The organism is Barnesiella sp. (assembly GCF_022723415.1).
GTDB lineage: Bacteria > Bacteroidota > Bacteroidia > Bacteroidales > Barnesiellaceae > Barnesiella > Barnesiella intestinihominis.
In genome coordinates this window covers 1-50346 of record NZ_JAIJHU010000017.1, presented here as the reverse complement: position 1 = coordinate 50346, position 50346 = coordinate 1, and the positions used below count along the sequence as shown (strand labels likewise).

Annotated in this window: 33 protein-coding genes and 2 tRNA genes; 14 read left to right on the top strand and 21 right to left on the bottom strand. The window is 44.3% G+C overall.

What is annotated here, in order from left to right; genetic code table 11:
• Nucleotides 1–276 precede the first annotated feature (276 nt).
• The 3 genes from metH to QVD32_RS05285 form a co-directional block, all read right to left on the bottom strand.
• Entirely contained in the window at nt 277–3960 is a 3684-nt protein-coding gene (metH, locus tag QVD32_RS05295) for a methionine synthase (protein WP_021892741.1), read from the bottom strand.
• Nucleotides 3961–4414: 454 nt separating this feature from the next.
• Entirely contained in the window at nt 4415–5002 is a 588-nt protein-coding gene (gene ruvC, locus QVD32_RS05290) for a crossover junction endodeoxyribonuclease RuvC (protein WP_021892740.1), read from the bottom strand.
• Complete coding sequence (locus QVD32_RS05285) at nt 5003–5311, bottom strand: DUF4286 family protein (protein WP_021892739.1); 309 nt, start codon at nt 5309–5311, stop codon at nt 5003–5005.
• A gap of 192 nt (nt 5312–5503) precedes the next feature.
• Here QVD32_RS05285 and QVD32_RS05280 point away from each other — a divergent pair.
• Nucleotides 5504–5577, top strand: a tRNA-Ala gene (locus QVD32_RS05280).
• Between the two features lie 567 nt (nt 5578–6144).
• Here the strand turns inward: QVD32_RS05280 and QVD32_RS05275 are convergent.
• Complete coding sequence (locus QVD32_RS05275; protein ID WP_021892738.1) at nt 6145–8838, bottom strand: GEVED domain-containing protein; 2694 nt, start codon at nt 8836–8838, stop codon at nt 6145–6147.
• A gap of 505 nt (nt 8839–9343) precedes the next feature.
• Between QVD32_RS05275 and QVD32_RS05270 the strand changes: the two genes are divergently transcribed.
• Entirely contained in the window at nt 9344–10201 is an 858-nt protein-coding gene (locus tag QVD32_RS05270) for a glycerophosphodiester phosphodiesterase family protein (protein ID WP_373134473.1), read from the top strand.
• Between the two features lie 79 nt (nt 10202–10280).
• Here QVD32_RS05270 and QVD32_RS05265 read toward each other — a convergent pair whose 3' ends face one another.
• Nucleotides 10281–12221, bottom strand: coding sequence for a hypothetical protein (locus tag QVD32_RS05265; RefSeq protein ID WP_021892736.1), 1941 nt, complete (start codon nt 12219–12221; stop codon nt 10281–10283).
• A complete protein-coding gene (locus QVD32_RS05260; RefSeq protein ID WP_021892735.1) occupies nt 12218–13549 on the bottom strand; it encodes a glycoside hydrolase family 16 protein in 1332 nt (443 codons plus the stop codon). The genes QVD32_RS05265 and QVD32_RS05260 overlap by 4 nt, the downstream gene beginning before the upstream one ends.
• A gap of 362 nt (nt 13550–13911) precedes the next feature.
• On the opposite strand from QVD32_RS05260, the gene QVD32_RS05255 reads away from it, so the two are divergent.
• On the top strand, nt 13912–14808 hold the full coding sequence (locus tag QVD32_RS05255; protein WP_021892733.1) for a diaminopimelate dehydrogenase: 897 nt from the start codon (nt 13912–13914) through the stop codon (nt 14806–14808).
• Nucleotides 14809–15186: 378 nt separating this feature from the next.
• Nucleotides 15187–16035, top strand: coding sequence for a prolipoprotein diacylglyceryl transferase (gene lgt, locus QVD32_RS05250; RefSeq protein ID WP_040296064.1), 849 nt, complete (start codon nt 15187–15189; stop codon nt 16033–16035).
• A 768-nt stretch (nt 16036–16803) separates the two neighbouring features.
• Here the strand turns inward: lgt and QVD32_RS05245 are convergent.
• Genes QVD32_RS05245 through QVD32_RS05220 form a run of 6 tightly spaced genes read right to left on the bottom strand, consistent with a single transcriptional unit; the run spans nt 16804 to nt 25962 of the window.
• The gene (locus tag QVD32_RS05245; protein ID WP_021892731.1) at nt 16804–18372 is read right to left on the bottom strand and encodes a PCMD domain-containing protein; all 1569 of its coding nucleotides are present in this window, start codon (nt 18370–18372) and stop codon (nt 16804–16806) included.
• 7 nt (nt 18373–18379) lie between these two features.
• A complete protein-coding gene (locus tag QVD32_RS05240; protein WP_021892730.1) occupies nt 18380–19234 on the bottom strand; it encodes a hypothetical protein in 855 nt (284 codons plus the stop codon).
• Nucleotides 19231–19968 (bottom strand): hypothetical protein, encoded by a 738-nt coding sequence (locus QVD32_RS05235; RefSeq protein WP_008861532.1) that lies wholly within the window; start codon nt 19966–19968, stop codon nt 19231–19233. The genes QVD32_RS05240 and QVD32_RS05235 overlap by 4 nt, the downstream gene beginning before the upstream one ends.
• On the bottom strand, nt 19961–22069 hold the full coding sequence (locus QVD32_RS05230) for a PCMD domain-containing protein (RefSeq protein WP_118687306.1): 2109 nt from the start codon (nt 22067–22069) through the stop codon (nt 19961–19963). Before QVD32_RS05230 ends, QVD32_RS05235 begins: the two co-directional genes overlap by 8 nt.
• A 1-nt stretch (nt 22070) precedes the next feature.
• Nucleotides 22071–23348: a DUF4493 domain-containing protein gene (locus tag QVD32_RS05225; RefSeq protein WP_021892728.1), complete on the bottom strand. Its 1278-nt coding sequence runs from the start codon at nt 23346–23348 to the stop codon at nt 22071–22073.
• A 13-nt stretch (nt 23349–23361) separates the two neighbouring features.
• Nucleotides 23362–25962, bottom strand: a complete 2601-nt coding sequence (locus QVD32_RS05220; RefSeq protein ID WP_021892727.1) for a DUF4493 domain-containing protein — start codon at nt 25960–25962, stop codon at nt 23362–23364.
• 776 nt (nt 25963–26738) lie between these two features.
• On the opposite strand from QVD32_RS05220, the gene QVD32_RS05215 reads away from it, so the two are divergent.
• The 3 genes from QVD32_RS05215 (at nt 26739) to QVD32_RS05205 (ending at nt 29737) form a co-directional block, all read left to right on the top strand.
• Nucleotides 26739–28061 (top strand): UDP-glucose dehydrogenase family protein, encoded by a 1323-nt coding sequence (locus QVD32_RS05215; protein WP_118687304.1) that lies wholly within the window; start codon nt 26739–26741, stop codon nt 28059–28061.
• A gap of 385 nt (nt 28062–28446) precedes the next feature.
• A complete protein-coding gene (locus tag QVD32_RS05210; RefSeq protein WP_118687303.1) occupies nt 28447–29082 on the top strand; it encodes a DUF4923 family protein in 636 nt (211 codons plus the stop codon).
• 157 nt (nt 29083–29239) lie between these two features.
• Entirely contained in the window at nt 29240–29737 is a 498-nt protein-coding gene (locus QVD32_RS05205; RefSeq protein WP_021892724.1) for an outer membrane beta-barrel protein, read from the top strand.
• Nucleotides 29738–30394: 657 nt separating this feature from the next.
• Here the strand turns inward: QVD32_RS05205 and QVD32_RS05200 are convergent.
• From QVD32_RS05200 to QVD32_RS05185, 4 genes are all read right to left on the bottom strand, one after another.
• Nucleotides 30395–33019 carry a valine--tRNA ligase gene (locus QVD32_RS05200; RefSeq protein ID WP_118687302.1) on the bottom strand — a complete coding sequence of 875 codons (2625 nt, stop codon included), beginning with the start codon at nt 33017–33019 and terminating at the stop codon, nt 30395–30397.
• 177 nt (nt 33020–33196) lie between these two features.
• On the bottom strand, nt 33197–34381 hold the full coding sequence (locus QVD32_RS05195; RefSeq protein WP_118687301.1) for a MalY/PatB family protein: 1185 nt from the start codon (nt 34379–34381) through the stop codon (nt 33197–33199).
• 41 nt (nt 34382–34422) lie between these two features.
• The gene (locus tag QVD32_RS05190) at nt 34423–35700 is read right to left on the bottom strand and encodes a porin (protein WP_118687351.1); all 1278 of its coding nucleotides are present in this window, start codon (nt 35698–35700) and stop codon (nt 34423–34425) included.
• 318 nt (nt 35701–36018) lie between these two features.
• Nucleotides 36019–36105, bottom strand: a tRNA-Ser gene (locus tag QVD32_RS05185).
• Between the two features lie 156 nt (nt 36106–36261).
• Between QVD32_RS05185 and mltG the strand changes: the two genes are divergently transcribed.
• Nucleotides 36262–37302, top strand: a complete 1041-nt coding sequence (gene mltG / locus QVD32_RS05180) for an endolytic transglycosylase MltG (RefSeq protein WP_118687300.1) — start codon at nt 36262–36264, stop codon at nt 37300–37302.
• A gap of 303 nt (nt 37303–37605) precedes the next feature.
• Here mltG and QVD32_RS05175 read toward each other — a convergent pair whose 3' ends face one another.
• The 3 genes from QVD32_RS05175 to QVD32_RS05165 all read right to left on the bottom strand — a co-directional run bounded on the left by QVD32_RS05175 (nt 37606) and on the right by QVD32_RS05165 (nt 40769).
• Nucleotides 37606–37755: a hypothetical protein gene (locus tag QVD32_RS05175; RefSeq protein ID WP_195331743.1), complete on the bottom strand. Its 150-nt coding sequence runs from the start codon at nt 37753–37755 to the stop codon at nt 37606–37608.
• Nucleotides 37756–37807: 52 nt separating this feature from the next.
• Nucleotides 37808–39364: a replicative DNA helicase gene (gene dnaB, locus QVD32_RS05170; protein WP_118687299.1), complete on the bottom strand. Its 1557-nt coding sequence runs from the start codon at nt 39362–39364 to the stop codon at nt 37808–37810.
• A 106-nt stretch (nt 39365–39470) separates the two neighbouring features.
• Complete coding sequence (locus tag QVD32_RS05165) at nt 39471–40769, bottom strand: histidine-type phosphatase (RefSeq protein WP_147401593.1); 1299 nt, start codon at nt 40767–40769, stop codon at nt 39471–39473.
• 141 nt (nt 40770–40910) lie between these two features.
• Between QVD32_RS05165 and ispE the strand changes: the two genes are divergently transcribed.
• The 6 genes from ispE (at nt 40911) to dnaJ (ending at nt 48299) form a co-directional block, all read left to right on the top strand.
• Nucleotides 40911–41729: a 4-(cytidine 5'-diphospho)-2-C-methyl-D-erythritol kinase gene (ispE, locus tag QVD32_RS05160; RefSeq protein WP_021892717.1), complete on the top strand. Its 819-nt coding sequence runs from the start codon at nt 40911–40913 to the stop codon at nt 41727–41729.
• 45 nt (nt 41730–41774) lie between these two features.
• On the top strand, nt 41775–42341 hold the full coding sequence (locus QVD32_RS05155; protein ID WP_040296066.1) for a Crp/Fnr family transcriptional regulator: 567 nt from the start codon (nt 41775–41777) through the stop codon (nt 42339–42341).
• A 110-nt stretch (nt 42342–42451) separates the two neighbouring features.
• Nucleotides 42452–43603 carry an acyltransferase family protein gene (locus QVD32_RS05150; RefSeq protein WP_021892716.1) on the top strand — a complete coding sequence of 384 codons (1152 nt, stop codon included), beginning with the start codon at nt 42452–42454 and terminating at the stop codon, nt 43601–43603.
• A gap of 69 nt (nt 43604–43672) precedes the next feature.
• Nucleotides 43673–46246: a glycoside hydrolase family 84 protein gene (locus QVD32_RS05145; protein ID WP_021892715.1), complete on the top strand. Its 2574-nt coding sequence runs from the start codon at nt 43673–43675 to the stop codon at nt 46244–46246.
• 271 nt (nt 46247–46517) lie between these two features.
• Entirely contained in the window at nt 46518–47129 is a 612-nt protein-coding gene (locus tag QVD32_RS05140; protein ID WP_008861550.1) for a nucleotide exchange factor GrpE, read from the top strand.
• Nucleotides 47130–47147: 18 nt separating this feature from the next.
• Complete coding sequence (gene dnaJ, locus QVD32_RS05135; protein WP_008861551.1) at nt 47148–48299, top strand: molecular chaperone DnaJ; 1152 nt, start codon at nt 47148–47150, stop codon at nt 48297–48299.
• Nucleotides 48300–48588: 289 nt separating this feature from the next.
• Here dnaJ and QVD32_RS05130 read toward each other — a convergent pair whose 3' ends face one another.
• The gene (locus tag QVD32_RS05130) at nt 48589–49230 is read right to left on the bottom strand and encodes a hypothetical protein (RefSeq protein WP_021892714.1); all 642 of its coding nucleotides are present in this window, start codon (nt 49228–49230) and stop codon (nt 48589–48591) included.
• Nucleotides 49231–49235: 5 nt separating this feature from the next.
• The gene (gene bla / locus QVD32_RS05125) at nt 49236–50141 is read right to left on the bottom strand and encodes a class A beta-lactamase (protein ID WP_021892713.1); all 906 of its coding nucleotides are present in this window, start codon (nt 50139–50141) and stop codon (nt 49236–49238) included.
• Nucleotides 50142–50346: the final 205 nt, after the last annotated feature.

The following is a 50346-nucleotide window of genomic DNA, read 5'->3' as shown; positions in this document are numbered from 1 at the left end:
CTCTATATTAAATTAACCCCTCCGCCTTTCAGCACTCCTTCTATATTTCCTTACGAAAACACTGCTTTCCTTGCCGACATTTTCTAACCTCTATATTAAATTAACCCCTCCGTCACTGCGTGTCACCTCCCCTATATTTTTGCGTAGCAAAAACACAGAGGAGGAGGGTGAGAGTAACCCTTTATTTATTGCAGTGAAGTGCACCTATATCGCTTTGTCACACCCCGTAATGCCGCGGGACACGGCAGGGAGGAGTGTAAGAGTACCCCTCTATTATTATACCGATAGCCATTTGCCGGTCTCTTCGGGGGTGAAGCCTCTTTGGTGGGCATAGTGTTCGCGCTGGGTTTCGTCGATGTGCCCGATGTGGAAGTAGCGGGCATCGGGGTGTGCGATGTAGAGTCCGGCGACAGAGGCATTGGGCATCATGGCGCCGTTTTCGGTGAGGGTTATTCCGATACGCGAGAAGTCTAACGCTCTGTCCCAATCGAAGAAAAGGGAATGGTCGGGCAGGGAGGGATAGCCTACTGCCGGACGTATCCCCCTATACCGGACGGAGAGGAGGGACTGCAAGTCGAGGTCGGGTTCATCGGGGGCGTAACCCCAAAATTCTCGGCGTATTTGCCGGTGCAGCCATTCTGCGGCGGCCTCGGCAAGACGGTCGGCGAGGGATTGGAGCAGGAGGGCGGTATAGTCGTCTCCGTCCCGACGCAAGAGCTCTATGCGACGTTGTATCTCGTTTCCGGCGGTGACGGCGAATAGTCCGGCATAATCGGGTTTCCCGTCGTTGGCGGGGCGAATGAAGTCGCTTAAAGAATAGTAGCGGGCATTGGCTTCGGATTTACGCACTTGTTGCCGCAGACAGGGTATGTCGAAATCGCTGTCGGGTAGCCGCAGTCGTATGATATTGTCGTAAGAGGCGGCTTCGGCAAGTAGGTAGCAGGCTTGTGGAGAGGTGTTGTTTTCTGCTTCGAGGATGTCGAGCAGACGATTCGCCTCTTTGTAGAGCTGCATGGCTTCGGCGGCTTTGGCTCTCTCGGCCGATGGGAAAGATGCGAGCCAGACGGCTTTGCAGTGGTCGCACCCTTGCATGTCGGCTATGGAGGCATAGCCTGCGCCTATTTTCCATACGGAGAAGAATGCCCGCCAGTTGATGAAAGGTCGTATGTCGCCAACAGTGACGGGGACGGTGTGCAATCCCATTTGCCGAGGCCGGGGGGCGGTATATGTGTCCCAATCTATGTAGGGGGCGTATCTTTCGGCTTCGGATAGGGTGACTAAATCGAACGGTTTCAAGGAGTTGCGCAGTGCTTCTTGTTCGGTGCGTATGCTGCGGATAAACTCCTCACGAGTTTGGGGATTGAGCAGTTGTGCGGCGATGAGCGGGTTTTGCGATGCGTCGCCGGCATGTATGACCGCACCGCTGTAACACGGGGCGATTTTGACGGCCGTGTGGAGTTTCGAGGTGGTAGCTCCGCCTATGATGACCGGTGTGTGCAGTCCTGCTTTTTCCATTTCGGAAACGACGTGGCACATCTCTTCGAGGGAGGGGGTGATGAGTCCGCTCAACCCTATGAAATCGGCTTGTTCGGCAATGGCTCGCTCCACGATTTTTTCGGCCGGAACCATCACGCCGAGGTCGATTACCTCGAAGTTGTTGCAGGCGAGAATGACGGCAACGATGTTTTTCCCGATGTCGTGCACATCGCCCTTGACTGTGGCTACAATGAATTTTCCCCGTTTGGAGGTTTCTCCATTGCGGGTATTTTCCTGCTCGATGAGTGGTTGCAATATACCCACTGCTTGCTTCATGGTGCGGGCGCTCTTGACGACTTGGGGAAGGAACATTTTCCCGTCGCCGAAAAGTTGTCCCACCCGGTTCATGCCGTCCATGAGGGGTTGCTCGATGACGGCGAGTGCCGAGCCGTATTGACGGACGGCCTCTGCGAGGTCGGTTTCGAGGTGTGTCGATATGCCTTTGACGAGAGCTTGTTTCAGTCGGTCGGCGACAGGTTGCCGATGACGGTCTTCGTCGATATTGTTTTCTTTTTTGACTGCTTCGCCCCGATGTTTCTCGGCGAGGTCGATGAGACGTTCGGTCGCATCCGGCCGACGGTTCAATACGACATCTTCGATGAGCGCAAGAGTTTCGGTCGGTAGATCGTCGTAGGTAATCGATGTGGCGGGATTGACAATCGCCATGTCGAGCCCGTTGCGGATAGCATGATAAAGAAAGACGGCGTGCATGGCTTCGCGAATGAAATTGTTGCCTCGGAACGAAAAGGAGAGGTTGCTCACGCCTCCGCTCACTTTCGCTCCCGGCAGGTTTTCGTGTATCCAAGCCGTAGCCCGAATGAAGTCTACCGCATAGTTGTCGTGGCTGTCGATTCCGGTAGCTATCGCCAACACGTTGGGATCGAATATAATGTCGCAAGGCGCTAATCCTGCTTCTTCGATGAGGAGTTTGTAAGCCCGGGCGCAGACTTCGATTTTCCGTTCATAGGTATCGGCTTGGCCTTTTTCGTCGAAAGCCATGACGACTACCGCCGCTCCTAACCGTTTGATTTCACGGGCATGCGCGAGGAATGTTTCTTCTCCTTCTTTCAGGCTGATGGAGTTGACGATGGCTTTCCCTTGCAGACATTTCAAGCCGGCGGAGATAACCTCCCATTCGGAAGAGTCTATCATTACAGGAACCCGATAAATATCGGGCTCGGAGACGATGAGATTCAAGAAGTCTACCATCTCTTTGCGGGCATCGAGCATAGCATCGTCCATGTTGATGTCGATGATTTGTGCGCCGGCCTCGACCTGTTTGCGGGCGATGTCGAGAGCTTCGGTGTAGTTCTTTTCGTGAATGAGCCTCAGGAATTTGCGAGAGCCTGCCACATTGCAGCGTTCGCCTATGTTGACGAAATTGTTTTCGGGGCAGACAACGAGATCTTCGAGCCCACAGATGTGCAGCCGGTTGTCTTTCGCGATGGGACGGCGGGGCGAGGCGTTTTGTGTGATTTCCCGATAGCGGGCTATGTGCTCGGGTGTCGTTCCGCAACAACCACCCACGATATTTACCAGTCCCTCGTCGATAAATTCTTTTATTTGTGCAGCCATCGATGCGGGCGTTTCGTCATATTCGCCCAACCGATTGGGCAGTCCGGCATTGGGGTAAGCACTGATGTAATAGGGGGAGAGCGATGCCAACCGACGTAGATAGGGTTTCATTTCTCTTGCTCCGAACGAACAGTTCAAACCTACCGAGAGAATTTCGGCATGGGAGACTGCCGTAAGAAAGGCTTCGAGTGTTTGTCCCGATAGCGTTCGCCCGCTTTCGGTGACTGTTACCGAAAGCATGACAGGAATCTCTCGTCCTGTCGCTTTCATAGATTCCTGTGCAGCGAAAAGGGCGGCTTTGGCATTGAGCGTGTCAAAAATGGTTTCGATGAGCAGAAGGTCCACGCCACCTTCTATCAAGGCTGTGATTTGCTCCCGATAGGCTGTCGCGAGTGTGTCGAAGTCGAGATTTCGCAAAGCGGGATTCTCCATATCGGGAGACATGGAACAGCTTTTGTTCGTGGGGCCTATCGAACCGGCCACGAATCGGGGTTTATCGGGTGTTGAATAGTCGTCGGCAGCCTTGCGGGCTAGGCGGGCGGCAGCCCGGTTTATTTCCTTTACCTGACTTTCCAAACGGTAGTCTGCCATAGATATGGCGTTGGCATTGAAACTATTCGTCTCGATGATGTCGGCTCCGGCTTCGAGGTAGGCACGGTGTATCTCGTCGATGAGGTGTGGTGCGGTGAGACAGAGCAAATCGTTGTTCCCTTTTAATTCCACTGCCGAATCGGGGAACAACGAACCTCTGAAATCTTGCTCGTTCAGTCCGTAACGTTGTATCATCGTTCCCATAGCTCCGTCGAGAATGAGAATGCGTTGGTCGAGTAGTTGTTTCAATGTCTGCATATATCTCGGTCTATGATTGTCATATAACGAAAGATAAGAATCGGATAAAATGAATATGTTCGTTTTTTTTGCCGAATCGTAGTCAGCTTTTCGCATTTGCCGAAGATACGGAAAGCAGGGAACAGCGATAAACAAAAATCTCTTTTCCGACTTGGCTATACCGAACCGTGTCCTATCTTCGCAGTTACAAATATAGGGATAATTGTTGTTTTGTCTACCGAAATATTTGTTGTTTGAAATGGGGTATGCAGTGGATTATTCTATTTTTGACCTTATTTTGTAGAGGAAATATTTGAATTTTCTTTTGTATTTAGATATAATGTTTGTGGTCTGCTGATTCGTGTCACAGAAGGCAAAGGGTGTACGCCGGTGTACCGGACGTATATTTGTTCGAAAGAAAATCGAGGCGAGGAGAGGCCGGTCGTCTGTCGTTCGATAAAATGATCGCTCCCTGTTATTTCTTGTCGGATTTCTTTCCGGACGATACTTTATCGGGATTTTTGTTGATGAAGTCTTTCCAGCTGTTGTAGCTTTTTTCGAGATGAGGCCGGTTGGTTTGGTAGAAATGGCAGAGAGCGGCAGCCAATCCGTCGGTGGCATCGAGAAGGGGAGGCATATTTTCATCGGGGATATGCAGAATGCGCTGTAACATGGCGGCGACTTGTTCTTTCGATGCGCTTCCGTTTCCGGTAATCGACATTTTGATTTTTAGCGGGGCGTATTCGGTAATGGGAATGTCGCGGGAGAGCGCGGCTGCCATAGCGACTCCTTGCGCTCGTCCGAGTTTCAGCATGGATTGCACGTTCTTTCCGAAGAATGGAGCTTCGATAGCCATCTCGTCTGGAAGATATTGTTCGATGAGGCCTAAGACCCGCTCGAAAATGCGACGTAATCGCAGATAGTGACTTTCGAATTTGTTTAATTGAATCACGCCCAGAGTCATCAATTCGGGGGTGTTACCGACGATACGCAGGACTCCGTAGCCCATGACGTTGGTCCCGGGGTCGATGCCGATAATAATTCTATCGTTTGTCGTGTTCATTTATAAGTCGATTACTTCCAATAGGGTACTGAATCCCAGCACTTGCTTGCCGAATTTCTTTTGCATATCGCAGAGTAGTGTTTCTCCGCACTCTTCGTGCCAACGTTCGAGCGTATCGGTATCGGGCGATTTGAATTGCAGGGAAAGACTTATGCCTTCTTCCTCATTCTCAGCGAAAATACGGGTCAGTTGTGGTTCTTGTAAACCTCCGTGTTCCAGTACAGCCGGAATATAGAAATTTTTTAACCAACTTATAAATTCATCTTTCCGAGAGTGATCGGCGTGGTATGTGGTGTTGAATATAATCATAGTGGTATGGGGTTATCTTGTTGTTCGGAGAACCATATTATTCTTTTGACAAAGGTAAAAAAAATGGGGGCAGGAGCCAAATTTATTTGGCTCCTGCCGAATGCCTGTTGCCTCGGTCTATCGTGAAGGTAAAAAAACTTCTCAATATTTTGTACAGTCGTAAAAATAGTTTTATCTTTGCACCGCATTAAGGGGGTATTAGCTCATCTGGCTAGAGCGCGACACTGGCAGTGTCGAGGTGAGCGGTTCGAGTCCGCTATACTCCACATCGTTATCCGTCTTTTGAGGTACAACAGTTTATTCCCCGGTAAAACGGGGTTTCTTTTTTTTATGGGGTTTCAAAAGAGATAATACAAAGCAATAGGGGTAATCACATAGTTTCTGTCGAATGTGGCTTGCAACTATTGTATGCTTTTGCTGTACTGCTCATCGAGTTGTTCTTTATCTGTATGTTTCATGCTTTTGTGCGTATCAGACAAAACCACATGGACAGTCTTCACTTGGTCGTGTGTGATTTTCCGTATATATTCCAACCCCTCTCCCCCAGAAACGGTAGTTTCTGGGGGAGAGGAGTTGAGGAAAGTTTCATAGTAATTTCTAATTATGAGATTAACCCCTCCGTCCTTCGGACTCCTCCCCTATATTTTTGCATTGCAAAAACACAGAGGAGGAGGGTAAATACAATCCATTTCATTCGTTAAAATTCGGGTCTATTCCTACTAAATTTCTACTGAGTTCGAACAACCGTACTTTATACCCGATCAATAAAAAAATCGTATCAGCTTATATAGAATAAGCTGATACGATTTTTAACCTATTATGATCTTTCGGGGTTATCGAACGACCGGTATTTTTACATTCTCTCGGCTTCCATCGGCATGTACAATACAACAAATATAAATGCCGGTTTGCAAATTGTCAAGGCTCATATTCGTCGTATAACCATCGACATTTTGCATTTTCATTACAGCGCCGTTCATATTCACCAAAGATATACTCGATAAAGCTTTGTCAGTTTGTACCACCAAGTAGCCTCCATATGTATAAACTACTGTCGAAGCTAATGTTTGGAGTTCTACTTTTGACTCCCGGTCGTTATTCAGATATACTGGTATCTTCACAATTCTACTTACAGCATCGTTATTGGCTAACACGATTTGTGCTTCATACAAAGTATTTCTCTGTAATTGAGTTGCATCTAATGATACGGTGAGCGTTTCCATAACAGAAGGAGCGATAGAGAATTCATATTTATCAAGCGAGAGCCAGTTGATAGTCGGGGTGCGATTACCCGTTACATTCGCGCGAATACAGAAGTTACTATTTAAACCTAAGTCTCCTGCTGACCACCATGTATTGCCAAGTTTAACCATGTCGCCGAAGCCATTTTGTACATGACCGCCGTCGATACCAATCACAAAGTCTGTCGGTTCAAAGCCATCTATATTAACACCTATCCATAAATCGGTATTCCCTATCGTCAGAGGTTGTTCGAGCACAATATGATTCCAAGACTGTGCTATTGGGGAAAAAGTCTGTCTCATCAATTCATTTCCGGCATTTGACTGTGAGCCTTGACCGAAAATTACCACTTGAGCTTTGTCAGGTACGTCGTTTATATATACATCGACACTACTGATTTGCATACCCGACAATCCAGCAAGCATATTGCCCGGAAAATACTGTGCATATACAGCCGAAGAACCACCGCTGAGCGATACTTCGCTTTCGAGCCCGTTGTCATAGCGCAATACGAATTCTGCCTGCGACTCGGTTTCTTTCGCTTTAACCGAATGGGATTTCGCAGACTTTGTAAATATCCAAGAAGGTTTGCTATTTTTTGTAGCAAAAGCCGACTGCTTGCTGCCCGGAGAGTGAGGTAGAGCATAAAGTACCGATGCTGTTCCTGTAAGCTCTGCACTGCCTTCGTTCTTTATTTCCAGCGTTACCGGTCGTACGTCGAACGATTGGTACGAATCGATGATACTTAATCCGGGTTTAATGATCGGTGAATTGTCGGAATGTTCCACGACCAGTGTATAGTCTTCTGTTTCTCCATAACCATATTGACCGCAAGCGCTAAGAATGTCTTCATAAGAAGCTATGATTCGTAGGCGTCTTTCTCCCGGCACGACTACCGCCTCGTCTGGAATCGATACTTTAATAGTTCCCTTAGGAAGATAACCGATAAATTCGCCCGCTTCATCGAACGAACCGTTTCCATTCCAATCTACCCATGCACCTATATATAAACTTCCGCCTTCACACTCTACGTTCAAATCTAATACTTCACCGGGTTTAATGCTTGTCTTCATATCAGAAAAATCGCTGTATACATTACCTTCGCTTGGGTTGTTAATGCTTCCAATTTTGACTGAAGTAATATATTCGTAACTTGCATCCGTCGAATACGATTCGCAAACTATCCCTTCTTCCCTTTTTGTAATAGAGAAAAACATGGATTGATGGGCTATTTGTTCATCGCCTTCCGTGACATTGCGTATTTCGATATTATGTTTACCCGGTTGTGAACAATCGATCCGTTGGTCAAACGTGTGTTTGTAGCTCTCCATAGAAGCTATCGTCACACCCAGTTCTTCGGTTGCCAGTAATTTATCGTCTAAATATAATTGAAGTTTCGCATTGGATATAGCTTGCTCACCGATATTCATTACTTCCACTTGTACCTTTTCATATTTGTCGCTTGCTGTTTCCAAAGGGGATAATAAACGTTCGAACTTCAATGCTTTTTGCGCAATGTAGTCGCCGTCGCCCGTTAAACAGTAACACATGGATAACTGAGAGGTCATATATTCTTCGTAAGCCTCCATCCAAATTAAACCTATTCCGGGGACATTGCTACATGTGAACACACTGAAAGCACAATTATGCGTTTCGTTGTCTACTTTGGCGGCTGCTACCGAAAAGAAACCGCTTTCTAGACAGATTGTTTCGTCCAATTCAACCGAAAATTCGTAAATACGTGCCAAATCATCATATTCGCTTGCACTCACTCCGGTGAATTTGCCCAAGACATCGAATTCTTTGCGGTAGACCTCTTTGCCGGGGTAACCATCGGCTCCCATTTCATAAAATGCCACTTCAAAACGGATCGGTTCTGTCATTTCGCCATTTTCATCGATGCCGCCACGGTCGGCACAAGACAACCAATTATAATTTTCTTCGTCCCAAGACAAGAATCTCCCTAACCAGCGAATTCCGTTCACTTTCTGATAGCATCCAGAAAAGGATTGGTAAAATTTGGTAGCTCCGTCGGCACGACCCATATCGGAACTTTGTTGTCCCATATAGTCGGCATCGCTACTAAATGCTCCTGAGAGGACGGTATTAGGAGGACACCCCAATGCATCGTCAACGCTATTGCGCGGTTCTGCCTTCAAAAAAACATTGTTTTCGTATACAACCGCTACTTTTTCTTTTTCTCCAAATTTACTTGCATGCTGTTCGCCAAACACATTCACTGTAAACAACATTACAAGCAACACGCTCATGTAAATCTGTTTCATTTTCTTTGTCTTTTTAATTAGTTTGATTTTTATTTAATTATGAGAGCGCAAAATTATAATATTATAAACAAAATGAAGAATAAAAAGAACTTTAAATGTTTTTTTCTTAATATTGTATTTGTATACAATATAAATATGTCTGTATAAAAGGAAAGGTATGTACAAAAAACTCTTATGAAACCTTATTTATGGGGTAAGTTTTTTGTGTAAAATTGTATGCTGTCTAACAAATTTCTGTAACTTTGAATTTTAAGAACGATAATACTAATCGTTAAATATTATAATTGAGTATTATGAATAGATGTTTTTATCACTGGATTTCTAATATTTAATGAAATAGTTTATCTCTCATGTTGGGTTTACGTCGCTTTCTGCTTTTTTTCGTAAGCGGGAAATCTATGATATGGGTATATAACAATTATCGTAAAGAAAATAATAACCATAAATCGAAATGAAGGTGAAACATTCGAGATTTTCGGTCGGAGTGATCCTGTTTGCATTAGCGATGCTTCCGACAATGGCGCAAGAAAGAGCAGCCCAAATTCGGGAAAAATTGTTGAATCGGAATCTCCACTCTGTAATCGTGGTATCGCATCGAGCAGACTGGCGTAATTTCCCTGAGAATTCGTTGGAAGCTATCGAGAGTGCAATTCGCATGGGGGTCGATGTCGTTGAACTCGATTTACAGCGGACGAAAGATGGAAAATTGATATTGATGCATGATTCTAAACTCGATCGTACGACGACCGGGAAGGGTAAGGTCTCGGATTGGACGCTCGATTCTATTAAAACATTGCGGTTAAAGAACGGTTGCAATATCAAAACAATACACAAGGTTCCCACTTTGGAAGAGGCTTTACTTGCCGCAAAGGGGAAAATAATGATTAACTTGGATAAAGCCGACCGTTATTTCGACCAAGTTTATGAATTGTTGCAAAAGACCGGTACGACCGAACAGATAATCATGAAAGGCAGTAAGCCAGCGAAAGAGGTGAAAGCCCGATTCGGGAAATATCTCGATGAGGTAATTTATATGCCCATTGTGAATCTCGATAAAGAAGATGCAAAACGACAGATAGATGTATTTGTCGAGGATATGCGGCCGGCCGCTTTCGAATTGTTGTTTGTCAAAGACAGCAACCCATTGCCCCGAATGCTTGCCGATTCGTTGAAAGGGGAGTCCCTTATCTGGTATAATACTTTGTGGGACACGATGGCGGGAGGACATGACGACGACATGTCGCTTGCCAGTCCTGACGAGGGGTACGGTTATTTGATCGATGTACTCGGCTGTCGTATCATACAGACCGACCGTCCGGCATATTTGCTCGATTATCTGCGGAAACGAGGGTTACACGATTGATTTTTGTTTATTGTGAAAAAATAAATCCATGAAGATTTCGGAATCTTCATGGATTTGTGAGAATGAATAGAAGTTTTATTTATTCCCAGAGATCGGGTATGGGAGAGTGTCCCACGGCGTTAGGCGCTTGATGGAAAGGTGTTTTTGTACCGGAATGTATTTCATATAGCGATTTGGCTGTTTTGATAGCCGCATCGACCATATAGGGATAGGGCCTGTCGGTAACGTCGATAAAACCGCAATTGTAATTCTCCCCGTCGGTGCGTCCGTTGATGTTCTGATCGATCCATCGGAACCAGCCTGTACCGATGAGCCCTCGGTGAGCAAAGGCGTTTTCGGTATAATACCGAAAAGCATCTCCTCTTTCTTTTTGTGAGTTCACTTGCCATAGGGATTGTGCGAGTCCTCTGTCGACTGTCCCGAAGTGGTACTCCCCGATAATCATCGGCAAGCCAGAGATTTCCAAAGCATGATTCATTTTTTCGTGGTCGGGAGATAGAGCGTAGCAGTTGAAACTCAAAGCATCGAACGACTCTTTACTAATTCGTAGCAATTCGTCGTCTAATTGCTCTATGTAGCCATATCTTATTCCTAAGTTCAGATGATTGGGATCGTTCTTCTTTAACGATTTGGATATGGCTTTCATGAGTTTCTCGAATGTATTATATATAAAAGTTTTGCGGGAGTCGGGTGTATCGCCGGATTCTTTCAGAAAATTTTGTAATTCTGTTTTGATGGGGCGATCTTTTCCATTTAGAATTAAGGAACACAGGCGATTTTCTTTCGAAATCCAAGCGGGTTCGTTTCCGATGAAATAGCCTATTAACCAATGATTGTTTTTGTATTTTGCCACATTACGGGCAATCGCTTCGTCTATCTTTTTTTCAATTCCGTTGTCATATACGTCCATCAATCCCATCAGTTCGTTTTCGAACCCTATGTTTTCCAAAGGTAGAATGAATGCTTTTCGATTCTTGTCGTATATAGTTTTATCCGACCAGTTTGCAAGGGTATTCAATCCCCACTTGTCCATTCTTTTGATTGTCATTTCGGCAGCTCGGTCGAGATAATTTTTTCCGTATCGACGATATAGGTTCCAGATACCGAAAGAGGCTGTATGTGTTTCGGGCGATACATTCTCGGATTCGACGAAAAGTTCTCTGGGCGGAAGTTCTTGAAACATATTTGTGCATTTGTCGGTGTTTTTCGTGTAGTAGTCTCCGACGGGGGCGACGCAATCGACCCCATAGGAGAGGAATAAATATCCGTCCGGGTCGATGAGCCACCAACGATCGTCGATCTGTTCTGTCCTGAAAAAGCCCGTCGATTTTACTCGTTTGTTCAAATAGCCTCCATAACGGGAATAGTTGAAATTTTCTGTTTCGTTAATTTCGGTTTCTTCTTGCAGCCATTCTTTTTGAAGTTGTTCTTCGGAGTAAATTTTTCCTTCATAGTCGCCCAAGTTCCATTGACCGAACTTGTCGAAAGCGGGCTTATTCTCTAAGTACCTGTCGCCGGGATCGTCTTTTGACAAAGCGATCGATCGCAGTTCGATCGTAGGGTTATCGATAGGGGCTCTCATGCGTATGCCTATTGAATCTACTCCTGTCAAAGGGCCTCGTTTTCCTCCCAAGTTGATCCAGCCTGTTATTCTCGGTTGATTGGAAGTTGCTGCTATATCGTGTTTGGCAACGGGTAGTTCTCTGAAAAATCTCAGTGGAATGGTTAATTTGTTCCATGCGTTGGGAACATATGATATAAGTCGTAGTTCGTTGTATCCTGAGTCGGTGGTGAATCCTAATTGAAATCGCTGTGGCGTGGTGGAACGAAATTCTATGGTTACATAGTCATACTCGTCCCAATCGGTAGGTAGTTGGGGTGCGATGTCTTTTATCGCGATTTTTTTACCCGACACGATTTTCTTGCTGTCGAATTGGAATTTTACAGAATCGTTGGTATGGCATGATGTCAAACCGAGAACGAGGGAAATGATTCCGTAGGATAACAGTCTGTTTTTCATGATTGATGGGATTTGTGATTTTTATTTTTTTCGGGAAGTGGTATGGAATATTGAATGTCGTTTTCGGCGAATACTCGTACGTAATCTACATACATATCCGATGCATTCCCGAAACGTTCGAGGTCGATAGGCCAACCGCTTATTCCTCCGATCGCATAGTTTATCAGGAAGAAAAGCGGTTTTTCTTTTGATATGTCGTTCGTTGGATGCCTCAGTACTTCGATACCGTCGAAATAGTATATCGTTTCGTCTCGTCCTACATATAGACCATAGGTATGGAAGGTGGTGGACCAATATGATTTTCCACCCAGTTCCATGATGGGAACTCGTTTATTAAAGCGTTTTTTATATGTCCCATCGGGTTCTTTTTGTCCCCAGAAATGGCTCGTGATGGAGTAACCCGGGTGGTTGGGGTTACCTTTTCCTACCCCTCCATAGGCTTCGACAATATCCAGTTCGTCTCCATTGATGCCTCGGTCGATGCTGGTGAGAGTCCAAAATGCAGGCCAAGTACCGGGTGCAGACTGGGCGGTAAACCTACATTCGAGATAACAGGGGGCTTTTGTGAAAAATCTTTCACCGTCCATATTTACAGACGATATTAGTCCTGAGCTTCCTTTTGTTCCGGCTCTTTTACGGGCTTTAATTTTCAAATAGGTGTCGACTTGTTCGAAAGGATTATCAGGACCGTCGACATCGGAAAATGGCCAGCCGCTGAAATCTCCGTATCGGGGCTTGTGAGCGCAGTACCGGGCGTTTTTGCCGTCATTGGATATGGATAATTCATTATCGAAGTCATCTTCAAATACGAGTTTCAGTCCTTTGGCCTGAGAGGGAACGGTATCCGGTATACCGTAATTCCATTTTTTACCGGCTTTGTTGTAGAGCTGTAACTCAAATACATCTTTTTTCCCCTCGTTGTTACTTGCGTATATGCGGATATTTGTAGGGCCGTAGGGGAAGTCCCGGGCTGGAAAGACGAAAGAGACCTTTTCAGCTCCTTTTGTTTCAATTCCTCCCGGGGTGAGGTTTACATCGTGCCCCCATTTATTGGGTTGTCCTGTCGTGGGTTGTTGCCAACAATAAGCATATACTCGATTCATTCCCGGTGCTCTCAATGTGATTTTTGTGTCGTCGGTGATAACTGTACGTAATCGAGGTGTGATTATTTCGATCGATTTCGTCCACTTGTCGTGAGTCGTATCGTTTCGGCTGAAATTGAAATCGGCATAGATGTTTTGATTGTGAGATGTCTGAGCGGTTATAAAAAATATATTCAGAATGAACAGTATTACGGTGTATTGCCAAAGATTTTTTCTTGATTTCATAGGTTGAAGTGTCGTTTAACTGGTAATCAGATGTAAGTTCTTTTTTATAAAGACGATAAAGAGAGCTTTTTGTGTACTACTTTATCGATGTTTTTTTGTTCAAAAAGGGCTTTCCTTTCTATTCGTAATATGTCATTGTATTTCATAACGGGGTTTAACGAAGGGGTGAGACGGGTTCCCGAAATTTTCGAACTGTTTTTGGACCTTCTCATGGGGAAATGATGTTTACAAACTGAAAAGCGAGAAGGAATGTTTAGCTCTTTTTGTATGGAGTTTGGGGAAATTGTTAGAAATTTATATGCAAGAATTGACTTTTACGGATTTTTTGTATCTTTACGCCTCGTAATTTAAATGAATAGAATATGAAAAAGATTAGAGCTGCCATTGTCGGTTATGGCAATATAGGGCATTTTGTTTTAGATGCTTTGCAAGTCGCTCCTGATTTTGAAATAGCGGGTATAGTCCGTCGTCGTGTTTCGGAGGTTCCCATGGAATTGTCGGCTTATCCGGTAGTGTCTTCTCTCGACGAGTTGAAAGATGTGGACGTCGCTATTCTTTGTACGCCTACTCGCGAAGTGGAACATTTCGCTATCAAGGCTCTCGAAAAGGGTATACGAACCGTGGATAGTTTCGATATTCACACACAGATATGCGATTTGCGCAAAACGCTTGATGCGGCAGCGAAGAAATACAATTCGGTCGCTATTATATCGGCGGGTTGGGATCCCGGAACGGATTCGGTCGTGCGAGCCCTTATGGAGTCTTGTGCCCCCAAAGGTATCACGTATACTAATTTCGGACCCGGTATGAGTATGGGACATACGGTCGCTGTGAAGGCTATCGCCGGAGTAAAAGCGGCTTTATCGATGACTATACCTTTGGGAACGGGTATACATCGCCGTATGGTTTATATCGAACTTGAAGAGGGTTATACATTCGAAGAGGTGGCTCACGCTATAAAGACTGACGATTATTTCGCCCATGATGAAACGCATGTCATGCAGGTGGAGAGTGTCGATGCTTTGAAAGATATGGGGCATGGGGTGAACATGACTCGGAAGGGTGTTTCGGGAAAGACACAGAACCAGCGGTTCGAGTTCAATATGTCTATCAATAATCCGGCATTGACAGCTCAGGTTTTAGTATGTACGGCTCGTGCCGCTATGTTGCAACGTCCCGGTTGCTATACGTTAATCGAAATTCCTGTTATCGATTTACTGTATGGTGATCGAGACGAGTTGGTGCGTCGGTTGGTATAAGCTAAATGAATTTGTTTATTCGGCAGGATTGTAACAAACAATAGAAGGGGAAATGGTTTTATCATTTTTTCTTCTATTGTTTTTCGTATCTTTGGTTGGGTTAAATATAGGCTGGGTCTTAGCAAATAGATTTGTTTTTATATTCGGCCTGTACTATCTTTGTACATACGAGGATAGGTTGCGGTTCGGTATAGCCAAATCGGAAATAAAATTTCCGTTTGTCTCTGCACTCACCTTTCGCTATCTTTGTTGGTACGAAGATAGGTTGCGGTTCGGCATAGTCAAATCGGAAACGAGGTTTCCGTTTGTCTCTGCGCTCACCTTGTACTATCTTTGCCTCTGCCAATATCGGTAGGGTTTTATTTTTACTAAAATATGTTGACTGAATTTATTACATGGACTGCTAATCCGGCTCTTTACGACGGCTTTATCGAGATACGGTGGTACGGATTGTTTTTTGCTATCGGTTTTATTGTCGGTTACAACATGATGGAACGCATGTTTCGTCATGAGCAGGTGAACCTGAAATGGCTCGATTCGTTGTTTATTTATGTGGTAATCGCAACGGTTTTGGGCGCTCGCTTGGGACATTGCTTGTTTTATGCATGGGATTATTATTCGCAGCACCCCTTAGAAATATTGAAAGTGTGGGAAGGCGGTTTGGCGAGTCACGGAGGTGCGATAGGGATTATTATCGCCATTTGGCTATATTCCCGACGGGTTACTCACCGGAATATGTTGTGGACTTTTGACCGATTGGTCGTTCCGGTCGCTTTGGTCGCTGCGCTTATTCGTACGGGTAATTTGATGAATCATGAGATTTACGGACATGTGACGACTTTGCCGTGGGGATTCCGGTTCATACAGAATTTATCGGAGTGGATGAAGGGTGCTGCCCCTATTTTTACGGAACCGTCGCACCCTACCCAGATTTATGAGGCTTTGTGTTATCTGCTTCTGTTCGGATTGCTTTTGTATATGTATTGGAAACGTAATGCGGAGGAACGGGAGGGTCTTATTTTCGGGACCTTTTTGATAGGCATATTTCTACCTCGTTTTTGTATCGAGTTTATCAAGAACAATCAAGAGGTGTTCGAGGAGACTATGTTGTTGAATATGGGGCAGTTGTTGAGTATTCCGTTCGTTATCGCCGGGGTGTGGTTGGTTATTCGTGCTTTGTCTCGACCGAGAGTGCCGATTAAATTTGCGAAGGAGAAAAAGAAATAGATTGTACAATTTTTCTATTTCTAACCCCTCTTCTATTGCTTTGCGACTCCCCGTAATACTACGGGAGACGGCAGGGGAGGAGTATAGAAACTTTACAACAACGTTGCTATACTGTTTTTTAACCCCTCCGTCCTTCGGACACCTCCCCTATATTTCGCTGTGCAAAACACAGGGGAGGAGGATTGAAAAGCTGCCTTTTTCCCATGCTGTTTTGTGACACTCCGCAATGCTACGGGGCACGGCAGGGGGGGAGGAGTATAGAAATCTTACAACAACGTTGCTATACTGTTTTTCAACCCCTCCGTCCTTCGGACACCTCCCCTATATTTCGCTGTACAAAACACAGGGAGGAGGTTTAAAATATCTTCCCAATAGTGGGACATAAATCCTTATTCTAAGAGTCGACTTTCTTATTTTCAGAATATAGGGAGGAGGGAAATTCTTTTTCCTTTATGGTCTAGTATTTTTATGTGGCGAACGGGAGCTATTTAACACCTACTCTCCCTCTGCTCGTCGAAGATGAGATATTTTCGTTTTAACCCTCTCGCCCTGCGGGCACTCCCCCTATATTCGCTTACGGAAACACCCCGTAATGTTGCGGGATAGGGCAGGGGCGAAGGTGGTGGGATTCTTGTTTGCCAAGAGAAATCTTATAGCCTTATCTGCAAAAATCATACGAAATTTCCTATCGGCCTCGAAGTAGAGGCGGAGTGTCAGATATGGTTTTTTCCCTTTTTCGGCTTTCGGATTCACCGGAAATCGCCGAAATCAGTAATCGTATTCGAGCGTGAAATCGTCTAAGAAGAGTACGCTACCGTCACCCCCGGTGAAATAGTCGCCATATTTACTAGCTGATGCTACTACTACGATATAGGTGGGAATCCGGTCGGTATCTCGATATTCGAGTTCAAGAGTGAACGGTGTGTATTCGGTTACGGATTTTCCGCTGTACATATCGGCATAAGCGATAATATGCGGATCGTTTTTATCGAATAGTTTGCGGTCACTTGGTTTTGTGCGTATCTCGACCGGTTCGCTCCAATCCCCGAGTGCTATGAAGATTTGGCAGGTATCGGGTTGTCCGATAAGATATTTCATCTCGTCGTTCGATTTGTTTATCTCGACCGAGGTGTATTTGAAATATCCTTTTAGCCGTGTGGGGCGTTGGGTAAATTGTTTTCCGAAGTTGAGCACTCCGTTGGTTCCTTCTGTACGGAGGTAATTTCCCGTGTACATATTCCCGGCAGCCAGTTTCCCGATGGAACCTATTCCTACAAACTTGGTCGCTAATTTAGCCGCTTGTCCGGTTCCCGACCAAGTGTCGTCGGTGGGTTGTGTATTGCTGTCACCCAATGTGGTGGCTCCTTTATTGCCTGTATCCCAGAAGTTTTCGCTTCCTTCGGCCCATGGATTCCAGATTTTCCCTACTTTGTTCCAATCATCAAAACTTCCGTTGGGAAGTTCGGCTGCGCTTCCGGTCGTAAATGTTATTTCGTTCCCTGTCAAGTCACCAGATACGGCTCGGCATACATAGGTCGTGTTGGCTTTCAAATGTATCATGCGAGCGGTGAAACTTCCTTTATCGTGTGTGACGTATTCGTCGGGGACTTTTTCCCATGTGCCGGCTGTCGCTTCTTTTATTTCGAATCCATTTTCGGCATCTTCTTTTCCGCTACCGTGCAGCCAAGCAACATTCGTCCAAGCATCGACCCCGTCGGTAGATATTTCGGATTCAGATGGTACGATATATAGGGTCCATTCTTCCATAATACCGTGGTATACGATAATGACTTTTTGGTATCCCAAAGAGAAATCGGTGAGTTTTTCTTTTTCGGGAGAATATGAGGTTATTCCCTGAGGACCTAAAACGAGTTCGGTGATTTTTATGTTTGCTAAATCGATGTCTTTGTTGACATAGGCAATGGCTCTGTGATTATGGGCATCGAATACCGGTGCTCCTATTTGTCCCTCTACTCTGAAACTTCTTTCGATATTTTGGGTGGCATTTATCGTCCATGTGTAGTCTTGATAGATGGAGAGGGTCAACGTGTAACTTTTGGAGAGGTCGATAATCGAATCGGAAGGAAGATCGGATACGGCTCCTTCGGTGAGATCGAGGGTTTCGATATGTACTCGTCGCAAATCGACCGTATCGGACAATTCCATCGTTACCATGCGTTTGTCGTTGTCGATAGCGGCTGTACCGATTTGTCCGTCGGCGGAGATCCCTAATATCTGCGCTTTGATGCGAGGGTAGGGAATATCGTTCTTAATACAAGCCGATAAGAGGAGTGTACATAAAAGAGAGTATATGATGTGTATATCGTTTCGTTTCATTTTACTTCTATATGTGCAGGCACATGCCAATGTTGATGTTGAACAAGTTTATTTTGAAATCGGCTCCGCTCGATCTACGACTTCCGGTTTCTTCGTTATTCGTCGTTTGTTTGATCGTTCCGTATCGTAATCCGGCTACTCCGAACGAAACACTGGTACTGATGTTGTTCATGATAAATACGCAGAATCCCGGATTTAACCCCAATTTGATTTCAGATGTCGTTGTTTTGGTATTTTTCAATGACTCGTCGCTCCCTCTTACAAAGCGGTTCGAACCGCTTGAAAAGGCTAATTCCGTTTCGTTGAAGAAGCCGAAGCGCTTGTTTTTGTCGATTCCGATATATGCCCTATGGAACAGAGCGGCCGAGAAGGTCTCGCCTAAATAACGTATATCGCCCAAATTGAATTGCATATCGTCGTCGATGTCTATATCCAAATTGTCTAAGTTTGCACTTAAATGACTGTATCCGAGTTTTATACCTATACATTCGTTGTCTTTGATGAAATAGCCTACGAATGGGTTCAGGGTAGTTATGTTGCCTTTGAAATTAAAATCTTTGATGAAGATCAGGAGGTTATTGTCTTTACTGTCGAATTCTCCGTGCGAGAGAGTCAAACCTGCGATCCATTGCTTTTGGGGAATGAGCAGATAGTTTTTCAATCCCCGTTTGTATTTTTTTCTGCTGAGCCCGTGTTTTTCGGCGATCGTATCGGGCTCGGACGTGGCGACAGAAGTGTTTCTCGGAACGATGGTTGCTGTCTCGGGAATGACGGTTGTCGAATCTTGCACTTCGGCATGAAGCAATATTTGCCCGGGAATGAGTATTCCTATTAAAATCAATATGTATTTTAAGTTTTTCATAAATAAAAAGCGATACCTAAACCCAAAGAAAAGATGTTGACTTTGAAGTTTGCCATGTTTTGAGACCGTTTACCGGTATAAACTTGGTCGGTGGTCTGTTTGACATGACTGTAATTAAAACCTAATAAGCCGACGTTTACCTCGATGGCTGTGTAGTCATTGAGAAATGCCATGAGCCCCGGCGCTATTCCGATATTGAAGTTGAACGAACGCTCGAATGTTCCTGTGAGAGATTCTCCCGACCCGTTTACCATTTTCGATTCTCCACCACCCAAAGAGAGTTGCAGTTCATTGAAAAGTCCGAAGCGGCTACTGTTCCCGATACTGATGTAGTTACGCATGATCGCCATTCCCGAATAGGAGTGGCTCAGACTATACACGTTGTCCATGTCGAAGTTGAGATCGTCGCCTATTTTGATGGAGGCATTGTCGAGTTTCGTCAGGCTTCGTTCATAGGCAAACCGACCTCCCAATCCCAAATTATCTTTGACGATGTAGCAAAACATGGGGCTCACTTTGAATGTGTAGCCTATACCGTCCATGTTTTCGATGACGAGGAACTGGTAGTTGTCGTTGCTATATTCGGAATAGGATATGGAATTACCTACTACCCATTGTCCTTTGGGTATGAATGTATTTAGTACAATACCTCGGTCGAACTCCTGAGCGTGAACCGTAGTAAGGCTTACCCCCAAAAGCAGAGATGAGCATATCGCAGAGATGAGTTTATTCATAAATCAATTCTAAATCGTCGAGCCACATGGTACTACCCGTGCTACCTGTAAAGTAGTCTCCGTATTTGCTGGCAGAGGCCACGATTACAATGTAGCTGGGAATACGGGTAAGAGAACGGTAATCGAGCGGAATTTCAAACTCCAAGAGACCACCGTCTTGACCTTGTGTCTGGGTTGTTAATTCTTGTTCGCCATAGGCGATTATTTTTTCGTCATTTTTATCGAACAAGTTTTTATCTTTTGTCGTGATACGTACCGGGGCATCCCAGTCTCCAAGTGCGATATAGACAATGCCTATATCTGTCGCGCCATTTGTAAGAGCATCTGTTTCGGAATAGTCTACGGTTCCCGGCGTGTATTTAATATATCCGCGAAGTTTGGACGGTCGCGAGGTAAATGTTCGTCCGAAATCGAGGATACCGTTCGTACCGTCTCTTCCGATAAACTGTCCGGTGAACAGGTTTCCGGCAGCAAATTTGCCAATACCCATGATACCAACGAATTGAGATTGTAATTTAACAGAGTATTTACCGCTGTGTTTGTAGGTCTCGTCGGGTGTAGTCACGTTTTTATTCATCGTCGCAGAACCGTGGTTCCCGCTATCCCAAAACATTTCCCCTCCTTGCGGGTATATTACCATTGCTTTGTCCGGGGTATGCCAATCTTCGAAACTGCTGTTGGGCAGTGTCGTCGCTTCTTCGGTAGTGAACGTTATCGTTTTTACCGAGGCTTGTGTTCCTGCAACGGCTTGATATTCGTATGTCGTTCCCGGTTCGAGTTGCGTTACCTCGGCAGACATACTTGTTCCCGACAGGACGGCAGGAACGGATATCCATTCTTGCGAACCGGATTTGCGATATTGGAAAGAGAGAGTTTCCGATGTTTCTTTTACCAAAGTCCCTGATAGCGTGGCTTTCTTTGCCCAGATACTGGATCTTGCCGGGGCTTCCGTAACGACTATGGCATCGGATACGACTATCGTCAAAACCTGTGTATTTTCTTTTTCATTTGTATCGACGGCTTTTATCGTGAAGATATATTCTCCGTCGGGGAGCGATTTTACAAAGTTCTCGGACAGAGTGATTTTTGCGTTCGAAAGGTCTTTATCTTCTTGATAGATGTGTTTTGCTCCGATGCCTTTGACTTGAAATTCCGTGATGATGTCTTCGGGGGCCGACAGGAAATCGATGGAATCGGCCGAGAGTCCTAAGGAGGGGAATTTTTCACAAGAAAGTTTTACATTTTTCAATTTGGTCGCGGCATTCACCCAAATCGCAGCTTCTTTTCCGCTGTTCGTTTCGTAATAAAGCGGTTGGGTTATATCGAATTTGTCTCCGACAATTTGCGGACGTTGTGTAATCACTACATTATGGGTGGAGTCTACGGTCGATTCATTTACTTTGACGTCGATGAATGTACCTCCGGTCGCTGCGTTGTCGGCGTTATAGCTGAATGTGAATGCGTATTTCGTCGCTTTAACTACGTTTTCGACAACTCCCGATTGGGTATAGTTTTTACCGTCTGTTTTTTTCCCTTCGAAACTCCATGCCAAGCTGCGGTCTTTCCCGTTGAGCATATAGTATCCTACGGAATCTACGGTAGATTCTGTAAATGAGAGCTCGCCGGTCGTAGTAAATATTTTTACTTTATAGTCGGTTACAACGTTTGCTAACTCGGGCGAGAACGCAACCGTCGCCAACGTATTTGCAATAGTACATTTCACTTCGGCCGAGGTAGTTTCTCCGCTTTGGACGGCGAAGTCGGCCGATCCTGTATAATAGGGGGTATCGAATGCCGCCGGGACAGAATCTCCGGCTATTACAAAGACATGATACTGTCCGCTTGCCAAGTTCAGTATATCGGGCATGAGATTTTCTCTATCGTAATAACGAATGAGCCCTTTACTGCTGTATATGCGGGTTTGCATGGAGGCGTATATGCCCGGGTCGATAGCACGGGAAACGACAGCCACCTCGTCGGAAACTTTTACGTTCAGCCTTACCGATCCTTCGCCGAGGGTCATGTCTTCTTCTTTACAAGCCGATAGCAGTCCTACAAGGAGCAGTCCGCAAGTAAAGTATGTTTTTATATAGCGTTTCATATTATTCTGTTACGAGTATTAATGTTTCTGTTGTCGTTCCTTGCGCGTCGGTAGCCTTTATGATAAAGTTGTGAGTCCCTGCGCCCAATAATCCTAATAACGGCATAAAGTCGCTGATGTCGAAGGTTACTTTCGATTGGTTCAAGACGTTCGATCCGGTGGGGAATCCCAATCCTTCGATGGCTGTTTTCAAGTCGCCCGGATTTACCAAATCGAGATGCGAAGCCAATCCCATACCTGCAAGTTCGTCGGGAGTCAATGTCGGCGATTCTATATCGACTACAAGTCCTGTAAGTCCGTTCTTATCGGAGCTTGTAATATCTACGCTTACTTGTAATCCCTCGGTTACAGTGACCGGAGTCCCTAATTTTATAGTCGAGCTCGTAATTTTCGGAGCATCGGTAGGTTGGGGATCGGGATCCGGGTCAGGGTCTGTGCCGGGGTCGATGGGATTGGGGTCCTCAATAACTTCTTCGTCTATCGTGACATTCCCGAAATGGTCGATTATTTCGCATGAGGCATCGAGCGTAACCGACGGTGTGACGCCTCCTGTCTCGCTTCCCGGTTCGGGTCGTTTGATATCGTAATGTATTTTACGCCATTCGCCGGCTTTTACATTATCTACCTGTATGCGATTGACTTCTTCATAACCGTCGATCGTACCGGAGAAGGTGGCGATAAGCAAATTGCTCTCTTCGTCGGACCGAAAATAACCGGCACGAGATTCTTTTTTCATAAAATCGAGAGCTCCTTCTCCAACGGTGACCGATACTTTGCAATCTTCACCCATCAGTGTTTTTAAATCCTCGGAGTAGGAAACCGTGACTTTTATATTTTGGAGGGTACATACGAGCGTATCGATTTGTGTCACTCTGCTTTCTTCGATAGAAAAAGTTTTATCTGCATAGTAATAGGGTTTTTCCCATTCGGACGGTCGAACTTCGTGGGAAAATACTTTTAAATTATAATTACCGACGTTCAGTGTAACTATTTCGGGTGTTTCGCTGTATTTCCAATCCTTTTCGAGCGTTTCACTACCGTTATCCGCGCGGAATATCTGTACTGTAAAGTCGCCTGTGTCGACAGCTCGGCTTACCGGTTTTTTCTCGGTTTCTTTTATGTCATTATTGGGTATGGCATCGAAAGAAGAAAGATCGAGAGTCCCGGTTTTCCCTGAAATTTCTCCGGGTTCGGAGTCGTAGGTGAGTTTCTCACGGTCGCAAGATGTGCCTGCCAGTCCCAAGACTATGGTCAGAGCTATGTAAAATATCTTTTTCATATCGCTATGTAGTTTATTCATAAATGAAATTTAAGTTATCTATTGTCAGAGTCGCTCCCCTCGAATTGGATTCGTATTGGGAGTAGTAGTCGGTCGTTTTTATCGTTGCGGTTTCTTCACTTTGTGAATAGGAAGCATGATTGGACGACGTAATCATTATTTTCAACAGATTGGCTTTTTTGTCGGTAACGGTGTAAACCAATGGAACTGTAAATTCGGTATAGTCTGATGCTGCCGTAAGGTTAATAGTCCCGGATGCGAGTACCGTTTCTCCATTTAACAATGTTACCGAGATCACTCCGGTTTCAGAGACATCGTTATTATCGGGAGTGTATTTATACCACCCTTTCATCGTCGAAGGTCGAGATGAAAAAGAGGTTCCTTCGTTATAAGATTCGGAATTACCGGAATAGGAGTAACTGCCTAAAAATAATTTACCAGCAGAACGATTGCTCATAGAGGGAACATTCGTATTGTAATAAGTCGTATTAAAAGCTCCTCCTGTTTTGCTGGGTGTGGTTCCATTAGCATCCCATGCAACATTGCGTATTACCATTGCATTGTTTCCGTCTTGTGCGGAAAGGCCTTTGTAAATATCGGGTGTTTGTGTGCTCATTCCAAAACTGCGATATGAGCTCCAAGACAGAGTCGTATTATACGTTGAGGGAATTACAAACCATGACATTTGATTTGCCGCGGAAGTGTTACAGGTCTTTGCATTTACACTGCTCCAACCGGTGGGTTCTTGAATTGTAAAGCTGCAAGTGTTTTGATAATCCACAGGCCAAACGGAATACTTACCCCCTTGATTCATATCTTGTATCGATATTGTCTGTGTGAGTTCTTCAAAATTTCCGTTAGGTACGCCGGCTGTTGTTTCTGTCCGTATTGTACAATCTCCGTGATAATTGACATTTTCTTGTTCGTTGTTGCAAGTCCCTTTTATCTGGTAACGTGTGTCGGGGGACAATCCCGTGAGGGTGTGTACATCGTCTTCGTGCGTAGAGGCGGCTTGGACCCATTGTCCGGTACTGTTGGTATAAAGTACAGCATAGCGGTTCACCGCATCTTGGTATTGCGGATCGGCGGCTGTGAGTTTAACGATCGCTTTTTTTGCCCAAACGTCGTATTCTTCGGCTGATATCGTGAATTCGGGCGTGAGAACAGAAATGGAAGTCGCAGCCGTCTTTAATCCACCGGATAGAGAGGCTTCTATTTCTATCGGTTTGTTTGTGGCTTCGACGGATATTTTAACTTGATATAGATTTTCCTCGGCCGATAGAACTGTCGAGGTACAATTTACTTTGTGGCCTTCGGCGTTAAGGTAACTGAATTGAACCAAATCGATATCGGACCCATCGTATAATACCGGAATTATGGCCGAAGAGCTACCCACAAAAACGGCTTCGGGTTCTTGTAGGGTGAATGTTAAAGGAAGGTTTTTCACCGATAAAGAAATAGGCGATTCACTAACTTTTCCGTACAAGTCTTTTGCCGAAATAGTGAACATGTGTTGATCGCTATTGCCGATAATTTGTAATTGTGTGAATAGTTCGGTGAAGTCGATGAATCCCATTTTATTTCCAACTTCGGAGAATCCCTTGATTTTCAACCCTAATCGACGGAGTATTTCTGCTTGGTCTTCACTCATATTTATGAGGTCGATTTCTTGCGGCCACCCTTTGCTTTCGAGGCTACGGGAGGAGGTCGTAAGGGTACACCCGGCTAATCCTCCTTTGGCCGTGAGAGATATATTTACGTTTTTGTCGGCCGGATAATTAAATTCTTTTGCTTCAACCGGAACACCGGATTCAAAACCAGACAGGAGGAAAGAGGGAGCCGGAGCTACCATTACTTCATCGGATATGTCTATTTTGATAGGTTGTGTTTCGGTTGTCTCGTCGAAACTGATGTTGAGTTGTGCTTCACCGGCGTTGTTGTCGCTGATGTCGAGTTTGATTTTGTAGTGTTGACGCGCGGTTGCGTTGGGTATGGCTGCCGGTTCGAAAGTAGATTCGATCCCATTTTGTTTTTTCAAGTGGGTCTGAATCGTGATTTTCCCGGGTTTTACGTAGGCTGCTCTCGTCTCGGTTTTAGAAAATTCGATGTATTCTCCTCCGGTAGAGTGAATGGTGGTCGAATAATCGGCAAAGTATTTTTTGAAAGCGTCGGAATACTCGACGGTTACTTTTACATTAGCCAATGTACAGTTGATTTCTACCGAACTATTTTCCCGGTCACGCACGGCTACCGGGGTTTCTCCGAGATAGAACGGCTTTTCGAATCCTTCTATATCGATATCTCCGTAAAAGGCACTCATCGTATAGGCTCCGACCGGTATTTTGGTAGCCGGGTCGAAATCGGCCAAACTATCCCATGCCCGAGAAAAACTACCGTCGGAAGAGACTAGTTTCAAAGCAAATTCGCTTACATCGGGATTTTCGATTGTCGAGGCTGATTCTGCTGTGGAGCGAGTTACAGGAACTACTTTATAGTCGGCTGAAACTTGTACGTTGATTGCACCGTATCCGGAAGACCCTTGCTTATCCTCATTTGCGCATGATACTAACAATAGCATGGTTGCGCTATACAGGAAAATTTTTTTTAATTTCATGCTTATTTTATTTTTATTTCACCTATAAAGAGATATTAATAAACTCTTTATGAGCGGCTTCATTGTGTAAATACTCTTATTTGCACAAATGAAAATCGGTTCAAAGGTATAAATTTTTTTCTTAGATGAAACAGTCAATAGAAAGTTTTGTTAAGTATAATAATATAAATTAAGGAGATATAGGAGTTTTGGGCTACAAAATCCGGGGAATTTGCTAATATTTTTTTAGGGTCGGATTTTGTAAAAAATCGATTATTTTTTATTTCATAGTATTTAAATTTATTCTGTATTTTTATACGTAAAGATAGCTTTTTTAACCCCTCCGTCCTTCGGCCACCTCCCCTATATTTTGCTGTGCAAAAACACCCCGTAATACTACGGGACACGGCAGGGAGGAGGTTGAGATGTATTCCCCCCCTATTGCTTTGCGACCCCCCGTAATGCTGCGGAGCACGGCAGGGGAGGAATGTGGGTAACTCTGTTTTTATATTCTAACCTTTTCGTGCATTCTACCTATATAATTGTATTATAAATACCCCGCAATGTTGCGGGGTGCTGCGTTAGCAGTATAGGGGGAGAGACCGAAGGAACAAAGTTCCGGAGGAGAGGGGTTAAAAAAAGATCGTTTGTACTTGTTCATTTTGTTCTCGGCTTGTACTATCTTTGCAAAATGTGAAGATAGTCAAGTTTATTTTTAAACCTCTCGCTCTGCGAGTACTCCCCACTATCTCGTTAAAGACGAACGGTGGGAGAGGGGCGATAAAAAATTGGAATATATGAAAATAGCGGTAGTAGGTACAGGCTATGTGGGCTTGGTTACGGGAACTTGTTTCGCCGAGATAGGAGTGGACGTCGTCTGTGTGGATATAGATGCCGAGAAAATAGCTCGTATAGAGCGTGGCGATATACCTATTTACGAGCCGGGGCTCGACGAGATGGTTATCAGGAATATGAAAGCCGGACGTTTGCGGTTCGCCACCGATCTATCGGCTTGTCTCGACGGGGTGGAAATCTTGTTCAGTGCGGTGGGTACTCCTCCTGACGAAGACGGATCGGCCGATTTGAGATATGTGCTCGATGTGGCTCATAGTGTGGGTCGGTATATGACCGATTATCTTGTTGTCGTTACCAAGAGTACGGTTCCGGTGGGGACTGCCCGAAAAGTGAAAGCGGCTATACAGAGCGAGTTGGATAAGAGGGGTGAAAAGATTGACTTCGATGTGGCTTCCAATCCCGAATTTTTGAAAGAGGGGAATGCGATAGCCGATTTTATGCGTCCCGACCGTGTGGTCGTTGGGGTCGAAAGCAAGCGGGCGGAGGCTTTGATGCAAAAACTCTACAAGCCCTTCATGATCAACAAGTACAGGATTATTATTACCGATATTCCTTCGGCGGAGATGATTAAATATGCGGCTAACGCTATGCTGGCGACTCGTATCAGCTTTATGAACGAAATTGCGTTATTGTGCGACGAGGTGGGAGCCGATGTAGGAGCTGTGCGCAAAGGTATCGGAGCCGACGATCGTATCGGCAGCCGCTTCTTGTATGCCGGTTGTGGATATGGGGGCTCTTGTTTCCCGAAAGATGTGAAGGCTTTGATAAAGACGGCGGAAGAGAATGATTGCGATATGCAGATTTTGAAAGCTGTCGAACGGGTGAACGAGTCGCAAAAGGAATTGCTTTATCACCGATTGCTCCGCTATTTCGACGGGAAAATATCGGGACGAAAATTTGCCGTGTGGGGGCTTTCCTTTAAACCGGAGACCGACGATATGCGCGAAGCTCCGGCTTTGATATTGATCGATAAGTTATGTGATGCAGGAGCTCATGTAAAGGTATATGACCCGGTGGCTATGCCGGAATGCAGGCGGCGGATAGGGAATAAGGTGGAATATGCCGAGAATATTTATGAAGCGGTTGCCGATGTGGATGCTTTGTTGATTGTAACGGAATGGAAAGAGTTTCGTTTGCCGGATTGGAAAACGGTTATCCGGTCTATGAAATCACCTGTGATATTCGACGGTCGTAATATTTATGATCCGTCTGAGATGAAAGAGTTGGGATTTGCTTATTATAGTATAGGTCGTCCGACGGTTTAAGGACTGATCCGATAAAAAAGTAAGACAGGTATGCGCCCTATCCCGGGGCGGATACCTGTCTTTTTATAATAGAAAGGGGCTGAGAGGAATATCCTTCTTCGTAATGGCTGCTCCTCCTTTTACCGTTACGGTTTCGGGAATCCTCCGGAGCTCCCTTTCTGTCTATAATAACGATATAGGAGTGTTTTGGTTCAATGTGGTCGTGCTTTTATCGTGATTTGTCTTATTTTTAATTTTTTTTGTCGAAAATCTGTTTTTGAGGAACACTTTAATTGTTTGGAGCGTATCTTTGCAATGGAACAGAACTCGATATCGGTAAGTGAGATTAGATTGTTTCGAGATGTATTGTTTTTGTAAATAAATAATGTTGTAAAGAGATTTTATTATGAAAAAATGGGTGTGCAGATTATCTATCGTATGCTGTTGGTGTTTGTTTTTTACCTCTGTGAAAGCTCAGCTTTCGTTGGGTGGGCTTGGAGACATACTGAATTCATCGACAGTGAATAAGGTTGTGAGTGCTATTGCCGGTACAGATGCTTCGTTGACGGTTGCCGATTTAGCCGGGACGTGGAAATATTCGGCTCCTGCTTGTAAGTTCGAAAGCAGCGATTTCTTGAAATCGGCGGGAGGTGAGGTCGTGGCTGCATCTTTGAAAACAAAGTTGGCGACCTACTATACAAAGGCCGGTATCACGCCTTCGCGGGTTTCATTCGCTTTTGCCGATACTACTTTTGTAATGAAATATGGTAATGCGAAATTGAACGGTCATATTGTTAAAGACGAAGAGAGCGGAAGATTCGTGGTTACATTTACTGCCGTGGGTGGTTACATTCCTATAATGGTTATGGATGCCGTTATAAACAAGAATGGCAATACGTTGGAAATGCTTTTCGATGTGGATCGATTCGTGAAGGTATTGACTACTATTGCATCGAAGTCTCAGAGTTCTACATTGAAAAGTGTCGGTGGATTGCTCGATGAGTATGAGGGTGTATTGATGGGGTTTGAACTAGTGAAATAAGAAAATCATAGTATAATAAAATAAGGAGGGAGTTTTAAACTCCCTCCTTATTTTATTATATTTTAACACAAAAAGAAAAAAAACGGGAAAATAGAAGACCGATCTTTTTGTCGAATGATTACCTTTGTTCCATATTATAAACTAAAAAATAAATAAAATGAAGAAATTAGTTTTAACCTTAGCTCTTGTGTTTGGTGTGTTAGCAGCCAATGCTCAGTATTTTGTGGGTGGTCAATTGGGGTTACTTTACGATGATGCATCGGAAAATACCATGATTACAATCGCTCCTGAATTCGGTTATGCATTTAACGATACTTGGACGGTTGCCGGTATGATAGGTTATACTCATATGGACAATTTCAATTCGTTTTATATCGCTCCGTATGCCCGTTGGAATTTTTGGAAGAAAGATTTCGTAGGTTTGTTGGTAGATGGTGGTTTCGGTATTTCTACTCAAAAGTATAAAGGGGCGGATTCGGATACCGGTTTTGAAATTGGCTTTAAGCCGGGTATATCTTTTAATTTGACCGATAATTTCTCTTTGGTAGCTCATTACGGCTTTCTGGGATATCGTACTAAATATAACGGAAGCAGCGTGTCGGGCTTGTCTTTGAGCGGCAATGAGATAAGTCTCAGCTTGTATTATTGTTTTTAATATTTGAAACGAATCGATATTTCGACCGTCCGATTTTTATCGGACGGTTTTTTTTATTCTTTTCGGTAGAATTGTAAGGTGAGAAGGTATTGCCGAACTTCTTTTTTTACGAGATGGCAAATTGGGATAGGTCAGCGATGTAGAGGGAGTGTATAGGGTGATTGTAGAATTTGAGCTCTTCTCCTTGCGGGTATTTCCCTTATATTTTCCGACATTTTCGTTGAGCTAACCCCTACGTCACTACGTGCCACCTCCCCTATATTTTGCTGTGCAAAACACCCCGTAAGGCTACGGGACACGACAGGGGAGGAGTATGAAGTTTTCCAGCGTTTTTGCTTTACTGGGGGTTTTGAGTTCTCCGATGCTTCATTTGCTTCTCTTATCTGTTGCAGATGAGATGAGTAAGGTGAGAGGCTGATGCCTGACTCTATTTCCGTTACTGCCGGTATTTTTCGACATTTCCATTGAGTTAGCCCCTCCGTTATTCCGTGCCACCTTCCCTATATGTCCATGCCACAGGAGAGGAGCTAAAAGACAATTCTTATTGATTTCCTATTGAGTCGTAAAGAGTGGGGCTGTTTTTTTTGTTCGGGTATGAAAATCCCGCTCTATCTAATTTCGATAGAGCGGGATTTCATTTTTTTGTATGGTCATTTACTACTTTTTCAAGGCTGCTATGCTTTCTTCGAGCGATTTGATTTTTTCTTCGGCATCGGCTTTCTTTTTGCGCTCCATAGCTACCACGGCTTCGGGTGCATTTTGAACGAAGCGTTCGTTGCCGAGTTTTCCCATTACTGTTTTGAGGAATCCCTGAGCATATTTTAATTCGGCTTCGAGTTTTTTCAATTCGGCTTCTACATCGATGGCGTTGCTCATAGGAATCGCATATTCCGTTGCATGTACCCGGAACGAAGCGGCGGCAGGATCTTTTTCTTCGATTGTTTCGATCGTTGCCAGATTGGTCATTTTGGTCAATATGCAATCGTTCGAGTGATCGTGTGCGCCGATAATTTGCAGCGTGAGCTGTTCTTTATTGGCTATGCCTTTTTGCAAGCGGATCGTACGTATTCCCGCTACGACCAGTTTGGTCGTTTCGAATCGGTTTATGATTTCCATGTCGACCGGTTGGGGCTCGGGCATGCGTGCTGTCATGATGCTTTCGCCTTCTTTGCGGTCATACAGGTGTTGCCACAATTCTTCGGTGATGAAGGGCATGAAAGGATGCAACATACGGAGCAGTGCATCGAAGTACCGGAGCGTAGCATCGTAGGTTTTGCGGTCGATAGGTTGTTGATAGGCCGGTTTAACCATTTCGAGATACCAAGATGAAAATTCGTCCCAGAAGAGTTTGTATACAGCCATGAGGGCTTCGGACAGACGATATTTCCCAAACAGGTCTTTGACTTCTTCGAGCGTACGGTTGAGTTGTGCGTCGAACCATTCTACGGCAATGGCTGCCGTTTGAGGTTGGGGAAGGGTTTCATCTACGTTCCAACCTTTTACCAAGCGGAAGGCATTCCATATTTTGTTGTTAAAGTTGCGTCCTTGCTCGCACAACGCATCGTCGTATAGTATGTCGTTTCCGGCAGGGGCGGCCAACATGAGTCCCATGCGGACACCGTCGGCTCCGTAGGTTTTTATCAGTTCGAGAGCGTCGGGCGAATTACCGAGCGACTTGGACATTTTTCGTCCTATTTTGTCCCGTACGATTCCGGTGAAATAGACATTGCGGAAAGGAAGTTGGTGTTCATACTCGTATCCGGCCATAATCATTCGAGCCACCCAGAAGAAAATGATATCGGGGGCTGTAACCAAATCGGTGGTCGGGTAATAGTAGTTTATCTCTTCGTTGCCAGGATTGTTGATACCATCGAAAAGCGAGATGGGCCATAACCATGAAGAGAACCATGTGTCGAGGCAATCTTCATCTTGTCGCAGATCGCTCATTTGAAGGTCGGCCTTACCACTTTTCTCTCGGGCTAATTTCAACGCTTCTTCGGGTGTGGCAGCTACTACGAATCCGCCTTGCGGGAGGTAGTACGCCGGGATTCGATGTCCCCACCAAAGCTGGCGGGAGATACACCAATCTTTAATGTTTTCCATCCAGTGCCGATAAATGTTTTTGAATTTATCGGGGTGGAATTTGATTTCGTCTTTCATGACGGCATCGAGAGCCGGGGCTGCAAGTTTATCCATTTTGACAAACCATTGCATCGATAGTTTGGGTTCGATAACGACATTGGTACGTTCGGAATAACCCACTTTATTGTCGTAATCTTCGACTTTTTCGAGTAATCCAGCCTCTTGTAAGTCTTTGGCGATTTGTTTGCGAACGTCGAAACGATCCATTCCTACGTAAAGTCCTCCGGCTTCGCTGATGGTTCCGTTGTCGTTGAATATGTCGATACTCGGCAGATTGTATTTTTCTCCCAGCATATAGTCATTTACATCGTGTGCCGGGGTGACTTTTAAGCAGCCGGTTCCGAACTCAATATCGACATAGTCGTCCATGATAATAGGAACCACCCGATTTACCAGCGGTATGATGACTTTTTTCCCTTTAAGGAATGAATAACGCGGGTCGTTGGGGTTTACACAAACTGCCGTGTCGCCTAAGATTGTTTCAGGTCGTGTGGTGGCAACGATAATGTATTTATCCTCGCCTTCGATAAAATAGCGCAGATAATAGAGTTTGCTGTGTTCGTCTTTATAAATGACTTCTTCGTCGGAGAGGGCGGTGAGGGCTTTGGGATCCCAATTTACCATGCGGACTCCTCTGTAAATGAGTCCTTTGTTGTATAAGTCGACAAATACTTTCAAAACACTTTCGGAACGGATTTCGTCCATAGTGAAAGCAGTGCGGTCCCAATCGCAGGAAGCTCCCAATTTTTGGAGTTGTTTCAAGATGATTCCGCCGTGTTCTTCTTTCCATTCCCAAGCGTATTTGAGAAATTCTTCTCTGGAAAGATCGCTTTTTTTAATACCTTGTGCTGCAAGTTTATTCACCACTTTGGCTTCGGTGGCGATAGATGCATGGTCTGTGCCGGGAACCCAACAAGCATTTTTCCCTTCCATGCGAGCCCGGCGTACCAGAATGTCTTGTATCGTATTGTTCAGCATGTGCCCCATGTGCAGAATCCCGGTGACATTGGGTGGCGGAATGACAACGGTATAGGGTTCTCGACCGTCGGGCTTCGATTTGAAAAGCCCGTTTTTCAACCAATAGGCATACCATTTTTCTTCTACGTCGGCGGGATTGTACTTCGTGGCAAGTTCGTTCATAAAGTCGTTCTTTCAGAATGTTCTATATTATTTCAAGATACAAAAGTAAAAAGGCTTTTGTACCAATCGGGTGCAAAAGTATAAAATATTTTCCGAAAAAGATATTCTTCGGAGTCAAAGGTGTTTATGGCATTTGTCTCGAAAAGAAAGTTTTTTGTTTTCGACATGTTTCGTAAACTATCGTTTAAGCCCGTCCACGGCGGAACGTAGTTGTTCGAGCGCTTTTTGCAAAACTGCGCGGGGCGTACCTACGTTTAGCCGCATGTGTCCTTTGCCTTCGGGGCCGAACATTTCACCGTCGTTGAGTGCGAGTCTCGCTTTATCGACAAAAAGGTCGATGAGTGCGTCGTGTTCGAGGTGAAGCCGTGTACAGTCGAGCCATACGATAAAGGAGGCTTGCGGCCTGATGGCTTTGATGTTGGGAATATGACGATCGAGAAACTCTTCGACAAAGAGTATATTTTGTTCGATGTAGGCTAACATTTGTTCGCGCCATTCTCTACAATGGTTATAAGCGGCTTCGGTGGCTATGGTCGCCATGAATGTGGGTTCGTTCAGCTCGTTTGCCGTGAGCCAGTCGAAGAAGCGCTTACGAATCGTTTCGTTGGGAACAATGGCATAGGAGCTGACCAAGCCTGCGATGTTGAACGTCTTGGAAGGAGCTCCAAACGATATACTGTTTTGAGCCGCTGTTTCGGATACCGAGGCAAAAGGGTGATGTTTGGCTCCGAAGAGAGGCATATCGGCATGAATTTCATCGGCAATGATGAGTATGTTGTGCCGTGCACAGATTTCGGCGATTCGCTGTAATGTTTCCAACGGCCAAACCACTCCTCCGGGATTATGAGGATTACAGAGAATGAACAGCTTGCACTGGGAGTCGATGATCGATTCAAGGTGATCGAAGTCCATTTCGTAGTGAGAGCCGTTCCATTTGAGCGGATTATGTACAACCTGCCGACCGTTACTTTCGGGGACGGCCATGAACGGTGTATAGACCGGAGTCTGTATGATGATTTTGTCTCCGGGGTTACTAAATACATTGACTGCCAAACCTATGCCCTTGACAATCCCGGGAATATAGGTGATCCATTCTCTTTTTACTTTCCAGCCATGCAGGTAGTCGAGCCAATCGATAATGGATTGCCAATAGCTCGCAGGAGCCTCGGCATATCCGTAAACCGGGTGTTGTAGCCGGCGTACGAGAGCATCGGTTATACAGGGAGCGACCGCAAAATCCATGTCGGCAATCCATAAAGGAATGAGATCTTCCCGACCATAGCGCTCACAGAGAACATCGGTTTTCATAGCTCCGGTGTGATGCCGGTCGATAATTGTGTCGAAATCGTACTGAGAGGACATTTTATATACTGTTTAGGTGTTAGGTTGCTTATGTCGATTTGTCAAAAGCCGAGTTCTATCTGAAATCTTAATTGCCAGCGATTATAATCGGAATCGACAAATTCATTTTTGTAATTGTAAGACAGGTCGGCTTGTACTTTTAATCTGTGATCTATCAGATATTTCGTGACACCGAACGTCGATTGGTTGTGACTGCGATAATTGGCATAAGGCTGTACTTCTTTATCCGGCATGATGGTAGAGTTTCTCAATGCGATTTCCCAATTGGAACGAAAGAGATAACTTGCCTGCACGTTGAGCCCCATTCCAGTGAGGACATATTGTTCTACATTTTCGCCCGATTTAATGAGCGGTGAGGAAGATGATATACGCCCCATGAAATCGGTATAAAAAGCAAATCCTTGATATTTGAAAATGAAGTCGACAAAATAGGAAGAAAGGTTACGGGTCTGGTCATACTTTAATTTTTCCCCATTGGAACCTTGTGCCCGAAGAGCCCGGTCGTTATAGCTGTATGCTCCCGCTAAAAGGATTTTGGGCGTTTGTTCTCGCTCATAATCGCCTTCCATAGCATCTCCTTTCCCGGTGAATCGTCCCAGTGGGAATAGTTCTATACGTCCCGTATATGCGAGTCCACTCCCTTTATTGTTTCCCCAGTTTCTTCCTTCTCCGGTAGTAATAGAGGCTTTGGCCGCTAAATCCAAAGAGCCGAATAGATGTTGATTGTATTCTCCGAAGATACCGAAATCACGGTCGAGATTGAATTCGGAATTTACAATGGAACGGTCTACGAATTGAAGGGCACTCGAAGAGTTTATCCGGGCGCGATTCGCCCGGATTTTGGTTTGTCCGAAACCGATATTCCATGTCGAGTTGGGAACGTAGTAAATCATTGCGTCGCGTACGATGTTGTTGTTTCCGTTGGGCAGCGTTTTCATATCGTAAGGCGAGAAGCCTAACTGGACCAAATAGGTGAGTTTGGGTGTATAGATATATCCATCGAAACGTAACCTGAGCCGTTTGACGCGGGCGTCGATATCCTGAGCCTCGAATTTCTCGTTGAAGTCGACATCGACCAAATTTTGCATGCGAATGCGCATCGTGAGTTTATATCTTTTGTTTTTAGGTTGGAAAGATATACCGTTCCCCACTTCTATATCGGGCATGTGCATGCGTATTTTTTCTAATTCATCGGCATAATCGGTATCGGAAGTGCGGATCGTGGTCGAATCGTTGTCGACGGTAACCGTTTTTGCGGATGCAGATAGCATGAATAGCGAGAAGAGTATTCCCGACAGAAATAATCGTTGATAATTCATAACGTTGTTTGATTTGATTTTGAAATTCATGCTACAAAAATTGAATGTAATTTTGAAATAGATTTGAAATGCTTGGAATATTATTAAAAATGTTCACTTTTTTATTGGTGTATTTTGTTTCTTCGACAAGGTGTTTTTTCTGTGTAAATTTTGACAGAAGGAATATTTTTGGAATTTTTCATACCTTTATTTTATTGCTCCAAAATTACAACCAATGTGTCAATATTCCAAAGACCGTTTATGAAATTTCGACAATGGGGGAGTCGATTCAAATAAAAAAGTCCATAGCGTTGTAATACACTATGGACTTTGCATTTGCGGAAGGAGGGGGATTCGAACCCCCGGTACCCATTCGAGTACGTCAGTTTAGCAAACTGGTGGTTTCAGCCACTCACCCATCCTTCCAAAGGACGATTTGTCGTTGACGTCATTTTTTCAAATGCAGCGCAAAGATAAGCGGAATATTTGAAACAGCAAACTTTTTCGCATTATTTTATTTCGGGAATAATCGTTACTTTTGTCCCGTCAAGGTGCTTTTGCGCTGTGTATAATCGGATTATTATGTCGAATGTGAATAAAGGTATAAAGATATTTGCTTGGATAACAGGAGGGCTTATTTTGATTCTCGCATGTTTGTTTATTCCGGTAATGAAGAGTTATTTGTATGATCCTGTTATAACCGAACAAACAGTGTGCTATGTTTATCCGAAGTGGAATGATGTTCAGCTCGATAGTGCTTTGCATTCGGTGATTCCAGATGAGAAATCGATCCCGAGAGTAAAACGTCTGCTGTCGTTTTATAAATTCGATCCTGATGTTCGTGTAGGGGCTTATCGGCTTCATGCCGGTATGACAGCTCGGCAAATGGCTTTGAAATTGTCGAGGGGAAGCCAATCTCCCGTACGAGTTACATTTAATAACGTACGCACTCTCGAACAATTGGCCGAAAGGGTATCGGAGCAGTTGTTTTTTTCGAAAGAGGAGTTGTTGGCTTTGCTGTACAACGATAGTGTTTGTGCGGATTTAGGTTTTACGAAAGCGACTCTCCCGGCTTTGTTTTTACCGGATACTTATGAGTTTTACTGGACTGTAACTCCCGAATCTTTTTTACAGAAGATGAAGCGGGAGTATCGTATTTATTGGGAAGGAAAGCGGGAGCAACAGGCAAAGCGGTGGGGATTGACTCCTGTGGAGGTAGCGACTTTGGCTTCGATCGTAGAGGAAGAGACTAACAAACGTGATGAAATGGGAAAGGTTGCGGGTCTTTATATGAACCGATTGCGTAAAGGCATGCCTTTGCAGGCAGACCCTACGGTAAAATTCGCCCACGGGGATTTTTCGTTGAAACGCATATTAAATGTTCATTTGACCATAGAATCGCCATATAATACTTATCGGGTTACGGGATTGCCTCCCGGCCCTATACGGATTCCTTCGAAACAGGCTATCAATGCCGTGCTGACACATACACCGAACGGGTATTTTTATATGTGCGCCAAAGAGGATTTTTCGGGCTATCATAATTTTGCCGTGACTTTGGCAGAGCATCAACGAAATGCAATTCGATACCAGCAAGCATTGAACAGACTCGGAATACGTTGATGAGGGGATATAAATAGTAAAGCCTCGTCTCACGACGGGGCTTTACTACTTGAAATATATCAAAAACAAGAAAGAGGATAATGTTTATTACAGGAATAAACAAAGGATAATATAATACCAATGAAACACACAAAAAACAAGAATATTATCGTATAAATTAACTCTTCCAGACCGGAGATTTTGGCTCGACGGAAGCGACGCTTCGCTTCTTTTTCCCTAAGGAGAGCCGTCTCTTTCCCGGTTTCGATAATAAAACACACTTGTATTGCAAAAAGTTTTTATCCGTAGCGATTTTAGTATATTTTAATAATTCGAGATTTCTTCTACGGGAGGAGGCATAGGGGGATCGGTATCATCGTCTATCCAAATGGCCAATGTGAGCCAATATAACAGTAGTGCGATAGCTATGCCTACACCTATCGCAGTCCAGATTTTTTGTCGTTTTTTCTCCATACTATATTAGTTATTCGAAAGAATAACATCGGTCGGGAGATAAAAGTTCTTTTCAGAAGGGTATATCGTTATTGGACGAACCGGGGGAATTTAGGAAATCGGGGTTTCCAGACAGTGGCGCTGCCGATGTCGTGCTCGTGTCGGGAGTATTGAACTTCGAGGTTACCGGTGCACTGAAATCGGTCAGTCGGGTGTCTTCGTCGTAATTTTGGAATCGAGCCAGATAAGAGACGAATTTCATATTCACGGTATCGGTCGCACCGCTACGGTGTTTGGCTATGATAAATTCTGCCAAGCCTTCGATACTGTTTCCATTGGCATCTTCCTTAGACCGAGTATAATATTCGGGACGGTGTATAAAGCAAACCATATCGGCATCTTGCTCGATAGCTCCCGATTCACGCAAGTCGGAAAGTTGTGGGCGTTTCCCTTCTTTACCGTCTTTGTCGTTACCCCGGGATTCTACGCTACGATTTAACTGGGATAGGGCGATGATAGGTATTTGAAGCTCTTTTGCCAATTGTTTGAGCGAACGGGATATGGTACTGACCTCTTGTTCTCGGCTCCCGAAGGACATACCGCTAGCGTTCATCAGTTGCAAGTAGTCTATGATGATGATTTTGATTCCGTGCTCGCGAACCAATCGGCGTGCTTTTGTCCTAAGTTCAAAAACGGAAAGGCTGGGGGTATCGTCTATATATATAGGAGCGTTCCTCAGTATTTCGATACGAGACATGAGCCGTTCCCATTCGAACGGGGCCAACTGTCCGCTTTTGATTTTATCGCCGGGGATTTCGCAAGTGTTGATGATGAGACGATTGACAAGTTGGACATTGGACATTTCGAGCGAGAAGATAGCCACCGGCGTGTTGTAGCTGACAGCCATGTTCTTTGCCATAGAAAGGACGAATGCCGTTTTTCCCATAGCGGGACGGGCGGCGATAATGATGAGGTCGGAATTTTGCCAACCGGAAGTAATTTTGTCGATGTCGTGAAACCCGGTTTGCAGTCCGCTCAATCCGTCACTTCGATTGGCTGCTATTTGAATTTGTCTGATAGCTTCGCTCAGTACCGGGTCTATTTGAGTAACGTCTTTTTTCAGGTTACGTTGGGAAATTTCAAAGAGTTTCCCCTCGGCTTCCTGCATAAGGTCATCTACGTCGTTGGTCTCGTCAAAGGCCTTGTTGAGTATTTCGCTGGAAAATTCGATCAATTCCCGAGCCAAATATTTTTGGGCTACGATGCGGGCATGGTATTCGATGTGCGCCGCCGATGCCACACGTCCTGTGAGTTCGGAAATACGGAGGGCTCCGCCGACTTCATCGAGCTTTCCGTCGAGTCGCAGTTGCTCGGTGACGGTGAGCATGTCGATGGGGCGTTGTTGTGCTCCCAACCGGGATATTGCACTATAAATGAGCTGGTTGGTCGGCTCATAGAAACACTCTGGCTTTAAGATGTCGCAAACGGTGGTATAGGCATCTTTTTCGAGCATGAGAGCTCCCAACACGGCTTCTTCGAGCTCTTTGTCCTGAGGTTGTAGCTTGCCTTGTTCCGAAACTTTCGGAGCGTAGGCTTTTTTCTGGCGAGTGTAATTTCTTCGAGTTTCCATGCAGCAATTCTTTCCCGTTACAAAAGTAGTCAATCTTTCTGCTATCGGGAAATTTGGTGAGCGAATCTTATAATGAACTTTTCAACAGGCAGATATTTCCGATTAATTACAGGGCCGGTGTCGTATCGGGGTATTTTGCCATTTGCTTTTCACAATATTTTTGGAATAGCTCCCAATCGTAATAAGGTGCATATTCCGAATCGATGGGTAATTTTATTTCTTGTTCATTGAACAATACTTTCACGAGTATTTTCCCATCGGTATTTTTATAAAGTATCCATTGGATATTCGTCGCCATAGGATTGTATTTGAAGTCCTGCCAAACCTCGGCTACTTTTTCGGGATCGGCTTCTACAACGGCTGCATTCTCAATACCTAACAGGGCGAGTAAAGGAATTGTATTTTCACCGTGTGCAAAACGTAAATTGGCTTCGACACCGTTTCCGTCGATCGCCGCTTGCGATGTAACCAACATGTCTTTTAACAGAGGTTTCGCAATGGCGACAGGGAGTCCTTTTCCGGGAATGGAGTTGGCTTTACGCAGGTATTGCGATAGATTGTTCGCACTCCATAAATCGAATTTTTCTTCTTCTGTGAACCACGGATATAGGGATATGTCGTAGTCGGTATTCGGCAATATGATGGTTAACGCGTATAGGTGGGTCATGAATGTAATAGGATCGGGTATGATTTGTTCCCACTCTTTCTTGAATATACGGTCGATAAGCCTTGTGGGTGTGTGCTTTTCCTGATAGGCTCGGAGTATCTTTTTCCATGAGCCTTTCGAGAGATATTGTTGGTATTCTTTTCCTTTGAAGAATCGCAGGGTATTGTCATATCCGTTGCTGGGATCCATAGAAAACTCCGCAGTGGGGGTATAGCCTCTCATTTCTGCGACGAATGCCGCCATACTAGCCATGGAGCGTGGAACCGTGGTCGATTGTGCCACAAGGGTCACTTTGCCGTCCTGAGGTGTAAACGCCGGACGAAAGCGGTGATACATGCGACGAGCCATATCCCGGTGTTGTCGGGCTCCGAGCGGAGTGAGGTCTCCCCAGCGATGATTCATTAAATGGTAGATGGTGTCGATTTGATTACGCAGCAGTTTGCCTTCCCGGGTTAAAAGGTTCAAAGAATCGGCTTTATTCATTAGTTTGTACAGGTTCGGAACCATACTTTTTGAATCGTGGGTGCGTGAACCGTGTCGAGCTATATGATCGATGTGAAACGGTATGAAATCCTTTGGAGCCGGGGTGTCTGTGGTGTCGTTGCAATAATAAACAGATGCCGTACTACCGAAAAATTGTGGATTTTGATGTAGAAAATCTTTTATAGAATTTTGCCCGAAAGAGATTGCAGATAGGCATAAAAGGATAGTACCGGCGGTGAGGGTTCTTTTTTTCATTTGTTTCTGTTTTTCCATTATGTCGGTAAAATTATAATAAATTTTCTCTTCGATGAAATTTTTATTCTTTTTTAGAGTGGAGTTGCCTATGTGACTGAGAATGGTTATTTTCGCAAAGATTCTCGAAAAACAAGGATATAGATGATTAGATTTCCCAATGCAAAAATCAATTTGGGGTTGCGTATCGTAGCCCGTCGTCCCGATGGTTATCACAATATAGAGACGGTATTTTATCCCGTTCAGTTACAAGATGCTTTGGAGATTGTTCCAACGTCGCAACAGGAGACGGAGTTGTCTTTGTCGGGAATTGTCATAGACGGTGATCCCCAGAATAATTTGGTGATGAAAGCGTGGCGAAGATTGAGCCATCGTTTTTCGTTACCCCCGATATCTATTTATCTCCATAAAGCCATACCCTTTGGTGCTGGGTTAGGAGGTGGTTCTTCCGATGCCGCTTTTTTGTTAGCGATGGTGAGAGATTATTTTCGTTTGCCGTTGAGCGATGACGAGCTTGACAAGGAAGCTGCTTCTCTGGGAGCCGATTGCCCATTTTTCTTGCATAATAAACCTTTATTAGCCAAAGGAATAGGCGATGGGTTCGAGCCGATCGAATTGTCGTTGAAGTCCTATCGAATCGTATTGGTAAAGCCTTCTGTCTCCGTGCCTACGTCGGTGGCTTATTCGTTGGTTACTCCGGTATTGCCGGAAGAGTCGGTGAGGGATACCGTTTCCCGTCCGGTCGAGGAGTGGAGAGGTAGATTGATCAATGACTTTGAAGAAAGTGTGTTTGCCCGATTTCCGGAAATAGGAGAGATAAAGGATCGTTTATATGAACAGGGAGCTGTATATGCATCTATGTCCGGTTCGGGTTCTTCGGTATTTGCCCTATTCGATAAAGAAGTCGATCTTGCCGATTGTTATCCGGGGTGTTTTGTTTGGACTGGAATTTGTGAAGTATAGCGTATAAAATCGTTTTTGAAAAAGAGAATGATCGAAGATTGTTACATGACCGGTATTATAGATAAGATAAATTCTTTATATCCGATTTCCGATGATACGATACGGACATTGAAAGAGAGCATGACTTTGTGCCGTTTTCCCAAGAAGTATCAGTTGATAAGGGCGGGCATGTATTGTAAATCGGCTTATTTTATAGGGAAGGGAATGACTCGCTCGTTTTGGTTGGTGAACGGAGAAGAGATAACGACTTCTTTTTCGTGTGAGGGCGGAATCGTGTTCAGTATGGACGAACTCTATTATAACAAGATGAGCGAAGAATTTGTGGAGACCCTTGAAGATGTAGTCGTTTATAGAATATCTCTGGATAAATTGCGTCGGCTGTTCGAAACGAATATCGAACTGGCTAATTGGGGGCGGATTATTCATCAAGACGAGTACCGGCGTTTGCATCGCTCCCATAAGGAACGTTTGACTTTATCGGCAAAAGAACGGTATGAGGAGTTCAGGCAGCAATTCCCTCAGGTGAACCAGCGAGCTCAACTTGGGTATATTGCATCGTATTTGGGTATAACACTCTCGACGCTCAGTCGTCTCAGGGGAGCCCGAAAATGATCTTTCAGAGGATTTTTTGACATAGGACAAATTTTAAATTATATAAGTCCTGTAATTTTGCCGTAATATTAATCATCACTAAAATCAAAAATCTAAATTACCAATTCATTATGCAACAAATTTCTTCTGCTGCGTTTTCAGATACCAAACCTCATTATGAGTTGCTTGACGGATTACGTGGTGTAGCCGCGCTTTTGGTCGTGTGGTATCATGTCTTCGAAGGGTATGCTTTTGCCGGTGGTACTCTTATAGAAAGCATCAATCATGGATATTTGGCCGTGGATTTCTTTTTTATTTTATCGGGGTTCGTTATCGGTTATGCCTATGACGATCGTTGGGGAAAGAGCCTAACGGTAAAAAATTTCTTTAAGCGGCGGTTGATTCGTCTTCACCCGATGGTTGTCATGGGTGCAGTTTTAGGTGTGATTACGTTTTGTATACAGGGTAGCGAACAGTGGGACGGGACTCATGTGGCTACGTCGATGGTGATGTGGGCTTTGCTTTTCGCGATGTTTTTCATTCCGGCCTATCCGGGTGCAGGTTATGAGGTTCGGGGTAATGGTGAAATGTTTCCTTTGAACGGTCCCAGTTGGTCATTATTTTTCGAGTATATCGGTAATATTTTGTATGCTTTGTTTATTCGTCGTTTGTCTACTAAGGCGTTAACTGTTTTTGTCGTATTACTGGGAATCTGTCTGGCTTGTTTCGCTATCTTCGATGTATCGGGGTATGGCATGATAGGGGTAGGCTGGACGCTCGATTCGGTGAATTTTGTGGGTGGACTGTTGCGAATGCTTTTCCCGTTTTCTTTGGGACTGTTGTTGTCGCGTAATTTCAAACCGGTGAAAGTGAGAGGGGCATTCTGGATATGCTCTTTCGTATTGTTGGTTTTGTTTTGTGTTCCTTATGTAGAAGGGGTCGAACCTATATGTATGAATGGTCTTTTTGAGGCATTTTGTATAGTCGTGGTATTTCCTGTTCTCATTATATTGGGTGCGTCGGGAAACACGACCGATAAAACATCTACGCGGATATGTAAATTTTTGGGAGATATTTCTTTCCCGCTTTATATCACGCATTACCCGTTTATGTATTTGTTCTATTCTTGGTTGATTGAGAACCAGTATTTTACATTCGGGGAAACGTGGCAAGTAGCCTTGTGTGTTTATGTATGGAATATATTGGTAGCCTATCTTTGTTTGAAACTTTATGACGAGCCGGTGAGACGGTGGTTGAGCAAGAAATTTTTGAAAAAACGCTAGGGATAACCCCGTTAATGGGGTTTATTTGATAGATAGTAAAATTTCCATGCTTAAATTAGTTTTATGAAAATGATAGATTGTAGAAAGTCGTTGATGGTATGCATCGGTTTGTTGATGTGTGGAACCTTTTCGGCGCAGGAATCGGAGTTCGATTTGGCATCGCAGAGATCGGAAGCGCAAGACGTTTTTGCTGTGCCGGGTAAAAAATTGGATCATAAAGGGATAATTATTAACCCTACTCCTCATAAACTGGTTCTCGACCCAATCGGGAGGCTCGATATTTCCGGTGGAGTGTGTCTAAAAGATAAGCATGGAAAATTTTCCGAAGATTTGGATTTTGTCACTTTTAACAAGAAGGGGGTAAAACTCTCCGTCGATTTTGGTTCGAAGGTTTCGGCTAAGTATGGGGTAAAATCTGTTTCGGGTGCATATCGCATGAATATCGGAAAGAATGGTATATCGATCGTCGGTTATGACGAGCGGGGAGCTTTTTACGGTTTGCAGACCCTTCGCCAGTTAGTCGAGAGTTCTGCGACTGTAACGGGCGAATTACCATATGTGGAAATCGACGATTACCCCGATTTGAAATACCGGGGGGTAGTAGAAGGATTTTATGGAACACCGTGGTCTCATGAGGTGAGAATGTCTTTGATAGATTTCTATGGTAAGTTCAAGATGAATAGTTATTTGTACGGCCCGAAAGACGATCCGTACCACAGTTGCCCGAATTGGAGGCTTCCATATCCCGAAAAGGAGGCCGGGAATATCAAAGAATTGATAGAGGCTTGTAAACGTAATCGGGTCGATTTTGTTTGGGCGATACACCCGGGACAAGATATTAAATGGAACGAGGAGGATTATCAAAACCTCGTTAATAAATTTAATTTGATGTATGACCTCGGTGTACGGGCTTTCGCCCTCTTTTTCGACGATATATCGGGCGAAGGGACAAATCCGGTGAAACAGACGGAGCTTTTGAATAGATTGACTAAGGATTTTGTGAAGTCCAAAGGCGATGTAGCATATTTAACGGTTTGCCCGACCGATTATTCCAAACTTTGGGCAAACCCCACACCGCAAGGAAGTCTTGCTATTTATGGAGAAACTCTCGATCCGTCGATAGAAGTGTTTTGGACAGGAGACGTCGTATGCAGCGACTTAACACCGGAGACTTTGGATTGGGTTAATTCCAGAATTAAGCGACCGGCATATTTTTGGTGGAATTATCCGGTTACCGACTATGTGCGCAATATTATTTTGCAAGGACCTGTTTATGGCTTGAATACTTCGTTGGATTCCAATGATCTTTGCGGAATAGCAAGTAATCCGATGGAACATGGAGAGGCTTCGAAATTGGCTTTATACGGGGTTGCCGATTATACTTGGAATATAGCGGCTTATAATCCTATCGATAATTGGGAGAGAGGACTCGGCGAATTGATGCCGAAAGCAAGGGAGGCCTACCGGACATTCGCTATTCATTCTTGCGATACGGAGACCGGTTATCGCCGCGATGAATCGTGGGAAACCAAGACTTTCAGAATCGGTGATTGGAATGAAACGGAGGCTCAGGCTCTTTGGGCAGAATTCGATAAGGTAGAGAAAGCTCCTGCCGAAATAGAGAAAGGTTGCACCAATAAAGGTCTGATGAGTGAGTTGACTCCGTGGCTCCAAGAATTCGGGAAGTTGGGCACGAGAGGAAAACGGGCTTTGGAACTTGCCCGTGTTTATCGTGACGGTAAAGATGATGCCGATTTTTGGAATAAGTATATTCGGAACTTGATGAGTAAGAAGGATCGAGAAGATTATGAGGCTCATAAAAGCGGGACCATGAAACTGCAACCATTTTATGAAAATGCTATGGACGATATGGCATACGGCTTCTTAACTCGGTTGTCGGGCGAGACTCCTATCTGTTATAGGGGTATAGGTTCGTTCCATAATGCGAAAACCACGTTGAGCAAGTTAATGTTCGATCACGATACTACGACTTATTATACATCGGGAATCGCTCAAAAAGCCGGCGATTGGATCGGGGTTGATTTGGGAAGTGTCAAAGATGTGACCGAAGTTTCTATTTTGCAGGGGCGTAATTCTGTAGACGATGTCGATTATTTCGACCATGCCGTAGTGGAATATTCGATTGATGGTAAAGCATGGACTCCGTTGACGGAAGAGTTGAATAAACAGTATATCGTTCGTTGGAATGGGGAGCCTGTAAAGGCCAGATATGTTCGATTGAAAAGACTCGAATCTACTCGCACGAATTACGCATCGGTTCGTTCATTCGAAGTGAATCCTCCCAGAGTGGAACATTTGGGTTTCAGCTTAAAGTCCGACGATGTACAGCAAGCTCTTTATGCGTTTGATCAGCAAATAGGCACAAGTTATCGAAATAATGGAACTTTTTCTTTCGGGGTCGCTCCTCGGACCGAGGGATATACTTTGTTGGTGAATGAATTGCCGGAGGCGGGGAATGGAGCCCCTGTCGTGCATTTGAGACAGTTCAGGCCCGATGGTTCGTTGGCGGTTGAGTCGGTTATCGATTCGTCGTTTTTTAAGGTTGAGTTGGCCGAGGGAGTTTCCGAAGTACAAATAGAAGGGCCAGTGGAGATATTCGAGATAGTGCCGAAGTTTGATTAGTGTCGGATTTTTACGTTTAAAGAACAATTATTATTTTTGAACAGGATATAAAAAGAGCAGGTTTGCCCTGCTCTTTTTCTTTTGGAGAAAGGGAATTGCTTTTTTGCAGGTAATGGATAGAAATGAAAACATTGGGAAGGTGGCAGTGCACTCTGACAAAAGTGCAGTTTAGGCTTGTTTGGCAGTGTTTTTGATACTATAATGGTGCTCATTGGTAATGATGATATGAGCGTGATGAAAATGAAAATGTAACAAAAGAAAAATTATAAATATGGCCGAAAAGAAAGAATGCGAAAAATCGCAAAATATTGTAGATGAGGCTTCTGAAAAGGAGAAGAAAGAGTCGTTGAACCAAGAACCCGAAGTTTCGGAAGAAACAGGTTCCGAGGAGGGCGGTGAAGAAGGCGAGGCTGATGAGGCTGCCAGATTGTCAGCCGAATTGGAAACTTTGAAGGCGACTATCGAGAAAATGCAGAAGGATTATTTGCTATTGATGGCCGAGTTCGATAATTTCAGGAAACGGACGTTGCGTGAGAAATCGGAGTTGATCAAGAATGGCGGTGAGAATTGCATGAAAGCTATTCTGCCGGTTATCGACGATTTTGAACGCGGATTGGCAGCTGTGGAAGAAAGTAATGATTTAGCGGCTGTGAAAGAGGGAATGAGCTTGATATATAATAAATTCAAAAGCTATCTAGAACAAAACGGCGTAAAGGAGATTCCTACGGAGGGAGCGGATTTCGATACAGAATATCACGAGGCTGTGACGATGTTCCCGGCTTCGGATCCGGCTCAAAAAGGTAAAGTGATAGATACCGTGCAAAAGGGATATACGCTCAATGACAAAGTTATTCGCTTTGCCAAAGTCGTGGTAGGGGAATAAATTATAGGACAGGTAGCAATGGAAAAAAGAGATTATTATGAAGTGCTGGGTGTCGCTAAAAATGCGACGGCCGAGGAGATAAAAAAGGCATACCGTAAAAAAGCTATCCAATATCACCCGGATAAGAACCCTGGAAACAAAGAGGCTGAGGAAAAGTTTAAAGAGGCTGCCGAAGCGTATGAAGTATTGAGTGATGCGGATAAGCGGGCTCGTTACGACCAGTTCGGGCATCAAGGGTTAGGTGGTGCTGCCGGTGGCGGTTTCAGTGGCGGCGGTATGTCTATGGAGGATATTTTCTCGCATTTCGGCGATATTTTCGGTGGTGGATTCGGCGGATTCGAAGGCTTCGGGGGCGGCTCACGAGGGGGACGTCGTCATGTCAATAAAGGTTCGGATTTACGAGTAAAGGTGAAACTGACATTGAAAGAGATCGCTACCGGTGTCGAGAAAAAAATAAAGGTTCCTAAGTATGTGAGCTGTTCTCATTGTAACGGTACGGGTGCAGAGAACGGTACGGCTTATACGACATGTTCGAAATGTAACGGGTCGGGAGTAGTGACACGGGTACAACAGACTTTTCTCGGAGCTATGCAATCGACGACGACGTGTCCCGACTGCGGTGGAGAGGGCCGTATTATTACGAAGAAGTGTCCGCATTGTGCCGGGGAAGGTATCGTACGTGAGGAAGAGGTAATCACGTTGAATATTCCGGCCGGGGTATCCGAAGGTATGCAACTCTCTATGGCGGGCAAAGGGAATGCTGCTCGTCATGGCGGTGTGAATGGTGATTTGTTGATTTTAATCGAAGAGGAACCGCATCCCGATTTACTGCGCGACGAGAACGATTTGATATATAATTTGCTGCTCGATTTGCCGACTGCCGTATTGGGTGGTTCTATCGAAGTTCCTACTCTCGATGGTAAGGCTCGTATAAAAGTGGATCCCGGTACTCAACCCGGAAAAATATTCCGGCTTAGGGGAAAAGGATTGCCTTCGGTCAATCGTTATGGAGTAGGTGACTTGATTGTAAATGTATCGGTTTACATTCCAGAAAACCTCAATGCCAGCGAAAAGAAGCATTTCGAGGATTTGAAAACTGCACCCAATATACAGCCTACACTCACAGCTAAACAGCGAATATTCAGTAAATTGCGTCATATGTTTGAGTGAAAACGACGATGATATAAAATGAAAGCACCGTATATTATTGATATACGGTGCTTTCATTTTATATTGGGGAATAGTTCTTTACATTCCTTGTATAACGTAATAGGTGTAGATTAAAAAAATGATTCCTACCGATAACCCGATGAATGACCATCGGGTGAATAATTTGTCTTTGCCTATAATTCCATAACATAATCCGATTATGGAGCATAGGGTAATGCCTATCGGAAAAATGAAAAACCCTATTGTGATGAATCCTATGAGCATGATAATGCCCATTATGATTAGTATTTTACTCCTCGTTATTTCCATTTTTGTAAAATTTGAATGTTTCCTCTGTGATTTCGTAATCTAAGTTGAGGAGTATGGAGTCTTTTTCGCGGGGAGAGAGCGTAGAATCTTCTTCCCAGCCATACTCCTTAGCCAATTCTCGAATAGCTTTTATTTTTTCTTGATCTGAATTGAATACCCGTTTCTTCTTGTGTAACTTAGCTTCTACATATTTCCGGAGGGTTTCTTGTGCTCTGAATTGTTCGCCTCGGGTATAGTCGAATGACTTTAAGCTATCGATGTCTTGCAGTTCGTCATATAGCGTTAATGTCCAAAATAGGTTTTTGTCGGGCAATCGGGTGATGATACAGGGAATGATTTTTTTTCCCATGTTTAGCAATTGCGGAAATTGTTCCAATTTTTTCGCATCATTCGTGTTGCTGCTGAGGCGGGTTATCGGGTTGGTGTTGTAATTGTTTACCCATGCGTTGAAAAGACTGTCGAATTTTTCTAAGTCATCTCCTGTTAAAATCGTATCGGTATCGCAGTCTGCAACGATAATTTCGGTAGATCCGTTAGCCCCGCCGATAACAGAAGCGGATTTCCCGGAACAACCGATAGTTAAAAGATAAAGTAGAATGATGTATGTAAAAGAGCGTTTCATGTTTCTTATTTTTGAACCGCGGAATTGTAAATGATTCTTGCGATATCGGCGATAATTTGTGTATTGGTTTGGTCGCTCTCACGAGAGTCTTTGATGAAAATAGTGAGAAAGCATAATTTTCCGTTCGGGAGATAGATTACGCCGGTATCGTTGTCGCCGATTTTTGTTCCGTCGTCCAAACGGTCGGAGCTGCCTGTTTTGTGTCCTAAGACAATATTATCGGGCAATCCGGCTTTTATTTTATCTTTTCCGGTAGAAGTTTCTATCAAAATATTTTTTAGAAATTCGGTATGTGTTTCATTCAGTATCGGTTCGTTGTAGAGTTTTTCCAATAGTTGAAGTGTAGACGAAGGTGTGCTCCAATTGTTATAGCAATTGGATATGCGAGAGTGCATGGTTTCTTCGGTTTCGGTGAGATTGTAGTTTGTGATACCTAATTTGTCGATTCGGTCTTTCACGATATCGATACCGCCGAGATAGTCTATGAGAATGTCGCAAGCGTTGTTGTCGCTTTGAGAAACGGCATAGCGCATGAGGTCGGCGTAAGAAAGATAAAAGTTTCTTTCGGGGTATAATTCTCTTAGCGGGCTATAAGTGTCTTTGTGTATTTGAGACGATTCGATGAAGCGTAAAGAGTCCAGAGCGATACATTCGTTTTCCATTTTTTGAAGAGCTGCTATGGCAACATGGAGTTTAAAAATACTCATTAGCGGATACCGATGTTCGTCGTTAAACGTAAATAATTGTCCGTCGATCGAGAATGCTACGCCGACCGTTGCATTTTTCCCTTGTATGGCCTGACGAATCTTTTGTCCGACGGTCGATTGTTTTTCCAAGCTAATAGCAGCGATAGGGTGTAGTCCTATCCATGAAAACAGAAAACAGAATAGAATTATTTTATTCTTGGGCATGATGTTTTGCTTGTTTTAAGTTGAGCAAAGATATAATAAATTTAATCATGTATGCCCGGCTTTATTTAATTTAACAGGGAGATAGGGTATCGGTGCGTGTTTATCGGAATATCTTGTTCGGGAGTATTTTTCATTCGATGTTGAAGAATCAGAGGTTAATAATGGAGATTATATTGTTATCCTTATTATAATTTTAAATAAATAT

What these genes read in the sequence shown, in the direction of transcription:
- metH (WP_021892741.1), bottom strand. Translation starts at nt 3,960, where the DNA reads ATGCAGACATTGAAACAACTACTCGACCAACGCATTCTCATTCTCGAC.
- ruvC (WP_021892740.1), bottom strand. Translation starts at nt 5,002, where the DNA reads ATGAACACGACAAACGATAGAATTATTATCGGCATCGACCCCGGGACC.
- QVD32_RS05285 (WP_021892739.1), bottom strand. Translation starts at nt 5,311, where the DNA reads ATGATTATATTCAACACCACATACCACGCCGATCACTCTCGGAAAGAT.
- QVD32_RS05275 (WP_021892738.1), bottom strand. Translation starts at nt 8,838, where the DNA reads ATGAAACAGATTTACATGAGCGTGTTGCTTGTAATGTTGTTTACAGTG.
- QVD32_RS05270 (WP_373134473.1), top strand. Translation starts at nt 9,344, where the DNA reads ATGCTTCCGACAATGGCGCAAGAAAGAGCAGCCCAAATTCGGGAAAAA.
- QVD32_RS05265 (WP_021892736.1), bottom strand. Translation starts at nt 12,221, where the DNA reads ATGAAAAACAGACTGTTATCCTACGGAATCATTTCCCTCGTTCTCGGT.
- QVD32_RS05260 (WP_021892735.1), bottom strand. Translation starts at nt 13,549, where the DNA reads ATGAAATCAAGAAAAAATCTTTGGCAATACACCGTAATACTGTTCATT.
- QVD32_RS05255 (WP_021892733.1), top strand. Translation starts at nt 13,912, where the DNA reads ATGAAAAAGATTAGAGCTGCCATTGTCGGTTATGGCAATATAGGGCAT.
- QVD32_RS05245 (WP_021892731.1), bottom strand. Translation starts at nt 18,372, where the DNA reads ATGAAACGAAACGATATACACATCATATACTCTCTTTTATGTACACTC.
- QVD32_RS05240 (WP_021892730.1), bottom strand. Translation starts at nt 19,234, where the DNA reads ATGAAAAACTTAAAATACATATTGATTTTAATAGGAATACTCATTCCC.
- QVD32_RS05235 (WP_008861532.1), bottom strand. Translation starts at nt 19,968, where the DNA reads ATGAATAAACTCATCTCTGCGATATGCTCATCTCTGCTTTTGGGGGTA.
- QVD32_RS05230 (WP_118687306.1), bottom strand. Translation starts at nt 22,069, where the DNA reads ATGAAACGCTATATAAAAACATACTTTACTTGCGGACTGCTCCTTGTA.
- QVD32_RS05225 (WP_021892728.1), bottom strand. Translation starts at nt 23,348, where the DNA reads ATGAAAAAGATATTTTACATAGCTCTGACCATAGTCTTGGGACTGGCA.
- QVD32_RS05220 (WP_021892727.1), bottom strand. Translation starts at nt 25,962, where the DNA reads ATGAAATTAAAAAAAATTTTCCTGTATAGCGCAACCATGCTATTGTTA.
- QVD32_RS05215 (WP_118687304.1), top strand. Translation starts at nt 26,739, where the DNA reads ATGAAAATAGCGGTAGTAGGTACAGGCTATGTGGGCTTGGTTACGGGA.
- QVD32_RS05210 (WP_118687303.1), top strand. Translation starts at nt 28,447, where the DNA reads ATGAAAAAATGGGTGTGCAGATTATCTATCGTATGCTGTTGGTGTTTG.
- QVD32_RS05205 (WP_021892724.1), top strand. Translation starts at nt 29,240, where the DNA reads ATGAAGAAATTAGTTTTAACCTTAGCTCTTGTGTTTGGTGTGTTAGCA.
- QVD32_RS05200 (WP_118687302.1), bottom strand. Translation starts at nt 33,019, where the DNA reads ATGAACGAACTTGCCACGAAGTACAATCCCGCCGACGTAGAAGAAAAA.
- QVD32_RS05195 (WP_118687301.1), bottom strand. Translation starts at nt 34,381, where the DNA reads ATGTCCTCTCAGTACGATTTCGACACAATTATCGACCGGCATCACACC.
- QVD32_RS05190 (WP_118687351.1), bottom strand. Translation starts at nt 35,700, where the DNA reads ATGAATTATCAACGATTATTTCTGTCGGGAATACTCTTCTCGCTATTC.
- mltG (WP_118687300.1), top strand. Translation starts at nt 36,262, where the DNA reads ATGTCGAATGTGAATAAAGGTATAAAGATATTTGCTTGGATAACAGGA.
- QVD32_RS05175 (WP_195331743.1), bottom strand. Translation starts at nt 37,755, where the DNA reads ATGGAGAAAAAACGACAAAAAATCTGGACTGCGATAGGTGTAGGCATA.
- dnaB (WP_118687299.1), bottom strand. Translation starts at nt 39,364, where the DNA reads ATGGAAACTCGAAGAAATTACACTCGCCAGAAAAAAGCCTACGCTCCG.
- QVD32_RS05165 (WP_147401593.1), bottom strand. Translation starts at nt 40,769, where the DNA reads ATGAAAAAAAGAACCCTCACCGCCGGTACTATCCTTTTATGCCTATCT.
- ispE (WP_021892717.1), top strand. Translation starts at nt 40,911, where the DNA reads ATGATTAGATTTCCCAATGCAAAAATCAATTTGGGGTTGCGTATCGTA.
- QVD32_RS05155 (WP_040296066.1), top strand. Translation starts at nt 41,775, where the DNA reads ATGACCGGTATTATAGATAAGATAAATTCTTTATATCCGATTTCCGAT.
- QVD32_RS05150 (WP_021892716.1), top strand. Translation starts at nt 42,452, where the DNA reads ATGCAACAAATTTCTTCTGCTGCGTTTTCAGATACCAAACCTCATTAT.
- QVD32_RS05145 (WP_021892715.1), top strand. Translation starts at nt 43,673, where the DNA reads ATGATAGATTGTAGAAAGTCGTTGATGGTATGCATCGGTTTGTTGATG.
- QVD32_RS05140 (WP_008861550.1), top strand. Translation starts at nt 46,518, where the DNA reads ATGGCCGAAAAGAAAGAATGCGAAAAATCGCAAAATATTGTAGATGAG.
- dnaJ (WP_008861551.1), top strand. Translation starts at nt 47,148, where the DNA reads ATGGAAAAAAGAGATTATTATGAAGTGCTGGGTGTCGCTAAAAATGCG.
- QVD32_RS05130 (WP_021892714.1), bottom strand. Translation starts at nt 49,230, where the DNA reads ATGAAACGCTCTTTTACATACATCATTCTACTTTATCTTTTAACTATC.
- bla (WP_021892713.1), bottom strand. Translation starts at nt 50,141, where the DNA reads ATGCCCAAGAATAAAATAATTCTATTCTGTTTTCTGTTTTCATGGATA.